The sequence below is a fragment of the Methylorubrum sp. Q1 genome (genome assembly GCF_004683995.1).
Classification (GTDB): domain Bacteria; phylum Pseudomonadota; class Alphaproteobacteria; order Rhizobiales; family Beijerinckiaceae; genus Methylobacterium.
In genome coordinates, this window is sequence record NZ_SRHQ01000002.1 from 226,771 (window position 1) to 283,032 (window position 56,262).

General features: G+C 69.2%; 47 protein-coding genes and 1 riboswitch (1 of these 48 only partly in view). Of the genes, 24 read left to right on the forward strand and 23 right to left on the reverse strand.

The window, feature by feature from the left end:
* Positions 1 to 1,709: the 3' portion of a ubiquinone-dependent pyruvate dehydrogenase gene (poxB, locus tag E4V01_RS02975; RefSeq protein ID WP_060769224.1), read on the forward strand. Its footprint begins 25 nt before the window's first position; the window shows 1,709 of its 1,734 coding nt (coding positions 26-1,734); the start codon falls outside the window, past its left edge; its stop codon occupies positions 1,707 to 1,709.
* A gap of 211 nt (positions 1,710 to 1,920) precedes the next feature.
* Here poxB and E4V01_RS02980 read toward each other — a convergent pair whose 3' ends face one another.
* From E4V01_RS02980 to E4V01_RS02990, 3 genes are all read right to left on the reverse strand, one after another.
* On the reverse strand, positions 1,921 to 2,841 hold the full coding sequence (locus E4V01_RS02980; RefSeq protein WP_135297342.1) for a hypothetical protein: 921 nt from the start codon (positions 2,839 to 2,841) through the stop codon (positions 1,921 to 1,923).
* Between the two features lie 373 nt (positions 2,842 to 3,214).
* Complete coding sequence (locus E4V01_RS02985; protein ID WP_060769226.1) at positions 3,215 to 3,961, reverse strand: TerC family protein; 747 nt, start codon at positions 3,959 to 3,961, stop codon at positions 3,215 to 3,217.
* Between the two features lie 16 nt (positions 3,962 to 3,977).
* A complete protein-coding gene (locus E4V01_RS02990) occupies positions 3,978 to 4,907 on the reverse strand; it encodes a lipid kinase (protein ID WP_060769227.1) in 930 nt (309 codons plus the stop codon).
* Positions 4,908 to 5,484: 577 nt separating this feature from the next.
* Here E4V01_RS02990 and E4V01_RS02995 point away from each other — a divergent pair.
* Both E4V01_RS02995 and E4V01_RS03000 read left to right on the forward strand, forming a co-directional pair.
* Entirely contained in the window at positions 5,485 to 6,288 is an 804-nt protein-coding gene (locus E4V01_RS02995) for a hypothetical protein (RefSeq protein WP_060769228.1), read from the forward strand.
* 414 nt (positions 6,289 to 6,702) lie between these two features.
* The gene (locus E4V01_RS03000) at positions 6,703 to 8,013 is read left to right on the forward strand and encodes a thermonuclease family protein (RefSeq protein WP_135297343.1); all 1,311 of its coding nucleotides are present in this window, start codon (positions 6,703 to 6,705) and stop codon (positions 8,011 to 8,013) included.
* 133 nt (positions 8,014 to 8,146) lie between these two features.
* Here E4V01_RS03000 and E4V01_RS03005 read toward each other — a convergent pair whose 3' ends face one another.
* The 5 genes from E4V01_RS03005 to E4V01_RS03025 form a co-directional block, all read right to left on the reverse strand.
* Positions 8,147 to 9,025, reverse strand: coding sequence for a phosphatase PAP2 family protein (locus E4V01_RS03005; RefSeq protein ID WP_135297344.1), 879 nt, complete (start codon positions 9,023 to 9,025; stop codon positions 8,147 to 8,149).
* A gap of 164 nt (positions 9,026 to 9,189) precedes the next feature.
* Positions 9,190 to 10,068 (reverse strand): alpha/beta fold hydrolase, encoded by an 879-nt coding sequence (locus E4V01_RS03010; protein WP_060769231.1) that lies wholly within the window; start codon positions 10,066 to 10,068, stop codon positions 9,190 to 9,192.
* On the reverse strand, positions 10,068 to 10,910 hold the full coding sequence (gene dapD, locus E4V01_RS03015) for a 2,3,4,5-tetrahydropyridine-2,6-dicarboxylate N-succinyltransferase (protein WP_015822170.1): 843 nt from the start codon (positions 10,908 to 10,910) through the stop codon (positions 10,068 to 10,070). The genes E4V01_RS03010 and dapD overlap by 1 nt, the downstream gene beginning before the upstream one ends.
* A 161-nt stretch (positions 10,911 to 11,071) precedes the next feature.
* Positions 11,072 to 11,539, reverse strand: coding sequence for a Crp/Fnr family transcriptional regulator (locus E4V01_RS03020; RefSeq protein WP_135297345.1), 468 nt, complete (start codon positions 11,537 to 11,539; stop codon positions 11,072 to 11,074).
* A gap of 185 nt (positions 11,540 to 11,724) precedes the next feature.
* Entirely contained in the window at positions 11,725 to 12,411 is a 687-nt protein-coding gene (locus tag E4V01_RS03025) for a response regulator transcription factor (protein WP_060769233.1), read from the reverse strand.
* Between the two features lie 290 nt (positions 12,412 to 12,701).
* Between E4V01_RS03025 and E4V01_RS03030 the strand changes: the two genes are divergently transcribed.
* On the forward strand, positions 12,702 to 13,295 hold the full coding sequence (locus tag E4V01_RS03030) for a L,D-transpeptidase (RefSeq protein ID WP_135297405.1): 594 nt from the start codon (positions 12,702 to 12,704) through the stop codon (positions 13,293 to 13,295).
* 63 nt (positions 13,296 to 13,358) lie between these two features.
* Here E4V01_RS03030 and E4V01_RS03035 read toward each other — a convergent pair whose 3' ends face one another.
* On the reverse strand, positions 13,359 to 14,090 hold the full coding sequence (locus E4V01_RS03035) for a YggS family pyridoxal phosphate-dependent enzyme (RefSeq protein WP_060769235.1): 732 nt from the start codon (positions 14,088 to 14,090) through the stop codon (positions 13,359 to 13,361).
* A gap of 110 nt (positions 14,091 to 14,200) precedes the next feature.
* On the opposite strand from E4V01_RS03035, the gene E4V01_RS03040 reads away from it, so the two are divergent.
* The 8 genes from E4V01_RS03040 to E4V01_RS03080 all read left to right on the forward strand — a co-directional run bounded on the left by E4V01_RS03040 (position 14,201) and on the right by E4V01_RS03080 (position 24,999).
* The gene (locus E4V01_RS03040; protein ID WP_135297346.1) at positions 14,201 to 15,328 is read left to right on the forward strand and encodes a DUF1963 domain-containing protein; all 1,128 of its coding nucleotides are present in this window, start codon (positions 14,201 to 14,203) and stop codon (positions 15,326 to 15,328) included.
* Positions 15,329 to 15,441: 113 nt separating this feature from the next.
* Positions 15,442 to 18,060, forward strand: a complete 2,619-nt coding sequence (gene leuS / locus E4V01_RS03045) for a leucine--tRNA ligase (RefSeq protein WP_135297347.1) — start codon at positions 15,442 to 15,444, stop codon at positions 18,058 to 18,060.
* 92 nt (positions 18,061 to 18,152) lie between these two features.
* On the forward strand, positions 18,153 to 19,487 hold the full coding sequence (gene mnmE / locus E4V01_RS03050; RefSeq protein WP_135297348.1) for a tRNA uridine-5-carboxymethylaminomethyl(34) synthesis GTPase MnmE: 1,335 nt from the start codon (positions 18,153 to 18,155) through the stop codon (positions 19,485 to 19,487).
* A gap of 628 nt (positions 19,488 to 20,115) precedes the next feature.
* Complete coding sequence (locus E4V01_RS03060) at positions 20,116 to 20,424, forward strand: hypothetical protein (RefSeq protein WP_245517400.1); 309 nt, start codon at positions 20,116 to 20,118, stop codon at positions 20,422 to 20,424.
* 161 nt (positions 20,425 to 20,585) lie between these two features.
* On the forward strand, positions 20,586 to 22,460 hold the full coding sequence (gene mnmG / locus E4V01_RS03065; RefSeq protein WP_135297349.1) for a tRNA uridine-5-carboxymethylaminomethyl(34) synthesis enzyme MnmG: 1,875 nt from the start codon (positions 20,586 to 20,588) through the stop codon (positions 22,458 to 22,460).
* Between the two features lie 34 nt (positions 22,461 to 22,494).
* On the forward strand, positions 22,495 to 23,130 hold the full coding sequence (rsmG, locus tag E4V01_RS03070; protein WP_135297350.1) for a 16S rRNA (guanine(527)-N(7))-methyltransferase RsmG: 636 nt from the start codon (positions 22,495 to 22,497) through the stop codon (positions 23,128 to 23,130).
* A complete protein-coding gene (locus E4V01_RS03075) occupies positions 23,127 to 23,987 on the forward strand; it encodes a ParA family protein (RefSeq protein WP_135297351.1) in 861 nt (286 codons plus the stop codon). The genes rsmG and E4V01_RS03075 overlap by 4 nt, the downstream gene beginning before the upstream one ends.
* 115 nt (positions 23,988 to 24,102) lie before the next feature.
* On the forward strand, positions 24,103 to 24,999 hold the full coding sequence (locus E4V01_RS03080; protein ID WP_135297406.1) for a ParB/RepB/Spo0J family partition protein: 897 nt from the start codon (positions 24,103 to 24,105) through the stop codon (positions 24,997 to 24,999).
* 30 nt (positions 25,000 to 25,029) lie between these two features.
* Here E4V01_RS03080 and holA read toward each other — a convergent pair whose 3' ends face one another.
* Entirely contained in the window at positions 25,030 to 26,061 is a 1,032-nt protein-coding gene (holA, locus tag E4V01_RS03085) for a DNA polymerase III subunit delta (RefSeq protein ID WP_060769244.1), read from the reverse strand.
* A 10-nt stretch (positions 26,062 to 26,071) separates the two neighbouring features.
* Positions 26,072 to 26,626 (reverse strand): LPS assembly lipoprotein LptE, encoded by a 555-nt coding sequence (gene lptE, locus E4V01_RS03090; protein WP_060769245.1) that lies wholly within the window; start codon positions 26,624 to 26,626, stop codon positions 26,072 to 26,074.
* Between the two features lie 397 nt (positions 26,627 to 27,023).
* On the opposite strand from lptE, the gene E4V01_RS03095 reads away from it, so the two are divergent.
* Positions 27,024 to 27,368 (forward strand): hypothetical protein, encoded by a 345-nt coding sequence (locus E4V01_RS03095; protein WP_135297407.1) that lies wholly within the window; start codon positions 27,024 to 27,026, stop codon positions 27,366 to 27,368.
* Between the two features lie 134 nt (positions 27,369 to 27,502).
* Positions 27,503 to 28,606: a DUF2125 domain-containing protein gene (locus E4V01_RS03100; RefSeq protein ID WP_060769246.1), complete on the forward strand. Its 1,104-nt coding sequence runs from the start codon at positions 27,503 to 27,505 to the stop codon at positions 28,604 to 28,606.
* Positions 28,607 to 28,612: 6 nt separating this feature from the next.
* Here the strand turns inward: E4V01_RS03100 and E4V01_RS03105 are convergent, their stop codons facing one another.
* From E4V01_RS03105 to ispG, 7 genes are all read right to left on the reverse strand, one after another.
* Complete coding sequence (locus E4V01_RS03105) at positions 28,613 to 29,557, reverse strand: glycosyltransferase family 2 protein (protein ID WP_135297352.1); 945 nt, start codon at positions 29,555 to 29,557, stop codon at positions 28,613 to 28,615.
* Between the two features lie 17 nt (positions 29,558 to 29,574).
* Entirely contained in the window at positions 29,575 to 30,513 is a 939-nt protein-coding gene (locus E4V01_RS03110) for a prephenate/arogenate dehydrogenase family protein (RefSeq protein ID WP_135297353.1), read from the reverse strand.
* Positions 30,510 to 31,628, reverse strand: a complete 1,119-nt coding sequence (locus E4V01_RS03115) for a histidinol-phosphate transaminase (RefSeq protein WP_135297354.1) — start codon at positions 31,626 to 31,628, stop codon at positions 30,510 to 30,512. Before E4V01_RS03115 ends, E4V01_RS03110 begins: the two co-directional genes overlap by 4 nt.
* 215 nt (positions 31,629 to 31,843) lie before the next feature.
* Positions 31,844 to 32,353: a hypothetical protein gene (locus E4V01_RS03120; protein ID WP_135297355.1), complete on the reverse strand. Its 510-nt coding sequence runs from the start codon at positions 32,351 to 32,353 to the stop codon at positions 31,844 to 31,846.
* Between the two features lie 146 nt (positions 32,354 to 32,499).
* Positions 32,500 to 34,734 (reverse strand): TonB-dependent siderophore receptor, encoded by a 2,235-nt coding sequence (locus E4V01_RS03125; protein WP_135297408.1) that lies wholly within the window; start codon positions 34,732 to 34,734, stop codon positions 32,500 to 32,502.
* Positions 34,735 to 35,069: 335 nt separating this feature from the next.
* The gene (locus E4V01_RS03130) at positions 35,070 to 37,076 is read right to left on the reverse strand and encodes a potassium transporter Kup (RefSeq protein WP_060769252.1); all 2,007 of its coding nucleotides are present in this window, start codon (positions 37,074 to 37,076) and stop codon (positions 35,070 to 35,072) included.
* A gap of 313 nt (positions 37,077 to 37,389) precedes the next feature.
* Entirely contained in the window at positions 37,390 to 38,718 is a 1,329-nt protein-coding gene (gene ispG, locus E4V01_RS03135) for a flavodoxin-dependent (E)-4-hydroxy-3-methylbut-2-enyl-diphosphate synthase (RefSeq protein WP_135297356.1), read from the reverse strand.
* A gap of 313 nt (positions 38,719 to 39,031) precedes the next feature.
* Here ispG and E4V01_RS03140 point away from each other — a divergent pair, with 313 nt between their 5' ends.
* The 5 genes from E4V01_RS03140 to E4V01_RS03160 all read left to right on the forward strand — a co-directional run bounded on the left by E4V01_RS03140 (position 39,032) and on the right by E4V01_RS03160 (position 46,723).
* Complete coding sequence (locus E4V01_RS03140) at positions 39,032 to 40,246, forward strand: patatin-like phospholipase family protein (protein ID WP_135297357.1); 1,215 nt, start codon at positions 39,032 to 39,034, stop codon at positions 40,244 to 40,246.
* Between the two features lie 79 nt (positions 40,247 to 40,325).
* The gene (locus tag E4V01_RS03145; protein WP_135297358.1) at positions 40,326 to 41,378 is read left to right on the forward strand and encodes a metalloregulator ArsR/SmtB family transcription factor; all 1,053 of its coding nucleotides are present in this window, start codon (positions 40,326 to 40,328) and stop codon (positions 41,376 to 41,378) included.
* Positions 41,379 to 41,479: 101 nt separating this feature from the next.
* Positions 41,480 to 42,412, forward strand: coding sequence for a methylenetetrahydrofolate reductase [NAD(P)H] (gene metF, locus E4V01_RS03150; protein ID WP_060769255.1), 933 nt, complete (start codon positions 41,480 to 41,482; stop codon positions 42,410 to 42,412).
* A gap of 199 nt (positions 42,413 to 42,611) precedes the next feature.
* A complete protein-coding gene (metH, locus tag E4V01_RS03155) occupies positions 42,612 to 46,364 on the forward strand; it encodes a methionine synthase (RefSeq protein WP_135297359.1) in 3,753 nt (1,250 codons plus the stop codon).
* Between the two features lie 143 nt (positions 46,365 to 46,507).
* Entirely contained in the window at positions 46,508 to 46,723 is a 216-nt protein-coding gene (locus E4V01_RS03160; RefSeq protein WP_012253199.1) for a hypothetical protein, read from the forward strand.
* Between the two features lie 10 nt (positions 46,724 to 46,733).
* On the opposite strand, the gene E4V01_RS03165 is transcribed toward E4V01_RS03160, so the two are convergent.
* Positions 46,734 to 47,936 carry a GNAT family N-acetyltransferase gene (locus E4V01_RS03165; protein ID WP_135297360.1) on the reverse strand — a complete coding sequence of 401 codons (1,203 nt, stop codon included), beginning with the start codon at positions 47,934 to 47,936 and terminating at the stop codon, positions 46,734 to 46,736.
* A 206-nt stretch (positions 47,937 to 48,142) separates the two neighbouring features.
* Here E4V01_RS03165 and E4V01_RS03170 point away from each other — a divergent pair, with 206 nt between their 5' ends.
* Complete coding sequence (locus E4V01_RS03170) at positions 48,143 to 49,195, forward strand: polysaccharide deacetylase family protein (protein WP_135297361.1); 1,053 nt, start codon at positions 48,143 to 48,145, stop codon at positions 49,193 to 49,195.
* A gap of 15 nt (positions 49,196 to 49,210) precedes the next feature.
* On the opposite strand, the gene E4V01_RS03175 is transcribed toward E4V01_RS03170, so the two are convergent.
* The 3 genes from E4V01_RS03175 to E4V01_RS03185 form a co-directional block, all read right to left on the reverse strand.
* On the reverse strand, positions 49,211 to 49,636 hold the full coding sequence (locus E4V01_RS03175; protein ID WP_135297362.1) for a hypothetical protein: 426 nt from the start codon (positions 49,634 to 49,636) through the stop codon (positions 49,211 to 49,213).
* Positions 49,637 to 49,772: 136 nt separating this feature from the next.
* Positions 49,773 to 50,210 (reverse strand): hypothetical protein, encoded by a 438-nt coding sequence (locus tag E4V01_RS03180; RefSeq protein WP_135297363.1) that lies wholly within the window; start codon positions 50,208 to 50,210, stop codon positions 49,773 to 49,775.
* Between the two features lie 135 nt (positions 50,211 to 50,345).
* Positions 50,346 to 50,552, reverse strand: a complete 207-nt coding sequence (locus E4V01_RS03185) for a DUF2842 domain-containing protein (protein WP_009863569.1) — start codon at positions 50,550 to 50,552, stop codon at positions 50,346 to 50,348.
* Between the two features lie 179 nt (positions 50,553 to 50,731).
* Between E4V01_RS03185 and E4V01_RS03190 the strand changes: the two genes are divergently transcribed.
* Together E4V01_RS03190 and E4V01_RS03195 are read left to right on the forward strand one after the other, a co-directional pair.
* Positions 50,732 to 51,877: a COX15/CtaA family protein gene (locus E4V01_RS03190; RefSeq protein WP_135297364.1), complete on the forward strand. Its 1,146-nt coding sequence runs from the start codon at positions 50,732 to 50,734 to the stop codon at positions 51,875 to 51,877.
* 281 nt (positions 51,878 to 52,158) lie between these two features.
* Entirely contained in the window at positions 52,159 to 52,839 is a 681-nt protein-coding gene (locus E4V01_RS03195; protein ID WP_135297365.1) for a hemolysin III family protein, read from the forward strand.
* 115 nt (positions 52,840 to 52,954) lie between these two features.
* Here the strand turns inward: E4V01_RS03195 and E4V01_RS03200 are convergent, their stop codons facing one another.
* Positions 52,955 to 53,218, reverse strand: coding sequence for a hypothetical protein (locus tag E4V01_RS03200; protein ID WP_060769263.1), 264 nt, complete (start codon positions 53,216 to 53,218; stop codon positions 52,955 to 52,957).
* A gap of 258 nt (positions 53,219 to 53,476) precedes the next feature.
* Positions 53,477 to 53,581, forward strand: a riboswitch (TPP riboswitch).
* A 74-nt stretch (positions 53,582 to 53,655) separates the two neighbouring features.
* On the opposite strand from E4V01_RS03200, the gene thiC reads away from it, so the two are divergent.
* Together thiC and E4V01_RS03210 are read left to right on the forward strand one after the other, a co-directional pair.
* Positions 53,656 to 55,548 (forward strand): phosphomethylpyrimidine synthase ThiC, encoded by a 1,893-nt coding sequence (gene thiC, locus E4V01_RS03205; RefSeq protein WP_060769264.1) that lies wholly within the window; start codon positions 53,656 to 53,658, stop codon positions 55,546 to 55,548.
* Positions 55,549 to 55,764: 216 nt separating this feature from the next.
* Positions 55,765 to 56,112, forward strand: coding sequence for a flagellar protein FlaG (locus tag E4V01_RS03210; RefSeq protein ID WP_060769265.1), 348 nt, complete (start codon positions 55,765 to 55,767; stop codon positions 56,110 to 56,112).
* Positions 56,113 to 56,262: the final 150 nt, after the last annotated feature.

A 56,262-nucleotide genomic window follows, 5' to 3' on the forward strand; every position in this document is an offset into this window, starting at 1 on the left:
TCGTGGTCGAGACGCTCCAGCAGGCGGGCGTGCGCCGCGTCTACGGCCTCGTCGGCGACAGCCTGAACGGAATCACCGAGGCGATCCGCGCCCGCGGCGTCATCGATTGGGTTCATGTCCGTCACGAGGAAGTCGCCGCCTTCGCCGCCGCAGGCGAGGCGCAGGTGACGGGTGAACTCGCGGTCTGCGCCGGCTCCTGCGGACCGGGCAACCTCCATCTCATCAATGGCCTGTTCGACGCCCACCGCACCCGCACGCCGGTCCTGGCGATCGCCGCGCATATCCCGTCGAGCGAGATCGGCCTCAACTACTTCCAGGCGACGCGGCCCGAGGAGCTGTTCCGCGATTGCAGCCATTTCTGCGAGACGGTCTCGGACCCGGAGCAACTGCCCAACGTCCTGGAAGCGGCGATCCGCTCGGCCGTCGGCAAGCGCGGCGTCGCCGTGGTGGTCATCCCCGGAACCGTCGCTCTGAAGGAAGCGCCCAAGCGCGCATTGTCCGCCCCCGCGACGCTGCGCCCCCGCGCACCGGTCACGGTTCCGCCCGCCGATGAACTCGACCGCTTGGCGGACCTCCTCAACGGATCCAAGAAAATCACGCTTCTATGCGGACGCGGCTGCGCCGGTGCGCACGCGCCGCTGATGCGGCTGGCCGAACGTCTCAAGAGCCCGATCGTCCATGCGCTCGGCGGCAAGGAGCATGTCGAGCACGACAACCCCTACGATGTCGGGATGACCGGGCTGATCGGGTTCAGTTCGGGCTATGCGGCGATGGAAGCCTGCGAGACCCTGCTGATGCTGGGGACCGACTTCCCCTACCGCCAGTTCTACCCCGAACACGCCAAGATCGCGCAGGTCGATCTGCGTCCGGAGAATCTCGGCAAGCGCTGCCGGCTCGAACTCGGTCTCGTCGGCGATGTCGCCGCCACCATCGACGCCCTTCTGCCACGCCTGACCGGCAACGACAGCGGGCGCCATCTGGAGTCCAGCCTCAAGCATTACGCCAAGGCGCGCGAGGATCTCGACGATCTCGCCACCGGCAAGCCGGGGCGTAAGCCGATCCACCCGCAATACCTCACTCGGCTCCTCAGCGAGGCGGCCACCGATAACGCGGTGTTCACGGCCGATGTCGGCACGCCCACAGTCTGGGCGGCGCGCTACCTCGCCATGACGGCTGGGCGGCGCCTGATCGGTTCCTGGGCGCACGGCTCGATGGCGAACGCCCTGCCGCACGCCATCGGCATCCAGGCGGCGAGCCCCGGCCGGCAGGTGATCTCGCTGTCGGGCGATGGCGGCTTCGCGATGCTGATGGGCGACATCCTCACCCTGACGCAGGAAAAGCTGCCGGTGAAGGTCGTCATCTACAACAACGGCACGCTCGGCTTCGTCGAGTTGGAGATGAAGGCCGCGGGCTATCTGGAGACCGGCGTCACGCTCGAAAACCCGGATTTCGCCGCCATGGCCCGCGCCATCGGCATCCATGCCTACCGGGTCGAGGATCCGGGCGACTTGGAAGGCGCGATCCAGGATGTTCTGTCCCATCCCGGCCCGGCCCTCCTCGACGTGGTGACGAACCGGCAGGAGCTGGCGATGCCGCCGAAGCTTCAGGCCGAGCAGGTGAAGGGTTTCAGTCTTTACGCGCTCCAAGCCGTGATGAACGGACGCGGCGACGCGATCCTCGATCTGGCCAAGACCAACTTGCTGCGCTGAATCCATCGCGCCGCAGCGCGCCCTCAGGCGAGACGCGCGCTGCCGGCCCGGACGTTGCCGGCCCACCGTACCGAGCCGAAACCGCAAGGACGGCCCGAGCGAGAGCGGCGATGCTCAATCCTCTTGTTTTTGCATCATCCTTTTCCGAAAGCCGGCAACCACCTTTCGGGATGATGCGCTAAGCCTTGGGAATTCTCGGCGGCGATACGATTCAGCCGCTGCGCCCGGCTTCCGCGCCGAGGCCGCGCTGCGCCTTCGAGCGCAGGCGCTTGTTCTGAAAGACCAGTGTGACGGTGCCGCCGCTGCCGCGGTCAGACCAGAGATAGGTCTCGAAGGTGCCGACCCCGGGTATGGTCGTGGTGGCGTCGATGGTGCCGCGGCAGCCGAGCAGGCCCTCGGCCTCGGACAGACGCATCTCGGCCTGAAGCAGATCGAAGGCGCCGAGGCTGACCGGGCACTGGGTCCGCTCCGTCGGCGGCCGGTGCGCAGTGACCGACGCCGCGGCGGGGCGAGGCGGCTCGCCCGCTGCCGCATCGGTGGCCGACGGCTGCGCCCGCCAGGCTCGGGCGGGCGGCGCATCATCCCGCACATCGGAGGAGGGGGCTGGCATCGCGGCGAGCGCGCGTGGCGCTCCCCCCTGCGGGGCGCCGCTCTTCGCGGCGGGGGTGAAGGCCGGGCCCTGTCGCAGCCCAGCGGGCGCGGTCGGAGTGCCATCGCGGCCGGCTCCGTGCGGTGCCCGCTCCTCGCTCGCCTCGACGGGTGCGTGGGCATGCCCGACGACGATGGCCCGGCGCAGGGCCGTTTCCAAGCCGCGCAGGTCGCGGGCGAGGCGCTCGCTCAACCCGGTGCGGGCCCCCCCGGACTTGGTCTCGCAGGCCGCGAAGACGGAAACGGCGTCGCGGATCTCGTCCTCGGTCCACTGTCCGGCCGGCTTGCCGAACAGGTCGGCCTCACCTTGCGACACGGCATGTGCCGTGGGGGCGCCGAGCCGGCCGAGCCTCTCCTCCGCGAGGACGCGGTGCACGCCGCAGCCGCCAGCCGCCGCAAGGGCTGCGCGGAACGGCGAGGGTGCGGCAGCGAGGGAGGATCCGCACGCGGCGGCGAGCAGGGCCGGTGCGAGAAGGAAGCGCATGGAGGCATTCGCCTGGGTTCAGGTCATGCCACTTACTCGCGTGGTGCGGCGTGAACGGACCCTTACCCCGCAAGCCGAGGCAGACGGGCTTCGGCCCCTATGCCTTACCATTCGTTGACCGCCTCGCTCGGATCGAGCGCATTTGGCCCAAATGGAAACATGCTTGGCGAGCGGGCAAGGCCCCGGAAAACAGGCTCGCTCCTATGCCACTCGCCGGGGCTCGTGCCTCTTGTTTCGCATCCTCTCTTTTCCGAAAGCGGCAACCACCTTTCGGGACGATGCTCTCGCGCGGCCCCGGGGGAACGGTCGACCTGGAAGCGGTAGGCCGCCCCTTGGCAGACCCCCGCAGTTTTCACGGGAAAACTGCGGCGCTTCAGGCTCCGCCCGTCGGCGTCTTCGCCCGCCTGCGGCGGCGGGCCGCCATGTTGAGGCCCTCCACGCCGGCCGAGAACGCCATCGCGGTGTAGATGTAGCCCTTCGGCACATGCGCGCCGAAGCCTTCGGCGAGCAGCGTCATGCCGATCATGATGAGGAAGCCGAGCGCCAGCATCACCACGGTGGGGTTGGCGGCGATGAAGCGCGACAGCGGGTCCGCGGCGATCAGCATCACGGTCACGGCGGCGAGGACGGCGATCACCATGATCGGCACGTGCTCGGTCATGCCGACGGCGGTGATGATCGAATCGATCGAGAAGACGAGGTCGAGTACCAGGATTTGGCCGATGGCCGAGCCGAAGGTGAGCGCCGCCCGGCTGGCGGGCTTCTCCTCCGGGCTCGGATCGACGCTGTGGTGGATCTCCTTGGTCGCCTTCCACAGCAGGAACAGGCCGCCGGCGATGAGGATCAGGTCGCGCCAGGAGAAGCTCTTGCCCAGCACCTCGAAGACCGGCTCGGTCAGGTGGACGATCCAGGCCACGGTGCCGAGGAGCGCCAGCCGCAGGATCAGGGCGAGGCCGATACCCAAGCGCCGCGCCCGGCTCCGCTCGGCCTCGGGCAGCTTGTTGGAGACGATCGAGATGAAGATCAGGTTGTCGATGCCGAGAACGACTTCCATCACGACGAGGGTCGCCAGTGCCGCCCAGGCGGTGGGATCGGCGGCGAGGTGAAGCAGGCTGTCCACGGCCGGATCCGGGGGTTCAGAAGGGAAGAGGGAACCGGCTGGTGCTGCCGGGCGCGGCGTCCAGCGGCGCGAGAACGCGCACCGCCTTCGGCATCACCTTGAAATGGGCCGGCGTCCAGGTCGTCAACTCGCCGTCGGTGTTGACCGCCCGCGGCTTGCGGGTCGTCAGCATCAGTTCCGTGGTCTCGAAGGCCCGCACATCCGCGGCCTTGCCATGGGTCCCGCGGCGCAGGGCCGGCAGCAGCGCGATCAGCCGCCACCAATGGGCGACTTCGAGGCTGTAGAAATCGAGCCGCCCGTCATCCACGGTGGCGTCTTCCTGCACGGTCATGCCACCGCCGTAATGGCGCCCGTTGCCGACCGAAGCCTGGATGGTCGTTACCTTCTCGGTACGGCCGTCATGCTCGATCGTCACGGTGAAGGGCCGGGCGCGGCGCAGGAGTCGAAAAGCGGCGATGGCGTAGCCCACCGTGCCCCAGGTCTTCTTGGCCTCCGCCGTCAGCTCGCTGGCGAGATCGGCGGAAAAGCCGACGCTCGCGACGTTGAAATAATAGTGCCCGTTGACCCAGCCGAGGTCGATCGCCTTCTCCGGCGCCGTGGGGATCACGCGGGCGGCCGGCTCCGGCTCGAGAGGCAGGCCAAGGGAGCGGGCGAGGTCGTTGGCGGTGCCGAGCGGCAGGATGCCGAAGGGCAGCCCCGTCTCGACCAGGGCCGGCGCCGCCGCGTTCATGGTGCCGTCGCCGCCCCCGAGGATCACCAGATCGACGGAGCCCGCATGCCGCCCGATCACCTCCTTGCAATCGGCGCTGCCCTCCGGCTCGACGAGGTCGAGCCCCCCCTCGCGCAGGATCGTGCGGATCGCATCCAGCGGCGCGGACCCGCTGCGGGCCTTGGCGTTCACGAGAAGGAGCGCGCGGCGCTTCCCGGTCTGCGAGGTCGCGCTCAAGCAGCCGCTCCGCTCGCATCGGGCCGGAACAGGAAAACCAGCATGGCCGGCACAGGCATATCCTCGCACGCTTCCGCGCCGCGTTCGCGCCAGCGGTGAAAGAATCCGACATCACGGTCGACGCCTCGACCGTCAGAGGGGCCCGGACCCGTCCTCAGTGATCCCACCCGATGCTTCGCACAAGGCGCGCTCGGCCTGCTGCATGCGCGCGCAGGACGAGCCGGAATCCTCACGCTCAAGGTGGGCACTTCCCGCGCGATGGCAAGAGTGCGGGGCAAGAGTGCGGGGCAAGAGCGTGGGGCGGGAGCCCGGCTTCGTAGGCTCCGACGCGGGAAGCTTGGACAGCGGGGGTAACGGGCGGTCCAGCCCCGGCACCGGTCGCACCGGCGTCCGACTCGGTGTAGGCACTGAACCGGTGGCAGAATGGCGTGGAACCGTAGCGGTGCCGTCACGCGTTCCGTCTCACCGACCGCCTTTCGCGGAGTGCCGGCCGCCGTCACCCATCCGAGGTGAGCGCCGACGGTAACCCGGCCTTCCGCGAGGCATCTTCAGGCCTGCTCGCCCGATCGGTCCCGTCATGCGCCCCGTGCTGTTTCTGACCCTTCTCCTCTCCTCGGCCTGCGCGGCGGGAGGCGCCCTGGCCCAGCAGGGATCGAACTGGATCGACCCACCCGCCAAATCCGGGCCCGCCCCTGCCGGCGGCGAGCGGGCGAAGCCGGCGGCCAAGTCCGCCCCCCGTTTCGAGGCCGAACCGGAAGCCGCGCCCCGTTCGCGCCGGGCCGCTGCCGCCTCCCACTCCCCCGCCCGGCGGGACATGCACCGCCAGGACCGCACCCGTGCTGCCGAGATGCGCCGCGCCCGACGGGCCGCCATCCGCGAGCGGGCGCGCGAAGAGAGCCACGCCCATACCGCCCGGATGCACCGCCCTGCCCCGCCGCCCGCCGCGAACATGGCCCGCGCCGAGCCGGATCCGCGCTTCTCCGATTGGGCCGTGGCGGCGCGTCGCCTGAGTCTCGGCTATCTCGACAGCGTATCGGCGCCCAACGGCGCGATGCTGTCCGCCGCGCCCCGCTTCTACGGCAGCACGGTGCGCTTCCACGGCCGTGTCATGACCATCAACGCGCTCCTGTCTGAGAAGCGGCGCTTCGCGCTGCGCTGGCCCGAGCGGCGCTACGAGCCGCACGGGGAACCGCGGATCGCCTGTGACGGACCCAGCGGCACCTGCCTCGTTCGCATCGTCCACGATTTCACGGCCGTGAGTCCGGCGCGCGGCGCGCGTTCGCAGGGGGTCGCCGAACTCACGCTGACGGTGAGCTTTGCCGGAGGAGCACCGGTCATCGTCTCGGAGTCGAGCCGCGTCCTGAGCCGGGCGGGGGCCTAACAGGCGAAGCCGAAAAGCCATCGCTCGAAGCGGAAGCCTAGAGCCGTATCCGACCCGATCGCATCAGGCCGGCGTCTCAAGCCCCTTGTTTTGACGCGCCTTCTTTCGACGAGCCGGTGACCACTTCGTCGCAAGGCGCTCTAAGTGTCGCTCACAAAACTCCCGCTGCGCCGTCCCCGTCAGAGGGAGAACGGTCAGAGATCGGGAGTTTTTCCGAGGCACGCTCAGCCCGCGGAGGCGGGCGCCGGCGAATGAGGCCGGATGGGAATCAGGGTGATGGCTTCGAGCGATCATCCTGCGGGATCAGCCGCCGCATCGACCGGATACTCCGGCCGGTCCATGCTGTAGAAGCAGCAGCCGGGTGCCGCCGTGAGGGGGTGCCCCGGCGACGATCGAGAACAGGGCATCGCACGCGTGAAGGGATCGGCAAAGGCCGCAGGCCGGAGCAAGGACGAGACGACGGCCCCGCCGGAGGCGCCGGTCTCCGAGGACGACCGCCGGATCCGCGCGCTGATCCTGGCCGAGCTCGACCGGCGCGGCGCGCGGCCGGTGGCACGCCGGACGCTGGCCTTGATCGCCGAGGGCTTCGTCGAGCCCGCCGATGGCGTGCCCGGCTACCGGATCGTCGACCGAACCGGCACGGTGCGCCTGCGGGGCGAGGCGGGTGCCGGCGTGCCGCTGACCCTGCACGACCTCGTCGATGAGCTTCGTGAGCGGCACGCGCCGCTGTTTCTCCCCCCTGCCCCCGAACCGGAACCGGAACCCGCCCGCGACACCATCGCCGACGTGCGGGCCGCGGGCGCCCGCTTCGTGGAGACGCAGTCGGCGCTCGCGCGCTCCCTGGCGAACACCTCTGCCGAGCGCAGCCGGGCGCTCGCCAGTGCGGCGAGCGAGACTGTCGAGGGCTGGCGCAGCCGGCTCGCCGAGCGGCTGAAGGCCCGGCCGAGGCCCGCACCGGTCAGCGCCGCCCTCGATCCGGCCGAGTCCTGGCCGAACGCGGCGGAGCGCCTTGCCGAGGCGCGCGCCCGCGTCGGAGACGGCTGGCGGCGCGTGGCCGGTGGGATTCAGCCCCACCGGGCGGCGACCCGGATTCGCGACCTCGCGGAGGATGCCTTCGCTGCCGGCAGCCGCCGGCCGGTTCTGCTGTTGGCATTCGGCGCCTTGGCCGGCGCAGGCCTCGTGGCGGCGCTCTCCCTGAGCGGACGCGACACGGAGGAATCCGGCCGCCCCGCCCCGCAGACCGCCGAAACGCAGGCCCCGCAGACGGCACCGGCCGAATCGCCGCCCGCCTCGCCTCGCGTCCCGGCGGCGGAGGAGCCAGCTCCGGACGCACCGCCCGCGGACGCGCCGGGGAATGCGGCCGAGCGACCGACCGAGCCGGAGGCGCCGCGCAAGGGTGGCAACAGCGCCAACGCTATCGTCGGCGTGCCGGAAGTGATCGACACGGCGACCCTGCGGGTCGGCGGCAAGGTCGTGCGCCTGTTCGGCGTCGAGTGGGTCCGCGGCGGCCAATCCGACGAACTGAGCAAGTATCTTCGCAAGCGCTCGGTGACCTGCCAGCCCGCGCCCGGCAGCACCGCGCATATCTGCACCGTCGAGGGCCGTGACCTCTCCGAGGTGGTGCTGTTCAACGGCGGCGGCCGCGCCTCGTCGGAGGCGACGCCGGATCTCGCGGCGGCCGAGGACCACGCCCGCACGGAGCGGCTGGGCGTCTGGAAGCGGTAAGCCGTCGGGGCCGGGCCTGGAGCATCGTCCCCGATATCGGATCCAGGACGATGCTCTATCCTCTCGTTTTTTACATCATCCTTTTCCGAAAGCCGGCAACCACCTTTCGGGATGATGCTCTATCCCGGTTTCGTCAGAGCAAAGGCTGGCGCGCGGCCGCATCCTCGCGGGCACAGAGCGTGGGATCGGGTTTCGCCCCCTCCCCGCTCAGCGCGCGTTTGAGATCGGCCCGGGCGCGCTCCAGATCGGTGCGAAAGCCGGGATCGGCGAGCAGCACGGCGACCAGCGCCGAGGCGCCGGTGCGGGCGGCCTCGACATCGCTGAGCCAATGGACGCCGCATACGACCCGGCTTTCGCCGTAGAGCCGGCTCCGCACCAGAAACTGCGTTGCCTTCTCCGGCATCAGGTTCGCCATGATCAGCCCGTAGGCCCATCCCTGGCCGGAATGGCCGGAGGGATAGCTGAAGCTGTCGGCGAGTTCGGCCGTGCGGGCGACGCAGATCGGCAAATCGTTGCCGACGAAGGGGCGCAGGCGGCGGTAGCGCCGCTTGGCCACGCGGGTGGCGCGGGCGATGTCGATGCGGGCCCGGTCGAGGAGCCGCATCAGGTCCGGCACGCTCGCTTGGTCGATGCGCCGGCCGAGGACGCAGGCATAATCCTCCAGAAGCGCGGCACCGCCGTCGGCGACGTCGTTGGTGGCGAGCGCCCAGCGCGGGCCGCCCTGGAAGGCGCGGGTCGCGTTGTAGACCGCCCGGTCGGCCGCCTCCGCCGCCGAGTGGCCCGCGGGGGGCGGCGGCAGGATCGCTACGAGATTCGGCGTCGCCTCCTCGCCGAGATAGCCCTTCGGGGCCGCGGTCGCGAGCTTGTCCTTCTCCAGCGAGGGAGCGGAGGTCGCCGGGCCGGCCGGTCCCGCCGGCTCGGCCCTGACGGGGGCGATCTGGGGCGGCTGGGCGGCAAGGATCAGCGTCAGCAGGGCGGCCAAGCGCACCGGCGCGCGGGTCGGGCGGGTCATCGCAAGAGAAACTTTCAGGCGCCGGGGCTGAACGGATCGTGGCGGAGGCCAGGAGCGGGCGTCAGTTTCGGGCTGATGCTTCCGGCCTGTCTAGGAGGGACGTGCGACGGATGCGTCACAGTCCCAATCCGCTGTCAGACCGCGCTGCCTTTTCGGGGCCGGCTTCAGGGCGCCCGGATCGCGGCGGCGACGTCGCGCGAAAACTCCTCGTGGGCGCTCAGCGCTCCCGGTACGGTCAGGGCCGAGACGCGGCCCGTGCCGATCAACGCATCCATCTCGGCGCCCGAGCGGCGCGGTGCCTTCTCCGGGCGCAGCACCCGCACCGGCGGCAGGCCGTCGCCGAACGCAGCCAGGAACGCCTCGCGCGAGGCGGCGGGATCGAGGCCGCCCGTCACGAAGGCCGCCGTGCCGAACCGGCCCCGGCTCTGGCGGGTGATGCGGTGCTTGGCAGCGATCACGGCCGGGGTCACATGCGACGGCTCGGCATAGACGTGGGCCCGCATCATCCGCCCGATGATCGGCGGGCTGATGTTGATCCGGTAGAGCGCCTCGCCGAGAAGCGGCATCTCGACCGCGCGGCGGATCCGGCCGAACCATGCGGCGCGCTCCGGCCCCATGGCCGTCGGCAACGGTCCGCGCCAAGTCGGCGCCACGAGCACGAGCCGTTCGAAGACACCGGGATGGCGGCGCGCGGCCGCGACGAGGTAGGGCGCGGCATGGCCCGCGGCGACGCCGAGCGCGTAGGGGCCGGGGGCGGCCGCCAGAAGCGCGTCGAGGAAGGCGTGCAGGGTGGTGGGATTCAGCGGCAGCCGCGCCCGCGGATGCGCGCCGAAGCCCGGCCAGTCGGGCACGAGGCAGCGATGCGTCGCGCTGAGTTCGCGAGCGAGCGGCAGCATCTCCTCGCGCGCCGAGATCGAGGAGAGAGCGGGCAGGAGCAGCGCGTCCGCGCCCTCCCCGACCACGGCACAGGGCGTCGCCACCCGATGCCCCGCGACGGTGAGGTCGAAGGTCCGGGTGGCGAGCGATGCGACGGCAGACGCCATCAGGTCCGCAGCAGCTCGTTGATGCCGGTCTTGGCGCGGGTGCCGGCATCGACGCGCTTGACGATCACGGCGCAGTAGAGGCCGGGGCCGGGGGTGCCGTCGGGCAGCGGCTTGCCGGGCGTCGTGCCCGACACCACCACGGAGTAGGGCGGCACGCGGCCGTAGAAGGTCTCGCCCGTGGTGCGGTCGATGATCCGGGTCGAGGCGCCGATATAGACGCCCATCGACAGGACCGAGCCCTCGCCGATGATCACGCCCTCGGCGACCTCGGCGCGGGCGCCGACGAAGCAGTTGTCCTCGATGATGACCGGGTTGGCCTGGAGCGGCTCCAGCACGCCGGCGATGCCGGCGCCACCCGAGATGTGACAGTTCTTGCCGACCTGCGCGCAGGAGCCGATCGTCACCCAGGTATCGACCATGGTGCCCTCGCCGACATGGGCGCCGAGGTTGATGAAGCTCGGCATCAGCACCGCGCCCGGCGCGATGTAGGAGCCGCGGCGCACGAAGCAGCCCGGCACGGCGCGAAAGCCCGCGGCGCGGAACTCGGCCTCGCCCCAGTTGGCGAACTTCGAGGGCACCTTGTCCCACCATGCGGAGGAGCCGGGTCCACCCTCGATCGGCACCATGTCGTTGAGGCGGAAGGACAGCAGCACCGCCTTCTTGAGCCACTGGTTGACCTGCCAGGAATCGCCCGCCTTCTCGGCGACTCGGGCCTGCCCGGAATCGAGCAGGTTCAGCGCCTCGTCCACCGCCTCGCGCACGGCGCCGGTGGTCGCGGTCGAGATGCCGGCGCGCTCCTCCCAGGCGGCTTCGATGGTCTTTTCGAGATCGGCGTGTGACATCGGGCTTTCCGGACTGAAGTGCATTCCGACGAAGCGGCAACCGGTTCGTCGAGAGAATGCACGTTGACACAAGGACCGAGAGTCGTCGGCCGATGCCATCGGGCCAGCGTCTCTGGTTCGGCGCGAAAGGTGGTCGTGCTTACAAAAGCCGGCCGGTCCTGTCACCGTTTGCGTGGCGCGAGGCCCACAAGCCGCTCACGCACGCCGGTCAGGCCCTGCACGAGATCGCGCAGCTCCTCGGCCATGCCGTCACGGATCGCCGCCGCCGCGTCGGGAAACTCGCGCAGGACGCGGCTCATCACCGAAGGCGTCACGCGCATCACTTCGGCCGGCTCGACCGCGCGTGCATCCGCCGGCCGCTCGACCTGGCGAAAGAGGGCATTGCGCCCGATGACCCCGGAGCGGGAAACCGTGACCGGCTCCGCGCCGGACCGCAGGGGGACGAGTGCGATGGTGCCGGACATGACGACGTAGCCGCCGTCGGACGGCTCGCCACGGGCGAAGAGCAGGTCGCCTTCCCCCAGGAGGCGGCGCTCACCGGCAAAGCAGAGCAGGCGCAGGGCGTCGCGCCCGAACAACTCGAACACGGGCGCCGCGGCGAGGATCGCGATGTCGTCGTCGAGCCCCAACGCCTCTCCGCCCCTGGCCGCGATACGCTACGCTCTTTGCATCGCCTCATGTCCGAAAGCCGGCGACCACCTTTCGGGACGATACGTGACTGTCCGGGCGCAAGCTTAACCGATGCGGAGGCAACGCGATACGTTGCCCGGCCGCAGGCTGTGCGGGACGGTGGATACCGGTGCCCGATCGGCCCTCACGGCAGCAGCTTGTAGCCGCCGCCTTCGGTGACGAGGATCGCGGCCACCGCCGGGTTCGGCTCGATCTTCTGGCGCAGCCGGTAGATATGCGTTTCGAGGGTGTGGGTGGTGACGTGGGCGTTGTAGCCCCAGACCTCGGCGAGCAGCGTATCGCGCCCCACCACCTCCCGGCCCGCCCGGTAGAGGTAGCGCAGGATCGCCGTCTCCTTCTCGGTGAGCTTCAGCTTGGAGCCGCGCTCGCCCACCAGCAGCTTGGCACCGGGCCGGAAGGTGTAGGGGCCGATGCGGAACACCGCGTCCTCGCTCGCCTCGTGCTGGCGCAGTTGCACCCGGATGCGGGCGAGCAGCACGGCGAACTTGAACGGCTTGACCACGTAATCGTTGGCACCCGCCTCCAGGCCCTCGACCATGTCGTCGTCGGATTCCTGCGCGGTCAGCATGATGATCGGGCCGCGATAGCCGTTGCGGCGCAGGGTCCGCACCGCCTCGCGCCCGTCCATGTCCGGCAGCGCGACATCCATCACGACGAGATCGACCGGCTCCTGCGTGACGCGGTTCAGCGCCCCGGTCGCCGTCGGCTCGCCGATGACGGAGAATTCTTCATAGGCGTCGATCTGTTCCGTCAATGCCTCACGCAGGGCGTCGTCGTCGTCACAGACGAGGAGGCAATAGGGGTTGGACATCGACGCAGCGGCTCTCAACAAGCATTCCGGCCACCTGGACTTCGCACAGAGATCCGGCAGGCGGCCAAGACGATTTCATCGCGGCACGCCGATTCGAATAGGCATATCGCCCATTGGCTGGCCGCGGACGGAACCCATGCGGTGCCGCCTGACGACAAACCTAGTTCGTTTTACGCGCCGGGAAATCCGGATTGCGCGCTTATGCAGAATTTTCGCCATCTTCCAGCTTTCTCTGCCGCGACATGACGTCAGGCCGGGCCAAGCTCGGAGCAAGCTGGGACGAACTGGCAATGTGGCGCGCTCAAGTTGCAAAGCAGGCCAAGGCCGCCACCTCGGTGAAGGGAAGGCCGCCCGCCACCCTCGGCCTGCTGCGGGTGCGCCCGCTGCCGGGCGATCCGACCCGCGGCACGCTGATCGCGGGTGGAGTCGTGATCCCGTGTGCCCTCGGGCGCTCCGGCATCACGGCGCAGAAGCGCGAGGGGGACGGAGCCTCGCCGCGAGGCATCTTTCGCCTGCGTGGCGGTTTCTACCGGCCCGACCGCTTCCCCGTCCGCCCCGTCAGCGCGCTCCCCTTGCGACCCACGCGACGTGACGACGGCTGGTGCGATGCGCCCCAGGATCGCCGCTACAACCGGCCGATCCGGCTGCCGAGCACGGCGGCGAGCGCCGAGCAGCTCTGGCGCGATGACGGGCTCTACGACCTCGTGATCGACCTCGATTACAACCGCGGTCCGATCCGTCCGGGCCGAGGCTCGGCGATCTTCCTGCACATCGCCCGCAGCGGCTACCGTCCGACGGAAGGCTGCGTCGCCCTGAAACCCGCCGACCTGCTGCGCCTGCTCCGCCGCCTCGGGCCGGGAACACGGATGAAGATCGGGCGATGACCGTTCGTTAGTCGGCTCATTCTTCTGGTTGATGGATGAGCCGGCTCGTCGACCGCAAACGGTTCAGACCCGCTTCGTTCGCCGGCCGAAGATGGCCGTGCCGACGCGGACATGGGTGGCACCCATCTGGATCGCTGCGGGAAAATCCGCGCTCATGCCCATCGACAGGATCGGCAGGCCGTGGCGCTCGGCGATGCGGGCCAGCAGGGCGAAATGGGGGGAGGGCGGGTCGTCGGCCGGCGGGATGCACATCAGGCCGTGGATCGCGAGATTGTGGGTCTCGCGGCACTCCGAGAGCAGGACATCGACCTGATCGGGGGAGACGCCCGCCTTCTGCGTCTCGTCGCCGGTATTGACCTGGATCAGGAGCTTGGGCGCCCGGCCGCTCCGCTCGATCTCCTTGGCGAGCGCCGCGGCAAGCGATAGCCGGTCAAGGGAGTGGATCACGTCGAACAGCTCGACCGCCTCGCGCGCCTTGTTCGACTGGAGCGGGCCGACGAGGTGCAGCTCGACATCCGGAAACCGCTCTCGCAGGGCCGGCCACTTGGCCCGCGATTCCTGCACGTAGTTCTCGCCGAAGATCCGCTGGCCGGCCTCCAGCGCCGGCAGGATGCCCTCGGCCGGCACCGTCTTCGAAACGGCAACGAGGTGGACGCTGGCCGGGTCGCGCTCGTTGTCCTCGGCGGCCCGGCGGATGCTCGCGCGTACCTCCGCGAGCCCGGCCGCGACATCGGCCTCACCGACCGGCGGCTTGGCGTCGAGGGTCTGATCCGGGGTCTGGCTCTCATCCATCATGGGCCCTCCTTGCGGCGGCGCAGACGCGACTTCAAGGGTCGCGGCGTGTTTCCCTGCTTCGCACCCGCGATATCCTGGCCTCTCCCGATTCGAACGGAGAAGCCCCGCCGATGTTCGATACGCCCGCCGACGCCCAGGCCCAACTCGCGCAGCACTTTGCGCGCCCACAGGTCGAGAGGGTGGTCGCGGCGCTGGTGCCGACGCTCGTGTTTCGCCCGCTGCCGACGGGCAAGGGAAGTCTCGGTGGCACGCGGATCGGCGGGACACCGGACCTCCCGCCGGGGCTGACCTGGCCGCGCCGGGCCAAGCCCGCCGACGCGGAGGCGATTGCCAAGCGCGGGAACGCGGAGGCCGGTGAGGAGCTGCGGCGGCACTTCCGCAAGGAGCTGCCCTATGCCTTCTTCGCGCAGGTCGATCTCGGGGAGGCGCAAGGGCAGGCGAGGGGGCGGGCCCAGGGGTTGGCCAAGGAGTTGGCCAAGGGGTTGGCCAAGGGGTCGGCGAAGGGGGAGGGCGGTCCCGCCGCCGCTCTGCCGGGGCACGGGCGGCTGCTGTTCTTCTACGATCTCGTTGCCGGACCATGGGACAACGGCACCGAATCCGCCCGCGTGATCTGGGACGAGAGCCCGCGCGAAGGCCTCGCGCCCCAAACCATGCCCGCAGACCTCGCGGCGGCGGCCGACGCGCACCGGGCGGAGATCGCGAAGATCAACCGGCCGTTCAAGCGGCCCCTTCCGAAACCCGATTCCGGCACGCCCTATGGTGGCCCGGCCCGGCCGATGAGCCTGCACGCCACCCTGCGCCCGCCGGCGATCGAGAGCCTGGAAATGGACGCCCGACCGGCCCTGAAGGCGGCATTGGCGCTCCGCACCGATGGCGGGGAGCGTTTTCGCGACGCCTATCAGGACCTCTTCTCGAAGGCCTTCGACAGCGACTATGGAACCGCCAATGCCGGGCGGCGCAACCAGCTCGTCGGCTCGCCGCTGCCGGAACAGAGCGGTCCGCGCGTCGAGGCGGAAGTCGTCAGCCGGTTCGGCGTGCAGCACCTCGAACGGGACAAGATCGAGGCGCACCGGGCCGAGACCGATGCCGGCGCGCGGACATGGCGCCTCCTGCTGCAGATCGATATCGGCGACTTCCTGCAGGAAGACGGAGAGGGCACCGTCTACTTCCTGATCCGTGCCTCCGATCTTGCCGAGCGCCGCTTCGACCGCGTGGTGGCGGTCTATCAGCAGACCTGAATCGCGCCGATCGTTGACCCTTGACCGCACGGATATGCTAGGTGCCGGGCTTCGGCCCCCGCGACACCGTTGCGTGCGGGCCACTTCCTTTTCCGCTGATCCCGGCGCTCCCGATGACCGATTCCGCACAGCCCTCCCCGACCGCACACCAAGAGCGCTACAACGCCAAGGATGCCGAGCCGCGCTGGCAGCAGGCCTGGGACGCGGCCAAGCTGTTCGAGACGAAGAACGACGACGCCAGACCGAAATACTACGTGCTGGAGATGTTCCCCTACCCGTCGGGGCGCATCCATATCGGCCATGTGCGCAACTACGCGATGGGCGACGTGGTGGCCCGCTACAAGCGCGCCAAGGGCCACAACGTGCTGCACCCGATGGGCTGGGACGCCTTCGGCCTGCCGGCCGAGAACGCCGCCATGGAGCGCAAGGTCAACCCGCGGGAGTGGACCTACGCCAATATCGCCACCATGCGCGGACAGCTCCAGAGCATGGGCCTGTCGCTGGATTGGAGCCGGGAGATCGCGACCTGCGATCCCGACTACTACAAGCACCAGCAGCGCATGTTCCTCGACTTCCTGGGCAAGGGGCTCGTCACCCGCCGCACGGCGAAGGTGAACTGGGATCCGGTCGATCACACCGTGCTCGCCAACGAGCAGGTGATCGATGGACGCGGCTGGCGCTCGGGCGCGCTCGTCGAGCAGCGCGAGCTGACCCAGTGGTTCTTCAAGATCACCGATTTCGCGCAGGATCTGCACGACGCCCTCGACGGCCTGGAGCGCTGGCCGGAAAAGGTCCGGCTGATGCAGCGCAACTGGATCGGCCGCTCGGAGGGGCTGGAGGTGCGCTTCGCCCTCGCCGCGCCGTTCGCCGGCACGGACGAGGTGACAGTCTATACCACCCGTCCCGACACGCTGTTCGGCGCCCGGTTCCTGGCGATCTCCGTCGATCACCCGCTCGCCCGGGCGCTGGCCGAATCCGGCCCGAGGGCCGCGGAGCTGCGAGCCTTCGCCGAGGAGTGCCGTCGCATCGGCACGGCGCAGGAGGCGATCGATACGGCGGAGAAGCTCGGGTTTGACACCGGACTCACGGTACGCCACCCGCTCGATCCGTCCTGGGCGCTGCCGGTCTTCGTCGCGAACTTCGTGCTGATGGACTACGGCACCGGCGCGGTGTTCGGCTGCCCGGCCCACGACCAGCGCGACCTCGACTTCGCCAACAAGTACGGGCTCGGCAACACGCCGGTGGTCTGTCCCGAGGGGCAGGACCCGGACGCCTTCATCATCACCGACACCGCCTATGACGGCGACGGCCGGATGATCCATTCGCGCTTCCTCGACGGTATGACCACCGACGACGCGTTCCAGGCCGTCGCCGACCGGCTGGAGGGCGAAACGCTTGGGCATGCGCCGGTCGCCCGCCGAAAGGTCCAGTTCCGCCTTCGCGATTGGGGCGTGTCGCGCCAGCGCTACTGGGGTTGCCCGATCCCGATCATCCATTGCGAGGCCTGCGGCCCGGTGCCCGTGCCGGTGGAAGACCTTCCGGTGAAGCTGCCCGACGAGGTCTCGTTCGACCAGCCCGGCAATCCGCTGGAGCGGGATCAAACGTGGCGTCAGGTGCCCTGCCCGCGCTGCGGCGCGGCGGCGCGGCGCGAGACCGATACCATGGACACCTTCGTGGATTCGTCCTGGTACTACGCCCGCTTCACCGCGCCCTGGCTCGCCGACGCCCCGACCGACCGGACGAGTGTCGATCACTGGTTGCCGGTGGATCAGTATATCGGCGGCGTCGAGCACGCGATCCTGCACCTGCTCTACTCGCGCTTCTTCATGCGGGCGATGCAGGCGACGGGCTGGTCCGGCGTGTCCGAGCCGTTCGCGGGCCTGTTCACGCAAGGCATGGTCGTCCACGAGACCTATAAGGATGCGGCCGGCGCCTGGACGCCGCCCGCCGAGATTCGCTTCGAGACGCAAGACGGAGCACGCAAGGCTTTTCACGTGAAAACCGGCGAGCCGATCGAGATCGGCCCGACGGAGAAGATGTCGAAGTCGAAGAAGAACGTCGTCGACCCCGACGACATCATCGCCAGCTACGGCGCCGATACCGCGCGCTGGTTCATGCTCTCCGACTCGCCGCCCGAGCGTGACGTGATCTGGACCGAAGAGGGCGTGCAGGGTGCCGCCCGCTTCGTGCAGCGCGTCTGGCGCCTCGTCCACGGCGCGACGGCCGCGAATGGGCCCGGCGGCACCGCCGATGCCCCCCTGCGCAAGGCCGCCCACAAGGCGCTCGCCGCCGTCGGCGAGGATATCGAGCGCCTGCGGTTCAACCGCTGCGTGGCCCATATCTACACCCTGGCCAACGCCCTCGACGAGGGCCTGCGCGGCAATGCCTCGAGGGCCGCGGCGGGCGAGGCGGCCCGCATCCTCGTGCAGCTCATCGCACCGATGATGCCGCATCTCGCCGAGGAATCCTGGCGCGTGCTGGGCGGGGAGGGGCTCGTTGCGCAGACGGCTTGGCCGGCGGCCGATCAGGCGCTGCTGGTCGAGGACGAGATCACCCTTCCGGTCCAGATCAACGGCAAGAAGCGGGCGGACGTGACCGTTCCACGCGACGCGGACGCCAAGGCCGTCGAGGCGGCGACGCTGGCACTGGAGCCGGTGCAACGCGCCCTCGAAGGCCGGGCCCCGCGCAAGGTCATCGTCGTGCCCGGGCGGATCGTGAATCTGGTGGTCTGACCGGCCTCCCGCATAAAACAGGTCTCGCGGCTGCCGCGTCCCTCCTCCCCGCAAGAGGAATGGGGCGCGGCAGCGGGACAGCGTTCAGCACCATGCCCCCACCCCTTCCCGACCGTGACGACACCATCTTCGCCCCGGCGAGCGGCTTCGGCCGTGCGGCGGTGACGGTCGTGCGTATCAGCGGGCCGGCGGCGGGGCTTGCGCTCGACCTGTTGGCCGGCGTGCGCCCGGAACCGCGCCGTCTCTCCCTGCGCCGCCTGCGCGATCCCGACTCCCGCGACATCCTCGATCAGGCCCTCGTCGCATGGTTGCCGGGCCCTGCCACTGCCACCGGCGAGGACATGGTCGAGCTGCACCTGCATGGGGGCCTCGCCGTGCGGTCCGCCGTGCTTCGGGCGCTTGGACGCGTGCCGGGTTGTCGGCCGGCAGAGGCCGGGGCGTTCAGCCGCCGCGCCTTCCTCAATGGCCGCGTCGATCTCACCGAGGCGGAGGGGATCGCCGACCTCATCGACGCCGAGACCGAAGCGCAGCGTGTCCAGGCCCTGCGTCAGCTCGACGGCGCCCTCGGCCGCCAAGTGGCTGCATGGCGCGAGACCGGCATCGATCTGCTCGCCGGAGCGGAGGCGGCCCTCGATTTTGCCGATGAAGGCGATGTCGATGAGGACGGCCTCGACGCCGCCCTGTCCGGCCGCGCCGCAGCCCTGCGCGATGCGATCCGAGCCACGCTGGCCGACGGACGTCGGGGTGAGCGCCTGCGCGAGGGTTTCTGCGTCGTTCTGGCTGGCGCGCCCAACGCCGGAAAATCGACCCTGCTCAATGCGCTGAGCGGGCGCGACGCGGCTATCGTGTCGGACATTCCGGGCACGACCCGCGATGCCATCGAGGTACGCTGCGATCTCGGCGGGCTGCCGGTCGTGCTGGTCGATACCGCGGGCCTGCGCGAGACGGCCGATGCGATCGAGGCGGAGGGCGTCAAGCGCACGCAAAGCCGTATCCGCACCGCCGACCTCGTGCTCCATCTCGTGCCGGCGGACGGCAAGGCCGACGCCGAGCTTTTTGCGGCAGTCCCCGTCCTTCTCGTTCGCACGAAAACCGACCTCGCGCCGGAGGTGCCGGGGGAAAGCGGCCTTGCCGTCTCGGCCGTCACGGGTGCCGGACTCGACAGGCTCTTGGATGCCATCCAGGCCGCGGCTCAAACGGCCTTCGGTCAGGGCGACGCCCTCGTCACCCGCGAGCGTCATCGCGAGGCTTTGGCCCGGGCCGCGACTCATCTCGACCGCGTCGCCACCGCATCCGCCGGCTTCCCGCCGGAACTGGTGGCAGAGGATCTCCGGCTCGCCGTCCGGGCTCTGGGCGAGGTCGGCGGACATGTCGGCGTCGAGGAGATGCTGGACCGCCTCTTCGCCGGCTTCTGCATCGGCAAGTAGGGGACGCCGGCGGTTCGCGCCGGAACACGGCGATCCGGTTGCCCTCGGCGACCTGGAGGCCGATCCCGCCCCTCTGAAGCGCAGCAAAGGGCGCACCTGATCGACGACAGGAGCCTTGGGGCCACCGAGCCGCGACGCGTAGGTCGGCCTGGAGCATCGTCCCGAAAGCCGATAACCACCTTTCGGGACGATGCTCTAACCTGTTCCCCCGTTGCAAATGTCCAGCCCCCGCTACCGGTGAGGCCGAGACCTTCCGGGTTTCGCAGCAAGTCGGATGACAAGAATTTGAGATCCGCCGCGTTCATTGGGGGCGATGCAGGAATGGCGCGTGATGCGGAAGGGCCTGAACGATTTTTGCTCATCGCTGACCGGGAGGTTCGGCAGATCTGCGAGAACCATCCCTATCCACACCGTCGGACTGGAAGCTTGTCCCATGATGGGTTTATATTCCGCAAGTTTATTGCAGGCGATGTGTCGCGCACCATTTTATATTGCTTGATGTAACATATTTTTTCAAACGTAAGAGAAAAAGAGCAGTTTTTGACCGATCGTAGATTGTCATCACAGTGTATGATCATAAAATGCTCAAAAAATTGTCGGTCAGAGTCTTTATTCGCAGTGAGCCTTGATGCATCATTGCTTGCCTTTAGGCTCAATTACTGAATGCGATATGCCAAAATACTTCTTCAACGTGCATGACGGCCTCGACATCGCGGATGATGATGGAATCGAGTGCGTCGATCTGGAAGCGGCCCTGCGGGCAGCCGTCCATTATGCCGGTTCGCTGCTCAAGGAATCGGGCCACCGGTTGACCCTTGGGGATACGTGGTCCCTCGAAGTGATCGAAGAGGCGACCTCTTCGGCGTTTTGCATCGACCTCCAGATACGCCCCTTCCTTGCCTCGACCACCTCGGAAGCATCCCGGTCCGCGGCCTGACCTGAACTGCGCTGACCATCGGGCCTTCGCGGCGACTTGAACGTTTTGTAGGATGGACTTCGGAAGGGCGGGCAGGGCGGAAGGCTCCGAACCCTCGCCAAACCAAGCGATGAAGCGCGCCTGCGTTGACCTGTCCGATGGCGGGCGCATAAGCACGGGTCATGCACGCCCATTCTTTCAGTTACGACGTCATCGTCGTCGGCGGTGGCCATGCCGGTGTCGAGGCGGCCGCGGCAGCCGCGCGCGTCGGCGCCCGCACCGCCTTGGTGACGCATCGGGCTGCCACCATCGGTGCGATGTCATGCAACCCGGCCATCGGCGGCCTCGGCAAGGGTCATCTCGTGCGCGAGGTGGACGCCCTCGACGGGCTGATGGGCCGTGTCGCGGACGCCGCCGGCATCCAGTTCCGCCTGCTCAATCGCCGCAAGGGCCCGGCCGTACGCGGCCCGCGCACCCAGGCCGACCGGGCACTCTACGCCCGAGCCATGCAGGCGGCGGTCGCGGAGACACCGGAACTCACCGTGATCGAGGGCGAGGCCGACGACCTGACCGTGCGTTCAGGCCGTGTCGCGGGCGTGACACTCGCGGATGGGCGCGCGCTCACCGCGGCGGCCGTCGTCATCACGACGGGCACCTTCCTGCGCGGCCTCATCCATATCGGCGAGCGGCAGATCCCCGCCGGCCGCGTCGGCGAAGAGCCTGCCCTGGGGCTTGCGCGCACGCTCGACCGGCACGGGTTCGGCCTCGGCCGCCTGAAGACCGGCACGCCGCCGCGCCTGGATGGACGCACGATCGATTGGGCTACCCTGGAGATGCAGCACGCCGACGCGGAGCCCGTTCCGTTCTCGACCCTGACCGAGGGGATCACCACGCCGCAGATCGCCTGCGGCATCACCCGCACGACGCAAGCGGTACACGATCTGATCCGGGCCAACCTCCACCGCTCGCCGATGTATTCCGGCGGCATCAGCAGCCGCGGCCCGCGCTACTGTCCCTCGATCGAGGACAAGGTCGTGCGCTTCGGAGATCGCGAGGGCCACCAGATCTTCCTGGAGCCCGAGGGGCTCGACGATCCGACCGTCTACCCGAACGGCATCTCGACGGCGCTTCCCGAAGAAGTGCAGGCCGGCATCATCGCCGCCATCCCCGGGCTGGAGCGCACCCGCATCCTGCGCCCCGGCTACGCCATCGAGTACGATTACGTCGATCCCCGCGAACTCGACGCGACGCTCCAGACCAAGCGTCTGCCGGGCTTGTTCCTGGCGGGGCAGATCAACGGCACCACCGGATACGAGGAGGCGGCTGGGCAGGGGCTCGTCGCCGGCCTCAACGCGGCCCGGCTGGCGGGCGGCTCCGATCTTGCGATCTTCGACCGGGCCGAATCCTATCTCGGTGTGATGATCGACGACCTCGTCACCCATGGGGTGAGCGAGCCCTACCGCATGTTCACCTCGCGCTCGGAGTACCGCCTGAGCCTGCGCGTCGACAATGCCGACGAGCGCCTCACGCCCCGCGGCGCGACTCTCGGCTGTGTCGGCTCAGTTCGGGCCGCGCATTTCGCAGCTTCGCAGTCGGCGTTGTCGCAGGCGCGCACCCGCCTCGATACCCTGAGCCTCACCCCGAACGAAGCGGCCCAGCACGGGCTCGCCCTCAATCATGATGGTCTGCGCCGCAGCGCCTTCCAGATCCTGTCCTATCCGGAGATCGGTTGGGAGCGACTCGCGGCGGTCTGGCCCGAACTGGCAGCGGTGCCGCCGCGGGTTGCGGAGCGCCTCCGGACGGACGCGACCTACGCCGTCTATCTCAACCGGCAACAGGCCGACATCACCGCCTTCCGCCGCGACGAGGCGGTACGCCTGCCGACCTCCCTCGATTACGGCGCCATCGCCGGCCTTTCCAACGAGATGCGGGCGAAGCTCGACGGCGTGCGCCCGACGACTTTGGGGCAGGCCGCGCGCATCGAGGGCGTGACGCCGGCCGCTCTGACCCTGCTTGCGGCCCATGCCCGCCGGGGCCGAGTTCAGGCGTCGGCATGAGAATGTCGGCCTGCCCCGACGCAAGGACGGCAGAATGAGCACTGATCTGCGTACGCGTGTCCTGAACGAGCATCATGTTTCACGTGAAACAGCCGCGTCGCTCGATCTCTACGTTGCACAGCTTACCCGCTGGCAGACCGTCAAAAACCTCGTCGGCCCCGCGACGTTGAAGGAGGTCTGGCACCGGCATATCGCCGACGCCCTTCAGCTTCTTGCCATCGCCCCTGAGGCGACCCGTTGGCTTGACCTCGGCTCGGGAGCCGGAATCCCCGGTCTGATCCTCGCCATTGCCGGCAAAGAGCGGCCGGGCTTTCATGTCCGTCTGGTCGAGAGCAACGCGCGCAAATGCGCTTTCCTTTCAGAGACCGCCCGCCTCACCGGCGCACCGGTCATCGTTCACAATGCGCGCATCGAAGCCGTGATCGAAACCCTGACCGACACCGAAATCGTTTGCGCCCGTGCCCTGGCCCCGCTCACGCAATTGCTCGCCTGGACAGAACCTTTGTTGACAAGCGGCACCATCGGGCTGTTTCCGAAGGGACGTGATGCAGCCGCGGAATTGACCGAGGCCGAGGATGAGTGGACATTCGCCCGCGACCTGATTCCGAGCCGCACCGACTCGCAGGCACGGATCGTGCGCGTCACGTCGCTTTCCCGCGTGGACCCATGACCGACTCATCCACGGCCTCACCGGCGCAGGTTGCTCCTGCTCAAGCCAAACCGCTGCGCGTGCTCGCGCTCGCCAACCAGAAGGGCGGTGTCGGCAAAACCACGACGGCGATCAACCTCGGCACGGCGCTGGCCGCCATCGGCGAGCAGGTGCTGGTGATCGACCTCGATCCGCAGGGCAACGCCTCGACCGGTCTCGGCATCGACCGCCGCCGCCGCAAGGTCTCGACCTATCATGTCATGGCCGGCGAAGCGCCGCTGGTTGATGCGATCACGCCGACGGCGGTACCGCGCCTCTCGGTCGCCCCCTCAACGATGGACCTGCTCGGCCTCGAACTCGAACTGGCGAGCGCGTCCGACCGTGCTCACCGCCTGCGCAACATCCTCCGCGATCTCACGATGCCGGAGGGGGTCGAACCGATCAGCTACGTGCTGATCGATTGCCCGCCCTCGCTCAACCTGCTCACCATCAACGCGCTCGCTGCCGCCGACGCGGTGATGGTGCCGCTGCAATGCGAGTTCTTCGCCCTCGAAGGACTGAGCCAGTTGCTGCGTACCGTCGAGCAGGTTCGCGGAGCGCTGAACCCCAAGCTTCAGATTCAGGGTGTCGTGCTGACCATGTACGACCCGCGCAACAACCTCTCGACCCAGGTGGTCGCCGATGTTCGCGGCTTCTTGGGCGACAAGGTCTACGAGACGATGATTCCGCGCAACGTGCGCGTCTCGGAGGCGCCCTCCCATGGCAAGCCGGTCCTGCTCTACGATCTCAAATGCGCCGGCTCGCAGGCCTATCTGCGCCTCGCTTCCGAAGTGATCCAACGCGAGGGTCGGGCGCCCCCGCCCGCTGCAGCCGCCTAAGTGTCTCTCACAAAACGCCCGCCGTGCTGTCATCGCCAGAGCGAGAACGGTCAGAGACCGGGAGTTTTGTGAGGCACTCTAAGTCTTTTAAAAGTTTGGAGTTTCGATCGTGGCAATGGCGGATGATGCGGCGCGGCCGCGGCTCGGACGCGGCCTTGCGGCGCTGATCGGCGACTTTTCCGACGACGCGCCGGAGGAGGCGGCCCGCACCGCCGGGCACGCGCAGCGCAAGGTCGCCGTGGAGTTCCTGCGCCCGAACCCACGCAATCCGCGCCGCCGCTTCTCGGAGCCGGAACTCGACGAGCTGGCCGCCTCGATCCGTCAGCGCGGCGTGATCCAGCCGATCGTCGTGCGCGCGCTCTCGGGGGTGCCCGGCACCTTCGAGATCGTCGCCGGCGAGCGGCGCTGGCGCGCGGCCCAGCGGGCGGGCCTCAACGAAGTGCCGGTGGTGGTGGTCGAGATCGACGACCGCACCTCGCTCGAATACGCGATCCTGGAGAACGTCCAGCGGGCCGACCTGAACGCCATCGAGGAGGCGTCGGGCTACGAGCGGCTGATGGGCGAGTTCAAATATACCCAGGCCGAGCTGGCCGATCTGCTCGGCAAGAGCCGCAGCCATCTCGCCAACACCCTGCGCCTGCTCCAGCTTCCGCCCGCGATTCAGGACCGGGTGATCGCCAGCGAGATCACCGCCGGCCATGCCCGCGCGCTGCTCTCCGTGCGCGACCCGGAGGCGGTGGCCCGCCGGATCGTGGCCGAGGGGCTGTCGGTGCGCGAGGTCGAGGCGCTGGCCGCGGCAGAGGCCCCGCAGGACGACACGCCGCGCCCGGGGCGCCCGCGCCGCTCCGCCGAGGGCGACGCCGCTCTGCGCTCGCTGGAAGACGTCCTCGGCCGGGCACTCGGCTACAGCGTGGCGGTGAAGGCCAAGGCGAGTGGCGAGGGTGAGATCCGCATCCGCTACACCAGCGCCGAGGAGCGCGACGCGCTCTGCCGCAAGCTCGGCGGAGCCTGAGGCACGCTCCGCCGCTCTCATGAAGCGAACTCAGGCCCGCCGCCGCGTAGCCTCGATGGCGATCCGCAGGAACACCCCCTGCGCCTGGGCGTGGGCGAGGTCCGGCTCCGAGCGGCGGCAGGCGAGCACCGCGTCCTGGAGCCACGCCACGGCCTGTTGCAGCCCCGGTGCCGACCAGCGGGCGAGCTGGGTTTCGGCCAGCGCCTTGCGGCGGAAATGCAGGCCGCGCCAATTGGCGACGATCTGGCTCGCGCTGCCGCGCGGATTGTCGAGGCGTAGGGAGAGCAGCGTGAGGGCGTGGCGCAACCCGGCGCCGAGCATCGCCGAGGGGTCCATCCCCTCGTGGCGGAAGCGGCGATACTCGCGCTCGGCCTCGCTGGCACGGCCGGCGAAGGCCGCGTCGATCAGCGCGTTGAGGACACTCGCCCCGACGTCGCTGACGATCGCCTCGACGTCGTCCACGCCGACGCTGCCCTGGCCGCGGGCGTAGAGGGCGAGCTTGCCGATCTCGGACAGGCTGGCACGGCGATCGCTGCCGAGGCTGCCCGTCAGCAGGTCGCGGGCGTCGCGGTCGATGCGCAGCCCAGCCTCTTGCAACGTGCGCTCGATCAGGTCGGCGAGCGTGCGCTCGTCATCGGGGTAGCAGGGCAGGGCGAGCGCCTTGGGCGACCCCTCGCACAGCGTGCGCAGAGGGGCGGAGCGGGCGAGGTCGCCCGCCTCCACGACGATGCGGGCGCCTTCGGTCGGTGCCTTCAGCACCGCATCGACGGCCGGCGCGTAGTTGCGGCTGCCGGAGCGGACCCAGATCGTGCGGCTGCCGCCGAACAGGCCGACGGTGCCGGCCTCATCCACCAGGCGGCCCGGATCGGAGGCGAGGGTGTCGCCGTCGATCCTGATGAGCGCAAAGGGGTCGTCCGGGTCGGCGACCATCCCCCGGACCAGCCGCATAGCCCGGTCGGCGACGAGGCCGACATCCGGCCCGTAGACCAGAACCACCGCGATGCGCGGATCGGGGCCGCGCCGGACCAGCCCCTCGACATCGCCGGCTTTGACCGCCGTCATGCCACGCCCGTCAGGGGTTCGTTTTGACGGTGAGGACGGAGGCGATCCGGGTCTTGATCTGGTCGGCCAGCACCTTGGCAAGGCGGATCTCGGCGTCGCGCGCGGCGCGCAGCGAGGCGAAACGCTGGATCGAGCGATCGTAGGTCGCGGTGCCGGTTGCGACGCCCTCGGTGAGGACGCGGCGTCCGTCCAGGCTCTCCAGCGAGAATTTCACCGTGCCGACGATGGTGCCGGCCTCGGCCCGCGCTGTGGTCGAGGAGACGATCGGGGTCTGTACCTGCTCGGAGCCCTGCATCTTCAGCCGGTAGCGCTTGGGCACGGCGGGCTGGCCGGAGCCGTCGAGATCGAAGATCAGCTCGCTGCGCAGATAGTGCCCGAGGCGATCCTGATCCTGGGCCATGTTGACGTCATCGACCTGGATCGCGGCGAGCAGACCCTGCATCGACTCGCCCGATGCCGTCGGCCCGTAGAGGGGACGGAAGCAGGCACCGAGATTCAGCGCAAGGCCGGCGGCGAGCGCGAGCCGCGCGATCCGAACCCCCGGCCTGTTCCTCGCCACACCCATCACCCGCCCCAAGGCTGTTCCTCGCCGCGTCACGTCGATCCGTCCGAAAACCGTCGCTCCGACCCCAAGCGCAGCACACCGCTCCGCTTGTACGGCAGGCATTGCGCCCGGTCACCCTGCCAGACTCATGCTTTAAGGATGCTGTGCGGCGGGACGATGATCGCTCGACCGAATCGGGACGCCGGGAGACGCATTCGCTTGTGGAACCAAGCGGTGATCCCCACTTTATCCTGACCCCGGAAACCGCTCCGAACCCGCGCCTTGACGGCGATCGGACAAGCGCAGTAGAACAGAACAAATGGCGAACAAGCGAGCCTTGTCCTGGTCGGTCGCGCTGCGCGATCTGAAGGACGATCGATCCCGGAGAGCGGATGTGCGCGAGGAGCGTCTCCGAACCATGGCGGGCCTGCGCGGCGTGGCCGCCCCCGCTTTGAGCGCGTGGCGCGGGCGGTCCGGCCGCCGCTACGTCGTCGGCGTCCACGACCTCGCCGAACCCGACCTCGCCGAGGTCGATGAGGGGGTGGTCATCGCCGTGCGGCGGGACGAAGCCGGCATTGCCCAGGCGGTTTCCATCGCCGCGACCGGCAAGGGGCCGCGCGAGCGTCTGCACTGCAACTGGCTGGCCCGCGCCCGCCAGGAAGGCGCGACGGAGATGCACGTTCACCGCCTCGCCGAGGGGGAAACCGAGCGCCGCGCCGTCGTGCTCGACCTCGCCGCCGACACGGAGCAGGCGAACGCCTGACCCCGCGCGCGGCCGGCATGCACTCGCCGGCCTGTGAAAGCCGGAGGGAGGGCAGGGCCCTTGCCTTGGACAGCCCCGGTCTCCAAACACGGGGCGTCCGGCCTCTCCCGCCGGGCCGCGCAGGAACGAGGCCGATGGCGCAGACACCCGATCCGATTTCCGGCGGACCGCCCCCCCGGCGGCGGCGAATCGGCCTGTTCCTCCCCTACATCCTGCTCGCCACCCTCGTCGTCGCCTGGACCGCCGCGTGGTTCTTCATCCGCGGCAAGGCCGAGAGCGAGATGGATGCGTGGCTTGCCCGTGAGGCACAGGCCGGCCGGCAATGGACCTGCGCCGACCGCTCGATCACCGGCTATCCCTTCCGCCTCGAACTGCGCTGCGGCTCGGTCCGCTTCGCCCGCTCCGACGGCAATTTCACCCTCGGGCCGACCACCGCCGTGGTGCAGGTCTACGATCCGCGCCACGCCGTCCTCGAAGTCGCCGGCCCCTTCCGTGTCGAGCAGGGCGATCTGACCGCCGACGTGACCTGGACGTCTCTCGAAGCGAGCTTCCACGCCGCCTCGAACGGCTTCAGCCGCGCCTCCCTCGTCGTCGATGGCCCCAAGGGCACGGTGCAATCCCCCGATCCCGGGCCGGTGGACTTCGCCGTCCAGCACCTCGAACTCCATGCCCGGCCGACTCCGGGCCGCTTCGAGAGCGACGGCGCCGTCGATATCAGCCTGCGCCTCGCCAAGGCTGCCGTGCCGCGGCTCGACGCCCTGAGCGGCAGCGGCGACCCGGCCGACGTCGATCTCGACACGACCATCGAACGGGCCACGGTGCTGCGCACCGGCACGGTGGCGCGGGAATTGGAGAAATGGCGTCAGGCCGACGGCCGCCTCGACGTGACCCGCCTGTCGATCGCCAAGGGCGAGCGCCGCCTTCAGGCCAAGGGCGAAGTCGGCCTCGACGAGGCGCATCGCCCCGAGGGACGCTTTGAGATCCGCGCGCTCGGGCTCGAAGCCCTGATCGGGCAGGTGATGGGCCAGCGCTACGGCTCGGACAAGGGCGCGTTGATCGGCAACCTCGTCGGCCAGTTCCTCGGGGGCCTGCGCAAGCGCGAGAGCGCCGCCGGCGAGGTGCAGGCGGCCGACAGCCCCAACGGCCTCAAGCCCCTGCCGACGCTGCGCCTGGGCGACGGGCGCCTGATGCTCGGCCCGCTCGCCGTGCCGAACGTGGTGCTGCCGGCCCTGTACTGAACGGGCCTACCAGGGGCGCGGCGCCCCGAAGATCTTGCGCCGGACGAAGCGCCCGGCGGCTTCCACCCGCGGCCTGTGCAGATGGCGCAGCCGCCACAGGCGATGCTCCCGCGGCGCGACCGGCTCCGCCAACTCGGGCACGGCGGCGCTGCGTGCGCGCAGCCGCGCGGCCTCAGCCGGGGCGACGCTCTCCCCGTAAGCCAGGAGATGGCGCATCTCGTCGAGGGTCGGCCGCACCCAGCTGGCCGTCCGGGTGCACGGATCCGTTTCCGCGCGCGTTTCGGGTGGTGGCGCGCCCGGAGCGGGACGGGGATAGTGGTTGAGCCGGATCTCCCCGTGCCGCACGGCGAGGATGGCGCCGGGCCGCTGCGGGTCCGGCTCGGCGGGGCCGAAATCGCTCATCAGCCGCTCGCCCTGCACGAGTTCCGTCATGTGCGGGTCGGCGATCGTGGCGACGGCGCCCTGCCGGTAGATCGATGTGACGACGCGGTTCTCCGCGTGGTCGGCCTGCGCGAGAGAGCGAGGGAAACGGCGCAGGACGAGCCCGGAGGCGGGCCCCTCCGGCGCCGCGGTGTCGAAGACGCGCCGGTTGACCACCACCGCGCCGGCATGCGGCGGGATGCGGGCGATCCAGTCCTCGATCGAACGGCCGGGGGCCGGCACCAGAAATTCATCGGTGCCGAGGAAGGCGGCGAAGCGGAACAGCCGCGCCCACGAGGCGAGGAAATGGTCGTAGGCCGCAAAGAGCGGCGTGCGGTCGATGCGGGTCGGGCAGGGCAGGGTGGTGACCCCGATCGCCGCCTGCGCCTTCAGGAGCGCCGCAGCCTCGCCGTGGAGTCCGTTGTCGTAGATCACGAAGTGGCGCACGCCGACCGCCCGGTGGAAGGCGAGCCACTCGAACAGCTCGGGTGCCGCACCCTCGACGACGGCAACGATGGCGAATGTGCGCATCTCGGGCGCCCTTTCCTTCAGCTCTGCTTCGCCGCGGGCGCCGCCGCGTTGCGGGCGCGGCCGAAATCCGGCTCGGCCGTTTCCTGGCCCATGGCGACGATGCCGCGGCGGATGGTTCGGGTGCGGGTGAACAGGTCGTGCAGGGCCTCGCCGTCGCCCCAGCGGATCGCCCGCGACAGGGCCGACAGATCCTCGTTGAAGCGCCCGAGCATCTCCAGCACCGCGTCGCGGTTGGTCAGGAAGATGTCGCGCCACATGGTCGGGTCGGAGGCGGCGATGCGGGTGAAATCGCGAAAGCCGCCGGCGGAGAACTTGATCACTTCCGACTGGGTGACCTCTTCGAGGTCGGCGGCCGTGCCGACGATGTTGTAGGCGATCAGGTGCGGCACGTGGCTGGTGATGGCGAGCACGAGGTCGTGGTGCTCGGGCGTCATGGTCTCGACGATGGCGCCCAAGCCCTGCCACAGGCCCTGCACCCGCTCGACGGCCGCCGGATCCGTCCCCTCCGGCGGCGTGAGGATGCACCAGCGGTTCGAGAACAGGGTAGCAAAGCCCGAATCCGGCCCGGAATACTCGGTGCCCGCCACCGGATGCGCCGGAACGAACGGATTGTCCGGGGACAGATGCGGCGTGACGGCCGCCACCACCGCGGCCTTGACCGAGCCGACATCGGAGACTACCGCGCCCGGCTTCAGATGCGGCGCGATCTCGGTCGCCACCGCGCCGATGGCGCCCACGGGCACGCAGAGGATGACGAGATCGGCCCCGGCCACCGCCGAGGCTTCGGTGCTTGCCTCGTCCGCCAGACCCAGGGCCTTCACCCGCTCGATCACGCCCGCGTCGCGGTCGATCGCCACGATCGCCCGCGCCAGCCCGTAGGTCCGGGCGCCGCGGGCGATCGAGGAGCCGATCAGGCCCAGCCCGACGATGGCGAGGCGCTCCACCCCCTCCGTCACGAACGCTTGGCTCCCAGGAAGGCGGCCAGCGCATCCACGAAGGCGCGATTGGCCTCCTCGCTGCCGATGGTCACCCGCAGGGCGTTGGGCAGGCCGTAGGAGGAGACGCGCCGCACGATCACGCCCGCGCGTGTCAGATGCGCATCCGCTTCCGCCGCCGTGCGGCCGGGCCTGTCCGAAAAGTGGAGGAGCAGGAAGTTGCCGACGCTCGGCGTCACGGTGAGCCCCAGTCCCTCGACCTCGCGGGTGAGCCAGGCGAGCCATTCGTCGTTGTGGGCCACCGCCGCGGCAACGTGGGCCTCGTCGGCGATGGCCGCCGCGCCGGCCGCAATGCCGCCCGCCGAGAGGTTGAACGGTCCGCGGATGCGGTTGATCGCATCGACCACGGCCTCCGAGCCGACCATCCAGCCGATGCGCTGCGACGCGAGCCCGTGGATCTTCGAGAAGGTGCGCGTCATCACGACGTTGGCGGCATCGAGCGCCATTTCGAGGCCGGCCGTGTAGTCGTTGGCGCGCACGTACTCGGCATAGGCTCCGTCGAGCACGAGGAGCACGTTGCCGGGCAGCCCGGCATGCAGGCGGCGCACCTCCTCGAACGGCAGGTAGGTGCCGGTCGGGTTGTTGGGGTTGGCGAGGTAGACGATCCGGGTGCGGGGCGTGACCGCGGCGAGGATGGCATCGACATCCGCCGTCAGGTTCGTTTCCGGCGCCACCACCGGCGTGCCGCCTGCGGTGAGGATCGCGATGCGGTACACGAGGAAGCCGTGCTCGCAGAAGATACCCTCGTCGCCCGGCCCGACGAAGGCCATCGCCAGAAGCGTCAGCAGCTCGTCCGAGCCGGCACCGCAGACGATGCGGGCGGGATCGAGCCCGTAGCGTGCACCGATCGCCGTGCGCAGGCGGGTGGCGCTGCCGTCGGGATAGAGGGCCAGCGTCGCGGCCTCCGCCCGCAAAGCCTCGATCGCGCGCGGGCTCGGGCCTAAAGGCGTTTCGTTCGAGGAGAGCTTATGGACCTTCGCCACGCCCGGCGCGGCGCTCTTGCCGGGCACGTAGGCCTCGATGGCGAGCACGCCGGGGCGCGGCTGAGGGCGAAGCACGGGATCGGTTGCGGACATGGGCCAGGGCCAGCGGGAGAGTCGGACGCGGGTATCGCCCGTCCCTCTACAGCATTTCGCGCCGACGGGGAGCCGCCGCCGACCCCGATGCGCGCCGATCAGGCCGTCGCCAGAGTCGCGACGTGGCAGACTCTGGCGCCCCGCGTGGTGATTCGGACCTCTTCCCAGGTCACGCCTCGCTCATCGCGGCCCTCTCTCCGCCGGGATTGGGGCCGCTATGGCTGCGCCGGCTTGCCTTCCGGCGCAGGGATCGGCTCGCCGGAGCCCGGCGGCAGCAGGACGTTCTTCACCACGTTCCCCTCCGGACCGTACTCGCCGGCCACCGCGAGGCAGGCCTGCTCGCGGTTGAGGTTCATCTGGTTGGACATCAGGGTGAAGATGCCGATCACCCGGTTGCCGAAGGGGCCGCGGGGGCTCACGTCCTCGGGCCGCGTGTTCTGCTTGGCGAGCAGCGCCTCGAATTCGGGCGCGTTGAGCCGATAGCCGCAGACGTTGACCGCCGAGAAGATGTAGGCGGCAAATTCCAGCGCTCGCGGGCTCGGCGCGTTGCGGATCGGCCGCGGCGGGGCGGCCTCCTTCGAGGGCCCTTGCGATGGCCCTTGCGAGGGCTCTTGCGAGGGTTCTTGCGGCGCGGTCGCGGCGGGCGGTGGGGCGGTGTCCTGCGCGACGGCAGGGTAAGCCATGCCACCGATCAGGGCGGCGGCGATGAGGGAGCGGACGATCATGGCGGTGGGGCGTTCCTCGAGATACGGATTCTCACGATCCGCTTAGGCAAACCCGAGATAGCCCGGCCGCCCGCCGCCTCCAAGCTGACGCGGGGCCCGCGGACGGGTCCTGCGGCGATTCGTGCACGGGAGCCCGCGCCAGAGGCTCACCAGCGATAGCTCACACTCGCCAGCACGCGGCGGGCCTCGCCGTAGAAGCAGGAATTGGCCGACTGGCACGAGGTGACGAAGCGGCGGTCGCCGAGATTGGCGGCGGTGATCGCCATGCGCCAGCGCTCCCAGTTGTAGTGCACGGTCGCGTCGAACAGGACGTAGTCCGGCACTTTCAGATTGTTGAGCTGGTCGGCGTAGGAACGCCCGACATAGCGCACGCCGCCGCCGAAGCCGAAGCCGCGCCAGTCGCCCAGGGGGATCGTGTAGTCGGCAAAGACCGAAGCGAAGGTCTCCGGCACGTTGGTCGGGGTCTTGCCGACGAGGTCGCCGAGTGCGGCGTCCCGGACCCGGGTGTATTCGAGGTCGTAGTGGGTCACGGCCGCGACGACGTTCAAGCCTTCCGCGAGGCTGGCCACGAACTGCCCCTCGATACCGCGCGAGCGCACGGTGCCGAGCTGGGTGCTGCCGAACCCGACGATGACCGGGAAGGGCGGGTTGTCGCGCACGAGATCGAAGGCGGCGATGTTGAGGGAGAAGCGCTCGCCGACCGGCTCGATCTTCAGGCCGACCTCGATCTGCTCGCCCCGATCCGGCGAGAGCGACGCCCCGGTGATGGCATCGATGCCGATCTGCGGCTGGAACGAGGTCGAGTAGGCGACGTAGGGCGCGATGCCGGGATCGAAGTTGTAGAGCAGCGCGATGCGGCCGGTGAGCGCCGTATCGGTACGGGACGTGCTCGTGTCCGGCGCGAGCTTCTTGAGCACGTCGCTGTTGGCGATATCGTAGCGCAGGCCGCCGATCAGGCTCAGCCGGTCGGTGAGCTTGATCTGGTCCTGGGCGTAGAAGCCGAGCTGCCGGAAGCTGTTGACGTCGACCTGATAGGGCAGGGGTCGGCCGACGATCTGCCCGTAGAGCGGGTTGATGATGCTCAGATTGGGGCCGGGGAAGAGCGAGGCCTGATTGTCGTAGAGCGAGTAGTTCTTGTAATCGATGCCGAACAGCACGCCGTGGGCGACGAACCCATCGGAAAACCGCGCCTCGGCCTGGTTGTCGACCTGGAACAGGCTGACCTTGTCGCTGTACTGGAACTGGTAGCGGGCGAGCTGCGTCTGCGGCAGGTCGGCGTAGCCGAGCTGGCCGATATACGAATTCTGCGTCGCGTCCGAGAACGAGTAGCGGAAGTTCTGGCGCACGGTCCACACGTCGTCGACCGCGTGCTCGAACTCGTAGCCGGCGAAGACCTGCTCGCGCTGGAAGCTGTTGATGCGCGGATCACCCACGTTGAGAGAGCGGTCGATGCGCAGACCGCTCGCGTTGGGGCGCACGGTGCCGGCATAGGGCAGGAAGTTCGCGGTCACGGCCGTGGAATCGCGTTGATAGCTCGTCAGCACCGTGAAGGTGGTGCCGGCATCCGGCCGCCACGTGACGGCCGGGGCGATGTAAGCGCGGTCGGAATCCGCGCCCTCGACCTGTGTGCCGCCCTGACGGCCGATACCGGTGAGGCGGTAGAACAGATGGCCCGAATCGTCGGCCGGACCGCCGACATCGAAGGCGCCGTAGACCTGCCCGAACGAACCGCCGGCGATCTCGACATAGCCGAAGGGGGCCAGCGTCGGGCGCTTGGTAACCTGGTTGACGAGGCCGCCGGGGTTGCCGGCGCCGAACAGCACGGCAGCCGGGCCGCGCAGCACCTCGATGCGCTCCAGGCCGAAGGTCTCGGTCTTCAGCGTGCCGAAGCCGTAGTTCAGCAGTTGCAGGCCGTCCTTGTAGATCCCGTAATCGCTCGCCACGAAGCCGCGCAGGGTGAAGAAATCGACGCGCTCGTCGGCGCCGTAGACGCCGGAATAGATGCCGGCGGTGTACTGCGTCGCCTGGGTCAGCGTCTGCGCGCCCTGCGCCTCGATCTGCTCGCGGCCGATCACGGTGATCGCCTGGGGCGTCTCGATCAGGGGCGTGTTGGTCTTGGTCGCGGTGACCGAGCGGGTGGCGACATAGCCGGCGACGGGGCCGCGCGGATCCTCGGGTGCCGCGCGTCCATCGGCACCGCGCTGGGCCGGCGGCCCGCCGGTGGCGCCGGCGGCGCGGCCGCTGCCTTCGACCGACAGTTCCTCCAACCGTGCCGTCGCCTGTTGTGCGGCGGCTGCGACGGTCAGGGCCATCAACGAGGCGCCTGCCAGCGCCATCGTCCGCAGGGCGCGGACGCCGACGAGAGTGCGAACCGAGCCCATACTCATGACCCCATCTGACCAGAACAGCCGACAGCCTCCGCAGGGACGCGCGGAATGGGATCGGTCTGTTGTTTGGAATTATGCTAAACTGTTGTTGTTGCTTGCTTTTCGTAAGCTCAGCCGTAAGAGACGACGCGCAGGCACGCAAGACAGTCGCGCGCAAATGACCGTCCTGTAGCGAGCCGGCCACAGGATTTCTGCGCAACCATCGGATGTCGTCTTCGGGGAGGACGATGCTCTAGGCTCTTGTTTTCGCATCATCTTTTTTCCGAAAGCCGGCAACCACCTTTCGGGACGATGCTCTGGCGACCCCGCCGCGAGGCGGGCGCCGAATGCTACACGGTTACTTGCGTGCCGACCTCGACGACGCGGCCGGTCGGGATCTGGAAGAAGTCCGTCGCGTCGTTGGCGTTCTTGGCCAGCGTGATGAAGATTCGGTCCTGCCAGAGCGGCATGCCGGAATGGGCGGCCGGGCGGATCGAGCGGCGCGACAGGAAGAACGAGGTCGACATGATGTCGAACTTGAAGCCCTCGCGCTTGAGCAGCGTCAGGGTGCGCGGGATGTTGGGCGTCTCCATGTAGCCGAAGCGCATCACCACCCGGTAGAAGCCGAAGCCCACGGGCTCGATGCGCACGCGCTCGGCCTGGGTGGCCCGGGGCCGGTCCATGGTCTCGACGGTGAGTACCACGTTCTTCTCGTGGATCACCTTGTTGTGCTTCATGTTGTGCAGGAGCGCGGCAGGCGCGATCTGGGGGTCGCTGGTGAGGAAGACCGCGGTGCCCTTCACCCGCTGGTAGGAGGTGCTCTTCTCCAGCATGCCGACCAGTTCGACCAGCGGCACGTCGGTCTTGCGGGTTTTGTTGAAGAGGATCGTGACGCCGCGCACCCAGGTCCACATCATCAGCATCAGGCCGCCCGCGAGCATCAGGGGCACGTAGCCGCCCTCGTGCAGCTTCAGCAGGTTCGAGAGCAGGAACAGCGACTCGAGCACGATGAAGGGCATGATGATCGCCGCCGAGACCAGGGGCGAGAGGCGCGCGACCTTCCACAGCACCACGTAGGCCATGGAGGCGGTGAGCAGCATCGTGCCCGTCACCGCGATGCCGTAGGCAGAGGCGAGCGCCGAGGAGGAGCGGAAGGTGATCGCCAGGATCACCACGCCCAGGGCGAGCAGGGTGTTGATCTGCGGCAGGTAAATCTGGCCCGAATGTGCTTCCGAGGTGTGGCGGATCTCCATGCGCGGCAGCATGCCGAGCTGGATCGCCTGCCGCGACAGCGAGAACGCGCCGGTGATGACCGCTTGGCTCGCCGTGACGGTCGCGAGCGTGGCCAGCAGCACCATGGGGATCAGGCCCCATTCCGGCACGAGCTGGTAGAACGGATCGGTGGTCTCAGGCTTGGCGAGCACGAGGGCGGTCTGGCCGAGATAGTTCAGGACGAGGCAGGGCGCGACGAGGCCGAGCCACGCCACCTGGATCGGGCGGCGCCCGAAATGGCCGAGATCGGCGAACAAGGCTTCCGCTCCTGTCACCGCCAGGAACACCGCGCCGAGCGCCACCAGGGCGCCGGTGCCGTGGCCGAGGAGGTAATGCACGGCGTACCAGGGATTGAACGCGGCCAGCACGCCGGGATTGCCGGCGATGTGCGGCAGGGCGGCGGCGGCCATGGCCAGGAACCAGACCACCATGGCCGGCCCGAAGAAGGTCGCGACCCGCGCCGTGCCGTGGCTCTGCACCGCGAACAGGCCGAGGATGATCGCCACCGTGATCGGCAGCACGTAACCCTCGAAGGCGGGCGTGACGAGCTTCAGGCCCTCCACCGCCGAGAGCACCGAAATTGCCGGGGTGATGACGGAATCGCCGTAGAACAGCGAGGCGCCGAGCAGGCCCAGCATGAACACGATCTTGGAGCCGCCGAGCGCGTGGCGGGCCTGGGCCATCAGCGAGAGGATGCCGCCCTCGCCGTTGTTGTCCATGCGCAGCAGGATCGCGACGTACTTGATCGTCACGATCAGGAGCAGCGCCCAGATGATGAGCGAGGCGGTGCCGATCACCTCCTCGGCCAGCAGGATACCGTCGCTGCGCGAAGGCGCGAGCGCTTCGCGGAAGGCGTAGAGCGGGCTTGTGCCGATATCACCGTAGACGACACCGACGGAGCCGACCGTGAGGGCCCAGAAGCCGGTCTTGGCGTGGCCGTGGTCCTCCTCCGGGGACGCATCGACCGCGCCCGCCGAGGCTGCGACCGGCCCTCCCTCGCCGGGCGCCGGCCCGCCCGCGGGCGCGGCGACGGGGCCGTCCGGCGGGGTGGATCCGGCGGTATGGGGGCTGTCGGGCTGGGTCATCGGGCAGGCGTGCCTGGGCTCGCGCGTCGTCCGGCCGGATGTGCCGGAGTCGCATGAAGGGAATGCGTCGGAGATGCGGATCGATGCGCGCCGGAAACCGCGGCGCCCCTGTAGCGGCCATACCACCGCAAGCCGGCGCGCGGCACAGGAAAACGGTCCGCGTTCGGGTCGCGAGGCGCGATCCGGACATCACGGCGGGCGCGAGGCGGGGCGGAGGGCAGGGTCGACGACCCGGCGCGGGCCGTTTCGGACAACGAAGGGCGGGCCGCTCTCCTCACCGCGAAGGTTTCGGGAGCCGGCCCACCCGCGGGGCTCACTCGGCGGCGTCGCGCTTGCCCTGACCGAAGCGGCGCTCGATGTAATCGACCACGATCGTCTCGAAGTCCTTGGCGAGCGTGGCGCCGCGCAGGGTCATCGCCTTCTTGCCGTCGATGAACACCGGAGCGCTCGGGCTCTCGCCGGTGCCGGGCAGCGAGATGCCGATATCGGCGTGCTTCGATTCGCCGGGACCGTTCACGATGCAGCCCATCACCGCGACGTTGAGGCCTTCCACGCCCGGATAGGTCTTCTTCCACTCCGGCATGGAGGTGGAGATCCAGTTCTGGATGTCGCGGGCCAGTTCCTGGAACGTGGTCGAGGTGGTGCGCCCGCAGCCGGGGCAAGCCGCGACCAACGGCACGAAGGTGCGGAAGCCCATGGTCTGCAGGAGTTCCTGCGCGGCCTTCACTTCGACCGTGCGGTCGCCGCCGGGCTCGGGCGTCAGCGAGTAGCGGATCGTGTCGCCGATGCCCTCCTGCAGCAGCACGCCGATGGCGGCCGACGCCGCGACGATGCCCTTCGAGCCCATGCCCGCCTCGGTCAGGCCGAGATGGATCGCGTAGTCGGAGCGGCGCGCCACCTCGCGGTAGACCGCGATCAGATCCTGCACCGCCGAGACCTTGGCGGAGAGGATGATGCGGTCCTTCGGCAGGCCGAGTTCCACCGCCCGGTCGGCGGAGGTCAGCGCCGATTGCACCATCGCCTCGCGCATCACCGCGCGGGCGTCGATGGGGCGGGGCAGCTTGGCGTTCTCGTCCATCAGGTGCGTCAGCAGGGCCTCGTCGAGGGAACCCCAGTTCGCGCCGATGCGGACGGTCTTGCCGTAGCGCACCGCCTGCTCGACGATGGTCGAGAACTGGGTGTCCTTCTTCTCCTTGAAGCCGACATTGCCGGGATTGATCCGGTACTTGGCCAGCGCCTCGGCGCAGGCCGGGTGGTCGGAGAGGAGTTTGTGGCCGATGTAGTGGAAGTCGCCCACCAGCGGCACGTGCACGCCGATGCGGTCGAGGCGCTCGCGGATCTTCGGCACGGCGGCCGCCGCCTCGTCGCGGTCGACGGTGATGCGTACGAGCTCCGAGCCGGCGCGGGCGAGCTGGGCGACCTGGGCCACGGTGCCGTCGATGTCGGCCGTGTCGGTGTTGGTCATCGACTGCACGACGATCGGGGCGCCGCCGCCGACGGTGACGGCCCCTTCGCCGCTGCCGATCTGCACGCCGACGGTGCGGTGGCGCGGTGCCGGCCCGGCGATCTCCGGCCCCGTCATGCTGGGGCTGCGGGAGTCGATCGGGTTTGCCAGGGCGTCGGGAGCTTCCATGACTTCCATCGTGCCTTCGCGGGTCAAACTGTCGTCCGCGCGTGCCGGCTTTCGGCGTGATCCTATCCGAATCCGGTTCGATCCGCGACCTGGAGATCGTCTCCGCGCCGCGCCCGCGCGGACGGATGCGCAGCATGCCTCGATACGAGGCCGCTTCCATGTCGCATCCCGAGCGGGATGTCGAGCGTATGCAAGGATGTCAGGAGACGAAAGCGCCTTATCATACCTTGCATTCGCGTCCCCGCGGGGCAAAGAACCGCACAGGCACACTTGCTGCTTTGCACCATTTGAATGTGCATCGCAATAAATCACGTGAGGCAAGATGGACAGGACGAGCCCGGAGATTCACTCCACCGACAGTGAGCAGATCGAGGCTCGGTCCGCCGGCTCGCCTCCGGTTGATACCCGTGAGCGGACCGGAATCCTCGACGGACCGTCTCACGACGACGCTCACAACCCCGCGACCGCCGTTCCTGATCCGATCGCGGATTCGACCCGGCCGGGCGCCGCGTTTCGGGGCCTCGCCGGACCGCGCGCGGAGAAGGCCGTCTCGCTGGCGCTTCAGGGCGGCGGCTCGCACGGCGCCTTCACCTGGGGCGTGCTCGACGCGCTGATCGAGGACGGGCGCGTCGCCTTCGAGGCGGTCACGGGCGCGAGCGCGGGCGCGATGAACGCCGTCGTCCTCGTGGACGGCTGGCTCGCGGGCGGCCCCGACGGGGCACGCGCGGCCCTGGAGACGTTCTGGCGCGAAGCGAGCCTCGATGCCGACCTGCGCCCCTCGCAGAAGGGCCTGATCGACGGCCTGTTCCAGTTCTGGAAGGGCAACCCGTTCTTCGAGGCCTGGGTGAAGGCGCTCAACCCCGGCCCCTACGCGACCAATCCGTTCAACTTCAATCCCCTGCGCGACGCGCTGGAGCACACCGTCGATTTCGATCGCCTGCGCGCGGCCGACACCGCCAGTGTGTTCGTCTCGGCGACCAATGTCTGGACCGGCAAGCTCGCCGTGTTCGGGCGCGATTGCCTGACGGTCGATCACCTGATGGCCTCGGCCTGCCTGCCGACGGTGTTCCAGGCGGTCGAGATCGACGGCGTGCCCTATTGGGACGGCGGCTATCTCGGCAATCCGGCTCTGTACCCGCTGCACGAGTCGAGCACCCGCGACATCCTGCTGGTGCAGATCAACCCCGTGGAGCGCCGCGAGACGCCGCGTTCGGCCAGCGACATCCAGAACCGGCTCAACGAGATCACCTTCAACGCCAACCTGATGCGGGAGCTGCGCTCCATCGACTTCGTGCACGGCCTGATCGACGAGGGCGGACAGGGGCAGGTTCCGGGTTTGGAACGCGTCTTCCTCCACCGCATCGACGGGACCGACTCGCTCGACGGTTTCGCCGCCTCCTCGCGCATCGACGCCCGCTGGCGGATGATCGAGCGCCTGCGCGACAAAGGCCGCGCCGCCGCCAAGGTCTGGCTCGCAGAGGGCTACGACGAAGTCGGCGTGCGCTGCACCCTCGACCTCAAGAAGGCCTACCAGTAGCGGGCCGTCGCTGACGAAGGGACCGGGTCGTCAGCGAAACCTCTTGCCACGGGCTCGTTACGAACATAAAGATATCTTTATGTCTAGCGAGAGCGGTCCCACGAACAGCGCGACCACGGTCCCGGTGCCCTTCGCCGAGGCGCTGGCCGTGCTGCGGGCGGCGGCGGAGGAAACGCGCCTGCGCATCCTGGCGCTGCTGGCCGAGGGCGAGTTGTCGGTCTCCGACCTCACCGACATTCTCGGCCAGTCGCAGCCGCGCATCTCGCGCCATCTCAAGCTCCTCGTCGAATCCGGCCTGATCGAGCGTCATCGCGAGGGAGCCTGGGCGTTCTTCCGCCTGCGGGAGGCCGCCATCGGCTTCGTCGAGCCCTTGATCGCGGCGCTGGAGCGCGCCGCGCCGCCGCTTTCCGAGGATCGCGCCCGACTCGATTCGGTGCGGACGCAACGCGCCGAGGCGGCGCAGACCTTCTTCGCCCGGCTCGCCCCCAAATGGGACGGCCTGCGTTCCCTGCACGTGCCCGAGGCCGCCGTCGAGGCGGCGGTGCTCGACGCGCTCGGAGACCGTCCGATCCGCCATGTGATCGATCTCGGCACCGGCACCGGCAAGATGCTCGGCCTGCTGGCCCCCCTGGCCGGTCGCGCCACCGGGCTCGATTCGAGCCATGCCATGCTCTCGGTCGCCCGTGCCAACCTCGAACGGCTCGGCCTGTCGCGGGTCGATCTGCGTCAGGGCGATCTCCACGCGCCGCCCTTCGGCCGCGGCGGCTTCGATCTCGTGGTGCTGCATCAGGTGCTGCACTACCTCGACGATCCGGCCCGGGCACTGCGGGAGGCCGCCCGCCTCGTCGCGCCGGGCGGGCGGCTGCTCGTGGTCGATTTCGCGCCCCACACTCTGGAGCAGTTGCGCGAAAGCCAAGCCCATCGCCGCCTCGGCTTCGGTGCGGAGCAGATCACGGGCTGGCTCGTCCAGGCGGGCCTGGGCGATGTCGAAAGCTGTGACATCACGCCGGAGGACGGCATCGAGCATCCGCTCACCGTCACCCTCTGGCTGGCGCACGACACCTCCGCCGCGATCGAGGCGCAGACGCCTGAACGTGCTCCCGCACGCAGCCCGGAACGCGCCGTGGCCTGAGCCTCAAGGTCCAAGCCTTCAAGGTTCAAGCCTTCAAGGTCCAAGCCGACTTCCATCGACGACCGACACCACGACAGACGCCCAGGAGAAGGGACGAAGAGATGCCCAACGCCTCCCAACACCGCGCCAGCCGCGACGGTTTCCGCCCGATCCGGGTCTCGATCGAGTTCTTCCCGCCGAAGACCGAGGAGATGGAGAAGATTCTCTGGTCCTCGATCGAGCGCCTTGCGCCGCTCCAGCCGAAATTCGTCTCGGTGACCTACGGCGCCGGCGGCTCCACCCGCGAGCGCACCCACAACACCGTGGCGCGCATGGTGCGCGAGACGAGCCTCAAGCCCGCCGCCCACCTCACCTGCGTCGCTGCGACGAAGGAGGAGATCGACGGGGTGGTGCAGTCCTACTGGGATGCCGGCGTGCGCCACATCGTGGCCCTGCGCGGCGACCCGGCCGAGGGCGTCGGCCACAGCTACCGACCCCATCCCGGCGGCTACGCGCAGACCTGCGACCTCGTCGCCGGCATCAAGCGGATCGGCGACTTCAAGGTCTCCGTCTCGGCCTATCCGGAAAAGCACCCCGAGGCCGCCTCGCTCGATGCCGACATCGACGCCCTGAAGGCCAAGGTCGATGCCGGCGCCGATCAGGCGATCACCCAGTTCTTCTTCGATAACGAGATCTACCTGCGCTACCGCGACAAGGTGCGCGCGGCCGGCATCGACATCCCGATCATCCCCGGCATCCTGCCGGTGCAGAACTTCAAGCAGGCGGCCAACTTCGCCCGCCGCACCGGCGCCTCGGTGCCGTATTGGCTCGCGGCCCGGTTCGAGGGTCTGGAGAACGACGTCGAGACCCGCCGTCTCGTCGCCGCCGCGGTCGCCGCCGAGCAGGTGCTCGACCTCGTCGACGAGGGCGTGGAGGACTTCCACTTCTACTCGATGAACCGCTCCGACCTCGTCTACGCCATCTGCCACCTTCTCGGCCTGCGCTCCCAGGCGCCGGCCAAACCGGCGGTCAAGCCGGAAGCCAAGGCGGCCTGACCCCTCGCCACTCTGCTCCTGAACCTTATCCCGAACTGCGACCGCGCCGCGGTCGCAGCGAAGGATGGCTCCAGGAGCGATCGCGTTTTCTGGAGGCCTCCGAGGCCTCCGCTTCGCTCCGGCACCTCAGGCTGAGGTGGGTTGATGCGGCCGACACTTTCGGCCATCGCCGTCCCGGAACATCCCAGGATCGTCCGACATGACCGCTTTCCCCCCCGTCGACGGCACCGAGATCGAGCGCGCCCTGCGTCAGCGCGCGTCCGAAAAGATCCTCGTCCTCGACGGGGCGATGGGCACGGTGATCCAGCGGCTCAAATACACGGAAGAGGATTTCCGGGGTGAGCGCTTCAAGGATCACAGCCACGATCAGAAGGGCAACAACGACCTTCTGATCCTGACCCAGCCCGACGCGATCCGGCAGATCCACCTCGACTACTTCCTCGCGGGCGCCGACGTCTGCGAGACGAACACGTTTTCCGGCACCACGATCGCCCAGGCCGATTACGGCATGGAATCGATCATCCACGAGTTGAACGCGCAAGGTGCGCGCCTCGCCCGCGAAGCCGCCAAGCTCGCGGAGCAGCAGGACGGCCGCCGCCGCTTCGTCGCCGGCGCCATCGGCCCGACCAACCGCACGCTGTCGATCTCGCCGGACGTGAACAATCCCGGCTACCGCGCCGTGACGTTCGACGGGGTGAAGCAGGCCTATGTCGAGCAGGTGCGCGGCCTCATCGACGGCGGCGCCGAACTCATCCTGATCGAGACGATCTTCGACACGCTCAACGCCAAGGCGGCGATCGCCGCTGCGTGGCAGGTGTTCGATGAGACCGGCATCCGCCTGCCGATCCAGATCTCCGGCACCATCACCGATCTCTCCGGCCGCACCCTCTCGGGCCAGACGCCGGCCGCGTTCTGGAACTCGCTGCGCCATTCGAGCCCGCTCACCTTCGGCCTCAACTGCGCGCTCGGCGCCAAGGAAATGCGCGGCCACATCGCCGAGCTGTCGCGCATCTGCGACACGCTGGTCTGCGCCTATCCGAATGCCGGCCTGCCCAACGAGTTCGGCCTCTACGACGAGAGCCCGGAGGCCATGGGCAAGCTCGTCGGCGAGTTCGCCGCCTCGGGCCTCGTCAACATGGTCGGCGGCTGCTGCGGCACGACGCCCGACCACATCCGCGCCATCGCGGAGGCCGTGGCCGACAAGAAGCCGCGCGAGATTCCCGAGATCCCGCGCCTGATGCGCCTGTCGGGCCTCGAGCCGTTCGTGCTGACGAAGGAGATCCCCTTCGTGAACGTGGGCGAGCGTACCAACGTCACCGGCTCGGCCAAATTCCGCAAGCTCATCACCAACAACGACTACGCCGCCGCGCTCGATGTCGCCCGCGATCAGGTCGCGGCCGGCGCCCAGGTCATCGACGTCAACATGGATGAGGGCCTGCTCGACAGCGAGAAGGCGATGGTCGAGTTCCTCAACCTCGTCGCTGCCGAGCCCGACATCGCCCGCGTGCCGGTGATGGTCGATTCCTCGAAGTTCGAGGTGATCGAGGCCGGCCTGAAATGCATCCAGGGCAAGCCGATCGTGAACTCGATCTCCATGAAGGAGGGCGAGGACAAATTCATCGAGGCCGCCAAGATCTGCCGCTCCTACGGCGCGGCGGTCGTCGTCATGGCCTTCGACGAGCAGGGCCAGGCCGATTCCTACGAGCGCAAGGTCGAGATCTGCACCAAGGCCTACAAGATCCTCACCGAGCAGGTCGGCTTCCCGCCCGAAGACATCATCTTCGACCCCAACATCTTCGCGGTGGCGACGGGTATCGAGGAGCACAACCCCTACGGTGTCGCCTTCATCGAGGCGACTCGCACGATCCGCGAGACGCTGCCCCACGCCCATATCTCCGGCGGCGTCTCGAACCTGTCCTTCGCCTTCCGCGGCAACGAGCCGGTGCGCGAGGCGATGCATGCGGTGTTCCTGTTCCACTGCATCAAGGCCGGCATGGATATGGGCATCGTCAATGCCGGCCAGTTGGCCGTCTACGACGAGATCCCGGCCGAACTCCGCGAACTCTGCGAGGACGTGGTCCTCAACCGCCGCGAGGACTCGACCGAGCGCCTGCTGGAGGCCGCCGAGCGGTTCAAGACCGGCGCCTCGGCCCAGGCCAAGACCGCCGACCTGACGTGGCGCGAGGCGCCCGTCGCCAAGCGCATCGAGCACGCGCTCGTCAACGGCATCACCGAGTACATCGTCGCCGACACCGAGGAGGCGCGCAAAGAGGCCGCGCGTCCGCTCCACGTCATCGAAGGCCCGCTGATGGCCGGCATGAACGTGGTCGGCGACCTGTTCGGCTCGGGCAAGATGTTCCTGCCGCAGGTGGTGAAGTCCGCCCGCGTGATGAAGCAGGCGGTGGCCTATCTCGAACCCTTCATGGAGGAGGAGAAGCGGGCCAATGGCGGCGACGGCAAACGCCAGGCCGCCGGCAAGGTGCTGATGGCCACCGTGAAGGGCGACGTCCACGACATCGGCAAGAACATCGTCGGCGTCGTGCTCGCCTGCAACAACTACGAGATCATCGATCTCGGCGTGATGGTGCCGGCGGCCAAGATCCTCGAAACCGCCCGGCGCGAGAACGTCGACATCGTCGGCCTGTCGGGCCTCATCACCCCCTCGCTCGACGAGATGGTGCATGTCGCCGCCGAGATGGAGCGCGAGGGCATGGAGATGCCGCTGCTGATCGGCGGCGCCACCACCAGCCGCGTCCACACGGCGGTGAAGATCCACCCGGCCTACGCCAAGGGTCAGGCGGTCTACGTCACCGATGCGAGCCGCGCGGTCGGCGTGGTGTCGAGCCTGATCTCGAAGGAGACCCGCGGGGCCACCGTGGAGAAGGTCCGCGCCGAGTACGCCAAGGTCGCCGACGCCCACCGCCGCTCCGAGGCCGACAAGCAGCGCCTGCCGCTCGCCAAGGCGCGCGCGAACGCCTTCAAGGTCGATTGGTCGGCCTACAAGCCGGCCAAGCCCAGCTTCACCGGCACCCGCGTCTACGGCTCCTACGAGGTGGCGGATCTCGTCCCCTATATCGACTGGACGCCGTTCCTGCAGACCTACGAGTTCAAGGGCCGCTACCCCGCGATCCTCGACGATCCCGAGCAGGGCCCGGCGGCGCGTGCGCTGTTCGAGGACGCGCAGGTGATGCTCAAGCAGATCGTGGAGGAGCGCTGGTTCAACCCGAAGGCGGTGATCGGCTTCTGGCCGGCCAACAGCGTCGGCGACGATATCAGGCTCTACACCGGCGAGAGCCGGCAGGAGACGCTCGCGACCTTCCACGGCCTGCGCCAGCAGCTCTCGAAGCGCGACGGGCGCGCCAACACCTGCATCTCCGATTTCGTGGCGCCGGCCGAGACCGGCATCGCGGACTATGTCGGCGCCTTCGTGGTCACGGCGGGCCTGGAGGAGGTGCGCATCGCCGAGCGCTTCGAGCGGGCCAACGACGATTACCGCTCGATCCTCGTGAAGGCGCTCGCCGACCGCATCGCCGAGGCCTTCGCCGAGCGGATGCACGAGCGCGTCCGCAAGGAGTTCTGGGGCTATGCGCCGGACGAGGCTTACGCCCCCGAGGAGCTGGTCTTAGAAAAGTACGACGGCATCCGGCCCGCGCCGGGCTACCCGGCCCAGCCCGACCATACGGAAAAGGTGCAGTTGTTCGATCTGCTCAAGGCGGAGAGCCGCATCGGCGTGAAGCTCACCGAGTCCTACGCCATGTGGCCGGGCTCGTCGGTCTCGGGCCTCTACCTCGCCCATCCCGACGCGCATTACTTCGGCGTCGCCAAGGTGGAGCGGGATCAGGTCGAGGACTACGCCCTGCGCAAGGGCATGGACGTGATCGAGGTCGAGCGCTGGCTCGGGCCGATCCTCAACTACGACCCGGCCCGCTACCTCAAGGCCGCGGCCGAGTAGTCACGCCGAATAGGTCACACTCGGCGCGGGATCGCACCGCAACGCTCCCGCGCCGCGACTTTTTCCTTGCCGAGGGGCGGCGGCGCGCGGCACGCCTGCCGTTACGACCCGCGGGGCTGCCCCGCCTTCGACAGGAAGTCCCGATGCGCTCCACGCTGCTCGTCCTCGCCGCCGCTCTCCTCGCCTGCGGGCTGTCGGCCTGCAACAGCACCGATTCGGGCGGTCCCGGCCTGGCCTCGGCCTTCGAGACCAGCAATTACCGGCACTCCTCCGACACCAACGGCACCCAGACCCGCCGGGACGTGAACCGCGCCTACACGCAGCCCTCGCTGCCCACCATCGCCAACCGCGGCTTCTGAGCCGTCTCGCTCAGCGCCGCAGCCGCCGACGCAGGCTCCGGGCCGCCGCCCAGAGCCGCGGCGAGCGCTTGATCCGGTGCTTGAGCCGCACCGCGAGCCGCGAGGCGAGCACGAGCGCATGGCTCGCCGGGCTCACCGGCACGGTCTGCTCCACGAGTTCGATGGTCTCGTCGCAGGTCTTGGCCTTGTAGCCCGCCTCGCCGACGCCGAGGTCGAGCGCCCGGCGTCCCCCCGCGGCCTGATGGCCGACCAGCCGGTGCAGCAGGATCTCGCCGGGGCTGAACCGGCCGAGTTCGGGGTCGGTGTCGAAGGACGTCCACATCCCGCAGAAGCGGGCGCCGTCCACCGCGCCGCCGAAGGTCGCCAGGATGCGCCCGCTCTCGCTCGCCACCAGGGCATGGACCTCGATCGCCGCGCCGCCGCCATCCGCGTCCGGGGCCGTCGCGGCGGCGATGAAGCGGCGGATGTCGGCCTCCGCATAGGGGTCGGCGACGCCGAGATCGGCGAAGCGCGCGGCCTTCTGCGCGTAGAACGCCGCCTGAATCTCGGCCGCCGCCTGCGGCGTCTCGGCGACGCGGTGCTCGACGGATCCTAAAAACTCCACGAGCTTGCGCTCCTTGGCCCGCAGCTTCTTGCGGGTGTCGCCGCTGAACACCCGGCGCAGGGTGGCCTCGGCATCGGGGCCGAGCAGCATGCCGTAGGCGTCGCTCGGCGCCGGCAGACCGCCTCCGGCCAACGGGTTCGGGGTTCCGTCCCAGACGCGCGGCTGGTTGCGGAGCGCGAAGGCGTCGATGGCCGCCATGCGGCCGGCCCGGATCAGGGCCTCGGTCAGATCCTCGGCCGGCATCGCCGCCGCCTCGCGCGAGGCGAAAAGCGGCATGTGGAAGTTGGCGTGCCGGTCGCCGACCACCCGCGCGACCCGCAACGGGCCGCGGCGCCCGACCGTGAGCGGCATCAGCACCCGCGCGCGTCCATGCGCGTCGCGGAGCACGAGAATGCGCGTCTCCTCACCGGCATCGATCCCGGCACCGAGATAGGCCGCCACCCAGTCGAAGCGCTGGTAGGGCGTCATCAGGACGGCTGGATCGGCCTCCAGCCCCCGCCACAGCCCCTCGACCGCGGCGAGATCGGAGAACACCTCCGCGGTGAGGCCGCCATGGCCCCGCAGCCCCGCCCGCGCGGGGCGCCCCAGATCTTCGGCGAGAGCCGCCATTCCCACATCCCCCATTGCGGGTGCCCGTCACGGCCAGGACGGGCGGCCACGCAAAACCGCCTCCGGGCGATCCTGCCCGGTTCGTCCTCAAGCCTCGGTTGACGCGGGCGGCCGATCTGCGGGGATGGGTAACGAAAGCTTTTCGCGTCCGTCGCTAGGCTCAAGGCGATGCCGGGGCCGCCCGGTGCTTCGAGCCGAGACGGGCCATGCTCTCGCCCCGCACCCGACACCGCCTGTTCCGCGCCGGCTTTCGGGCGATCACCGCCACGGGCGCCGACCGCTGGCTCGCTCCCGCCACCCGCGGGCGCGGCGTGATCCTCACCTTCCACCATGTCCGCCCCGAGCCGGTGCCCGGTTTCGCGCCGAACGCCCTCTTGTCGATCACCCCCGCCTTCCTGGAGCGGACGCTGGAACTGCTGGCCGCCCGCGGCTTCGAACTCATCGGCCTCGATCAAGTCCCCGAGCGGCTCGCGGCCCCGGAAGGCGGAAAACCCTTCGCGGTGCTGACCTTCGACGACGGCTACCGCGACAATGTCGAGTACGCGCGCCCCGTGCTGGCGCGGCGCGGAGCGCCCTGGACGCTGTTCGTGACGAGCGACTTCGCCGAGGGGCGCGGGCGGCTGTGGTGGCTCGAACTGGAGCGGGCCGTGGCCCGGCTCGACGCGGTGCGGCTCGGCTCCGGCCTCGTCCTGCCGGCCCGCACGGATGCGGAGAAGACGGCCGCCTTCGAGACGGTCTATCGCGTCCTGCGCGCCGGCCCGGAGCCGGTCCTGCTCGACGCGATCGCCCGGTTATGCTGCGAGGCCGGGTTCGAGCCGGGCGGGCTCGCCCGCGAACTCTGCCTGAGCTGGGGGGAACTGCGCGACCTCGCCCACGACCCGGCCATCTGCATCGGCGCGCACACGCTCTCGCACCCGATGCTCGCCAAGCACGACGCCGCCTTCGCGGAACGGGAGATGGCCGAGAGCCGCGCGCGGATCGAGGCGGAGCTGGGCCGCCCCGTGCGCCACCTGTCCTATCCCGTCGGCGATCCGACCTCGGCCGGGCCGCGGGAGTTTGAAATGGCCAAAAGACTCGGCTTCGCCACCGCGGTGACGACCCGGCCGGGCCATCTGTTCGCAGGGCACGCGGATCATGGCCACGCCCTGCCGCGGGTCTCGGTGAACGGGCTGCACCAGAGCGACGCGGCGCTGGCGAGCCTTCTCTCCGGCGTGCCGTTCCTGGCCTGGAACCGCGGGCGGCGGCTCAACGTGGGCTGAGCAACCGCGAAACACTCATTTGAGCGCTGCCTGGTCGGAACCGAGAAGTTGGGCGTGGTGCTTTTCCAGGATCGGCCGAATAAGCGGCGTAACACACCATTCATCGTCCGAACCGAGACAAGCCCAGTACCAGACTGTCTGCGCATGCAGCGCGATGTTCTCATCGAGCAGCCGCGCGACCAACGGCCACCTCGGATCGTCATCAGCGGCCGTGCCCTCATCCTCGAACGATTGGATGATGACCTCCATCAATGTGAAGCGCTCGTCATCATCGAGCTCTCCCGATCGATAGGCGGCGATGAACGCGTCCAGACGACCGGCATCCGCGACCTCCCACTCCCAATCCTGCATGGATGGATCATTCGGGAGACCGAATCTGAGAGCTAAGACCTCGATCGCCGCCCGCGTCGGATGCCGCTGGAGATGCTTGGGAACCATCATGATGCTCCCTCCAATCGGCAAGACTCGACATGTCAGTTTCGCCAGCACCGATTTTATGCAGGTTTGAGCCGAGACAAGCCCTCGATCTGAAGGAACCCCTTAGGTCGGGCCCAAGGCGATGTCGGCGCGGGAGGCTCTATCGGCGCCGACGGCGCGAGCGCGACGCGCCGCCCTCCGACTCCCCTGCGCCGGCATCGGCGCTGCCGACATCGAAGCTGGCGCTGGACCGGCCGCGGCGGCCGGAGCGCCGCCCCCGGCGCCGTGCCGGCTCGATATCGGGCTCCTCGATCGAGGGAATGCCGGGGATCGTCGCGGTCGAGGCGACCGAGGAGGTGCTGGCGGCGTCGTTGCCGCTGACATAGCCGCCGCTCGCGACGTTCCGGGCGGGCGGGCCGAACATGGCGAGGCACTGGTTGTAGGCGAGGTCGTTCTTCAGCCGCTCGCATTCCGCCATGGAGCGCGGCGTCCCCTGCGCGGCCGCGGTTTCGGCGGCCAGCGGCGCGGCGAGCATCAAGGAGGCGGCGAGGAGGTGCGGACGGAACGAAAGCGCGGGACGGCGCGGGGAGGGGCGCATGGGCGGCGGGCGACCTTCGGAGACGAACCTTGAGCGTAGGACGTCCCGCCTTCTCGCCAGGGAGTGCGGCGAAAAAAGGGGCCGCCTGCGTTCAACCGTGTCCGAAAGCCGGCGGCCATCTTTCGGGACGATGCGCTAATCGTCCGGCCGATCCATCCAGCGGATCAGCGGCATCAGCGGGAAGATCCAGGCGATGCCGAGGATCGAGTAGATCACCGTCTGCACCGCCGGATGGGTTTCCGAGATGCGGCTGTCGGCGAGCGCCATGGCGAGCGGCGCGTAGACGATCACGAAGGCCAGGATACCGAAGGTTCCGAGCAGGGTGCGCGTGCGGCGGCGCATGGGCCTGGTTCTCTCGCGTCGTGGGTGAGCGCCCGGCGGGCGCCGGAACGGGTCGTACCGGTCCTGCTCGCGCGCTGCAACGCGAAGTCCCTGCGCCATAGGCCGCGTTGCGCGCGGGGTCCCGCTTCCCGTAAGCCACACCCGAACGTTCCCGGCCGCCGGACCTGACGCGCGAGATCATGAGACTGTCGACCCATCCGACCCTTGACCGCTTCGACGTCGTCCCGGCGGCCTCCTACCGCCCCGGGCACGGCGCGGTGCGCGCGTGGCTCTATCTGCTCGCCGTGCTCGTCGTGGCGATGGTCGCCGTCGGCGGCGCGACGCGACTCACCGGCTCGGGCCTCTCGATCACCGAATGGCGGCCCGTGACCGGCGTGGTCCCGCCGCTGGACGCCGCCGACTGGGCGGCGGAGTTCGACAAGTACCGCGACACGCCGCAGTACCGCATCCTCAACCAGGGCATCGGGCTCGACGGCTTCAAGACGCTCTACTGGTGGGAATGGGGGCACCGCCTGCTCGGGCGGATCGTCGGCCTCGTATTCTTCCTGCCGTTTGCGTGGTTCTGGGCCCGCGGCATGCTCGGGCGTCGCCTCCTCGCCGGCCTCCTCGGCCTCGGCCTGCTCGGCGGGCTTCAGGGCGCGATCGGCTGGATCATGGTGGCCTCGGGCCTCCAGCCCGGCATGACGGCGGTGGCGCCGCTCAAGCTCGCCCTGCACCTCACCACCGCGAGCCTGATCCTCGCCGGCCTCGTCTGGCTCGCCGCCGGCACCCGCCCCCGGGCGCTCGCTCCGGCGCCCGAACCGGTGCGGGTCGTCGCCTGCCTGTTGCCGGCCCTGGTGCTGATTCAGATCTGGCTCGGCGGGCTCGTGGCCGGCTCGAAGGCGGGCCTCCTCTACAACACCTGGCCGGACATGGACGGCAGCCTCGTGCCGCCGGCCCGGGTGCTGTTCGACAAGGTGCCCTTCATCGAGAACTTCATCGACAACCTCGCTTTGGTGCAGTTCAACCACCGCCTCTTCGCCTATCTCGTCGTGGTGGCGGCCATCGCGCACGCGATCCAGGCCGCCCGGACGGCGCCCGGCAGCGCGGCGGGCCGGGCGAAGGGCGTGGCGGCGCTGGCGCTGGCACAGATGGGTCTCGGCATCGCGACCCTCTTGCTGCATGTGCCGCTCTGGGCCGGGCTCGCGCATCAGGTCTTCGCCATGGCGGTGCTGATCATGGCGACCGTCCATGCTCGCCTTGCTCTGGGCGTGCCCGCCGCCTCCGCGCCCACGGGGGCAGAGGTGCCGATCGGACTGGAGGCACTCGCCGGCCGCGGCGCCTGAGACGGCTCCGCGCCCTTCGACCGAGTTGGCGCGAAACCTGCCTCGCTTCCGCGGCAGGTTCATGAAACCGTCGCGATTGGCTTCGATGCTTGGGGAAGGCTCGGAAGGGAGCCTTGGGTGACTGCGCTGCAGCATAGAAATCGGCTTATCCTGCAGTGCAAAAGGTAGGTTCCAGTCGTCGCGGTAACAATTTCGGTGGAAGACCGCGCCCTCGGTAGTCCGACGATGGAACGACTCGCCGGTCGATAGAATTAAATACCTCGCCAACACAGGAGCAGAGGATGTTTCTGGCCGAGGACGGACGCCCGCTTGCGCTGAATTGGAACTACACGCCCAGTGAGCTGCGGGCGGACGGTGTAGTCCATATAACGGGTATCGCCCTCGGGTTTTTCGGCGCGATCTGCTTGATCGCGATGGCGGCCTTAAACCATCTCGGGTGGATCGAACGGGCCTCTCTGCTCGTCTACGCGACCGCGTTGCTGGCGATGCTCGGCGCATCCGCTGCCTACAACATGTGGCCGGTGAGTCCGCGCAAGTGGATCCTGCGCCGTTTCGACCATGCCTTCATCTATCTGATGATCGCCGGCACCTACACGCCGGTGGTGGCGCTGGTCGGCTCCGGCCCCGTCGCCTGGACGCTGCTCGCCCTGATCTGGACGGTCGCGCTCACCGGCATCGCCATCAAGATCCTGATGCCCGGCCGCTGGGACCGCGTCTCGATCGTGCTCTACCTGATGCTCGGTTGGAGCGGCGTCCTGGCCTACGAGTCCGTGATTTCGGGACTCACCCCGTCCGCCCTGTGGCTCCTCGCCATCGGCGGCCTGCTCTATTCGGGCGGCGTGGTCTTCCACGTCTGGCGCAGCCTGCCGTTCCAGAACGCGATCTGGCACGCCTTCGTGCTGGCCGCGACCGCCTGCCATTACGGGACGATCATGGCGAGCGTGCTGCACGCCGGGGCGTGAGCGCTCCCCGCCTTTCCCGTCAGCGGGCCGCGAAGCCGCTGACATGCGCGACGACGATGCCGCGCGTGATCCAGGAACGCGGGAGACCGGGCCGGACGCCGGAGGCGCCTGGTTCTCAGGCCGGCTCGGAGATGCTGTTGCCTTCGCCCAGGGTGTCGGAAGCGCGCTCGACGGCGCTGATCGCATCGAGCAGGTGCTGCACGCTGCGCTCCACCTCGATCCGGGGCCGGTCCATGACGGCCGCCCGCGCCACCAGCCCTTCGAGCTGATCGAGCACGTCCAGGAGGTCGCCTGCGACAGCCGCCACGTCGCAGCCGGCGCGGGCCGGCGTGGCGGGGGCAGGGGGGCGGCGGAAAGGGATGACCGTGCTCATCGCCATCGTGTGTCGCGAAAAGGCGGGCGCATGGCCACCCGCAGACCGGGCGTCATCCACACCCAAGCCGCAGCGCGGGGTCGCCAAAGGGGGCTTCCTGCCTCAATTGGTGAGTTTTTCGTCGAAACCGTGGCTCGAATCTCCGGCAAACCGTCAAGCTTTCCCGCCGTGTCACCGGGCGTCGTCCGAAACGGAAAAATCCTTCCTCCGAATCGGCCCGTTCCGGCGATGGATTGACAAGGATCGCGCCGAAGCAGAGGTTGGAATCGTTCCGAGGGGGGCCCCGTATGGGGCTGAGAGTGGGCAGGCGCCCTGACCCTTGAACCTGATCCGGCTCGTACCGGCGGAGGGACGGGAACCAGTGGCCGCTGCTCACAAGCAGCATCGGTCAGCCGCACCATCGTCGGGACCACGGGTCGCCTCCCCTATCAGGAGCGACAGCGATGAACGCACCCGTCCGTCCCAAAGATCTTCCCAACAGCAATCCCGCCAGCGTGACCACCGGCCCCGTGCAGGGCTCGCGTAAGGTCTATGCCGAGGCGCCCGGCCGCCCCGACATCCGCGTGCCCTACCGGGAGATCGCCCTCTCCGACCCGAAGGAGGAGCCGGTGCGGGTCTATGACCCGTCGGGGCCCTACACCGAGACCGATGCGTCCATCGATCTCGAGAAGGGTCTGGCTCCCGTCCGCGAGCCGTGGATCGTCGGGCGCGGCTATGCCGCCGTGAAGCCGCGCGACGTGAAGCCGGAGGACAATGGATTCGCGTCCGCCGACAAGCTCGTGGCGCCGTGCCCCGCCGAGCGCACGATCCGCCGGGCGGAGCCGGGGCAACTGGTGACGCAATACGAGTTCGCCCGCGCCGGGATCATCACGGAAGAGATGATCTACGTGGCGCATCGCGAGAATGCCTGCCGCGCGCAGATGCTGGAGCGGGCGGAAGCTGCGCTCGCCGATGGCGACAGCTTCGGCGCGGCACTGCCGCCCTTCATCACGCCCGAATTCGTCCGCGACGAGGTCGCCCGCGGGCGCGCCATCATCCCGGCCAACATCAACCACCTCGAACTCGAGCCGATGGCGATCGGCCGCAATTTTTTGGTGAAAATCAACGCCAATATCGGCAACTCGGCGGTGACATCTTCCGCGGCTGAGGAAGTCGAAAAACTGGTCTGGTCGATCCGCTGGGGCGCGGATACGGTCATGGACCTCTCGACGGGGCGCAACATCCACAACATCCGCTCGTGGATCGTGCGCAACTCGCCCGTCCCGATCGGCACCGTGCCGATCTATCAGGCGCTGGAGAAGGTCGGCGGCGACCCGCTGAAGCTCGATTGGGAGGTGTTCAAGGACACGCTCATCGAGCAGGCCGAGCAGGGCATCGACTACTTCACGATCCATGCCGGCGTGCGGCTCGCCCATGTGCCGCTCACCGCGCGGCGCACCACCGGCATCGTGTCGCGCGGCGGCTCGATCATGGCGCGCTGGTGCCTCGCCGGACACCGCGAATCGTTCCTCTACGAGCGGTTCGACGAGATCTGCGACATCATGCGGGCCTACGACGTCTCGTTCTCGCTCGGCGACGGCCTGCGCCCCGGCTCGATCGCGGATGCCAACGACGCGGCCCAATTCGCCGAGCTGGAGACCCTGGGCGAACTCACCAAGATCGCCTGGGACAAGGGCTGCCAGACCATGATCGAGGGCCCCGGCCACGTGCCGATGCACAAGATCAAGGTCAACATGGAGAAGCAGCTGCGCGAGTGCGGCGAGGCGCCGTTCTACACGCTCGGCCCGCTGACCACCGACATCGCGCCGGGCTACGACCACATCACCTCGGGCATCGGCGCGGCGATGATCGGCTGGTTCGGTACGGCGATGCTCTGCTACGTCACGCCGAAGGAGCATCTCGGCCTGCCCAACCGCGACGACGTGAAGACCGGCGTCATCACCTACAAGATCGCCGCGCATGCCGCCGACCTCGCCAAGGGCCACCCCGCCGCGCAGCTGCGCGACGACGCCCTCAGCCGCGCCCGCTTCGACTTCCGTTGGGAGGACCAGTTCAACCTCTCGCTGGATCCCGACACGGCGCGCGCCTACCACGACGAGACCCTGCCGAAGGACGCGCACAAGGTCGCCCATTTCTGCTCGATGTGCGGCCCGAAATTCTGCTCGATGAAGATCACGCAGGATCTGCGCGCCGACGTGCTCGCCATGGAGGAAGCCGGCATCGTCATCGGCCAAGCCCAGCCGATGAGCGACGCCGAGCGTCAGGCTGGCATGGCGGCCAAGTCGCAGGAGTTCCTGGAAGAGGGCGGCAAGCTCTACGTCGACGCGGCGGAGTAAGCCCTGCGTGAAATGCGGGATGGCCGTCCGGCGGGCGGCCATCCTCGCAGAACCGATCGGTCGATGCGAATTCGTGAAAACCCTTCAGGTAATCTTTACGGATCGGTGAGGCTGGCGGCCGTTCCCAGGGGACAACCAGCGGGCCTTAAGACTCCGGTAGCGACGCGCGCAATCTTCTGAGGTCCGGCCTCGCGCCGGAACCGAAGGAATGCAGCCATGGACCCGATCAGGGCCGCGGCCTCGACGCCGCCCGTCTCAACCGCTCCCATCACCCCTATCCGACCGGTCGGCGAGACCGTTCGCGACGAGGCCCCCGCCTCCCGCGTGCTCGACCCCGCGGTCACCGTCGCGGTGAGCCCCGAGAGCGCGGAACCGAAGCCGTCCGAGCCGGATCGGCGGGCCTATATCCGCGATGCGGACAGCCAGAGCCTCGTTTTCCGGGTCACCGATCCCCAGACCGGCGACGTGGTGATGCAGATCCCCGACGAGGTGATCCTCAAGGCGCGGGCCTACGCACGGGAAGCCGCACCGTTTCCAGGCGAGCGCGTCGCCAAGACGGCCTGACCAACCGCCCGGCTACATCGCCCATCATCCGCCCTCCGACGCGACAGAACGCTCGGAGGTGCGGACGCTCGCGCGCGGCGACATCCTACGGCGAAGTGATGCCCGGACAGCACGCCGCCCGCCGAAGGCGGCTCGATCCGGCGGCTCTGA

What these genes read in the sequence shown, in the direction of transcription:
- E4V01_RS02980 (WP_135297342.1), bottom strand. Translation starts at nt 2,841, where the DNA reads ATGCGCTTCCTTCTCGCACCGGCCCTGCTCGCCGCCGCGTGCGGATCC.
- E4V01_RS02995 (WP_060769228.1), top strand. Translation starts at nt 5,485, where the DNA reads ATGCGCCCCGTGCTGTTTCTGACCCTTCTCCTCTCCTCGGCCTGCGCG.
- E4V01_RS03005 (WP_135297344.1), bottom strand. Translation starts at nt 9,025, where the DNA reads ATGACCCGCCCGACCCGCGCGCCGGTGCGCTTGGCCGCCCTGCTGACG.
- E4V01_RS03010 (WP_060769231.1), bottom strand. Translation starts at nt 10,068, where the DNA reads ATGGCGTCTGCCGTCGCATCGCTCGCCACCCGGACCTTCGACCTCACC.
- dapD (WP_015822170.1), bottom strand. Translation starts at nt 10,910, where the DNA reads ATGTCACACGCCGATCTCGAAAAGACCATCGAAGCCGCCTGGGAGGAG.
- E4V01_RS03025 (WP_060769233.1), bottom strand. Translation starts at nt 12,411, where the DNA reads ATGTCCAACCCCTATTGCCTCCTCGTCTGTGACGACGACGACGCCCTG.
- E4V01_RS03030 (WP_135297405.1), top strand. Translation starts at nt 12,702, where the DNA reads ATGTGGCGCGCTCAAGTTGCAAAGCAGGCCAAGGCCGCCACCTCGGTG.
- E4V01_RS03035 (WP_060769235.1), bottom strand. Translation starts at nt 14,090, where the DNA reads ATGATGGATGAGAGCCAGACCCCGGATCAGACCCTCGACGCCAAGCCG.
- E4V01_RS03040 (WP_135297346.1), top strand. Translation starts at nt 14,201, where the DNA reads ATGTTCGATACGCCCGCCGACGCCCAGGCCCAACTCGCGCAGCACTTT.
- leuS (WP_135297347.1), top strand. Translation starts at nt 15,442, where the DNA reads ATGACCGATTCCGCACAGCCCTCCCCGACCGCACACCAAGAGCGCTAC.
- mnmE (WP_135297348.1), top strand. Translation starts at nt 18,153, where the DNA reads ATGCCCCCACCCCTTCCCGACCGTGACGACACCATCTTCGCCCCGGCG.
- E4V01_RS03060 (WP_245517400.1), top strand. Translation starts at nt 20,116, where the DNA reads ATGCATCATTGCTTGCCTTTAGGCTCAATTACTGAATGCGATATGCCA.
- mnmG (WP_135297349.1), top strand. Translation starts at nt 20,586, where the DNA reads ATGCACGCCCATTCTTTCAGTTACGACGTCATCGTCGTCGGCGGTGGC.
- rsmG (WP_135297350.1), top strand. Translation starts at nt 22,495, where the DNA reads ATGAGCACTGATCTGCGTACGCGTGTCCTGAACGAGCATCATGTTTCA.
- E4V01_RS03075 (WP_135297351.1), top strand. Translation starts at nt 23,127, where the DNA reads ATGACCGACTCATCCACGGCCTCACCGGCGCAGGTTGCTCCTGCTCAA.
- E4V01_RS03080 (WP_135297406.1), top strand. Translation starts at nt 24,103, where the DNA reads ATGGCGGATGATGCGGCGCGGCCGCGGCTCGGACGCGGCCTTGCGGCG.
- holA (WP_060769244.1), bottom strand. Translation starts at nt 26,061, where the DNA reads ATGACGGCGGTCAAAGCCGGCGATGTCGAGGGGCTGGTCCGGCGCGGC.
- lptE (WP_060769245.1), bottom strand. Translation starts at nt 26,626, where the DNA reads ATGGGTGTGGCGAGGAACAGGCCGGGGGTTCGGATCGCGCGGCTCGCG.
- E4V01_RS03095 (WP_135297407.1), top strand. Translation starts at nt 27,024, where the DNA reads ATGGCGGGCCTGCGCGGCGTGGCCGCCCCCGCTTTGAGCGCGTGGCGC.
- E4V01_RS03100 (WP_060769246.1), top strand. Translation starts at nt 27,503, where the DNA reads ATGGCGCAGACACCCGATCCGATTTCCGGCGGACCGCCCCCCCGGCGG.
- E4V01_RS03105 (WP_135297352.1), bottom strand. Translation starts at nt 29,557, where the DNA reads ATGCGCACATTCGCCATCGTTGCCGTCGTCGAGGGTGCGGCACCCGAG.
- E4V01_RS03115 (WP_135297354.1), bottom strand. Translation starts at nt 31,628, where the DNA reads ATGTCCGCAACCGATCCCGTGCTTCGCCCTCAGCCGCGCCCCGGCGTG.
- E4V01_RS03120 (WP_135297355.1), bottom strand. Translation starts at nt 32,353, where the DNA reads ATGATCGTCCGCTCCCTCATCGCCGCCGCCCTGATCGGTGGCATGGCT.
- E4V01_RS03125 (WP_135297408.1), bottom strand. Translation starts at nt 34,734, where the DNA reads ATGGGCTCGGTTCGCACTCTCGTCGGCGTCCGCGCCCTGCGGACGATG.
- E4V01_RS03130 (WP_060769252.1), bottom strand. Translation starts at nt 37,076, where the DNA reads ATGACCCAGCCCGACAGCCCCCATACCGCCGGATCCACCCCGCCGGAC.
- ispG (WP_135297356.1), bottom strand. Translation starts at nt 38,718, where the DNA reads ATGGAAGTCATGGAAGCTCCCGACGCCCTGGCAAACCCGATCGACTCC.
- E4V01_RS03140 (WP_135297357.1), top strand. Translation starts at nt 39,032, where the DNA reads ATGGACAGGACGAGCCCGGAGATTCACTCCACCGACAGTGAGCAGATC.
- E4V01_RS03145 (WP_135297358.1), top strand. Translation starts at nt 40,326, where the DNA reads ATGTCTAGCGAGAGCGGTCCCACGAACAGCGCGACCACGGTCCCGGTG.
- metF (WP_060769255.1), top strand. Translation starts at nt 41,480, where the DNA reads ATGCCCAACGCCTCCCAACACCGCGCCAGCCGCGACGGTTTCCGCCCG.
- metH (WP_135297359.1), top strand. Translation starts at nt 42,612, where the DNA reads ATGACCGCTTTCCCCCCCGTCGACGGCACCGAGATCGAGCGCGCCCTG.
- E4V01_RS03160 (WP_012253199.1), top strand. Translation starts at nt 46,508, where the DNA reads ATGCGCTCCACGCTGCTCGTCCTCGCCGCCGCTCTCCTCGCCTGCGGG.
- E4V01_RS03165 (WP_135297360.1), bottom strand. Translation starts at nt 47,936, where the DNA reads ATGGCGGCTCTCGCCGAAGATCTGGGGCGCCCCGCGCGGGCGGGGCTG.
- E4V01_RS03170 (WP_135297361.1), top strand. Translation starts at nt 48,143, where the DNA reads ATGCTCTCGCCCCGCACCCGACACCGCCTGTTCCGCGCCGGCTTTCGG.
- E4V01_RS03175 (WP_135297362.1), bottom strand. Translation starts at nt 49,636, where the DNA reads ATGATGGTTCCCAAGCATCTCCAGCGGCATCCGACGCGGGCGGCGATC.
- E4V01_RS03180 (WP_135297363.1), bottom strand. Translation starts at nt 50,210, where the DNA reads ATGCGCCCCTCCCCGCGCCGTCCCGCGCTTTCGTTCCGTCCGCACCTC.
- E4V01_RS03185 (WP_009863569.1), bottom strand. Translation starts at nt 50,552, where the DNA reads ATGCGCCGCCGCACGCGCACCCTGCTCGGAACCTTCGGTATCCTGGCC.
- E4V01_RS03190 (WP_135297364.1), top strand. Translation starts at nt 50,732, where the DNA reads ATGAGACTGTCGACCCATCCGACCCTTGACCGCTTCGACGTCGTCCCG.
- E4V01_RS03195 (WP_135297365.1), top strand. Translation starts at nt 52,159, where the DNA reads ATGTTTCTGGCCGAGGACGGACGCCCGCTTGCGCTGAATTGGAACTAC.
- E4V01_RS03200 (WP_060769263.1), bottom strand. Translation starts at nt 53,218, where the DNA reads ATGGCGATGAGCACGGTCATCCCTTTCCGCCGCCCCCCTGCCCCCGCC.
- thiC (WP_060769264.1), top strand. Translation starts at nt 53,656, where the DNA reads ATGAACGCACCCGTCCGTCCCAAAGATCTTCCCAACAGCAATCCCGCC.
- E4V01_RS03210 (WP_060769265.1), top strand. Translation starts at nt 55,765, where the DNA reads ATGGACCCGATCAGGGCCGCGGCCTCGACGCCGCCCGTCTCAACCGCT.